Source organism: Halomonas sp. KG2, from assembly GCA_030440445.1.
Taxonomy (GTDB): Bacteria; Pseudomonadota; Gammaproteobacteria; order Pseudomonadales; family Halomonadaceae; genus Vreelandella.
Genome location: CP098528.1, coordinates 2,986,248 through 3,043,418, shown reverse-complemented (window position 1 = coordinate 3,043,418; position 57,171 = coordinate 2,986,248). Strand labels below are relative to the sequence as shown.

General features: G+C 51.1%; 53 protein-coding genes, 3 tRNA genes and 1 pseudogene (1 of these 57 cut by a window edge). 45 read left to right on the top strand and 12 right to left on the bottom strand.

The window, feature by feature from the left end; all coding sequences use genetic code 11:
* Window positions 1–402, bottom strand: partial view of a lipocalin family protein gene (locus tag NDQ72_14185; protein WKD30409.1) — the 5' portion only. 114 nt of this gene lie to the left of the window's left edge; the window shows 402 of its 516 coding nt (coding positions 1–402); it begins with the start codon at window positions 400–402; its stop codon lies beyond the left edge, outside the window.
* A gap of 225 nt (window positions 403–627) precedes the next feature.
* Between NDQ72_14185 and NDQ72_14180 the strand changes: the two genes are divergently transcribed.
* Complete coding sequence (locus NDQ72_14180) at window positions 628–1,056, top strand: secondary thiamine-phosphate synthase enzyme YjbQ (GenBank protein WKD27195.1); 429 nt, start codon at window positions 628–630, stop codon at window positions 1,054–1,056.
* Window positions 1,057–1,107: 51 nt separating this feature from the next.
* Window positions 1,108–3,345 carry a glycosyltransferase gene (locus tag NDQ72_14175; GenBank protein ID WKD27194.1) on the top strand — a complete coding sequence of 746 codons (2,238 nt, stop codon included), beginning with the start codon at window positions 1,108–1,110 and terminating at the stop codon, window positions 3,343–3,345.
* Between the two features lie 8 nt (window positions 3,346–3,353).
* Here the strand turns inward: NDQ72_14175 and NDQ72_14170 are convergent, their stop codons facing one another.
* Window positions 3,354–4,049 carry a TVP38/TMEM64 family protein gene (locus NDQ72_14170; protein WKD27193.1) on the bottom strand — a complete coding sequence of 232 codons (696 nt, stop codon included), beginning with the start codon at window positions 4,047–4,049 and terminating at the stop codon, window positions 3,354–3,356.
* A gap of 209 nt (window positions 4,050–4,258) precedes the next feature.
* On the opposite strand from NDQ72_14170, the gene NDQ72_14165 reads away from it, so the two are divergent.
* The 3 genes from NDQ72_14165 to NDQ72_14155 all read left to right on the top strand — a co-directional run bounded on the left by NDQ72_14165 (window position 4,259) and on the right by NDQ72_14155 (window position 6,824).
* Window positions 4,259–5,710, top strand: a complete 1,452-nt coding sequence (locus tag NDQ72_14165; protein ID WKD27192.1) for a sodium:alanine symporter family protein — start codon at window positions 4,259–4,261, stop codon at window positions 5,708–5,710.
* Between the two features lie 181 nt (window positions 5,711–5,891).
* The gene (locus NDQ72_14160) at window positions 5,892–6,497 is read left to right on the top strand and encodes an NAD(P)H-dependent oxidoreductase (protein WKD27191.1); all 606 of its coding nucleotides are present in this window, start codon (window positions 5,892–5,894) and stop codon (window positions 6,495–6,497) included.
* Window positions 6,498–6,524: 27 nt separating this feature from the next.
* Window positions 6,525–6,824, top strand: coding sequence for an MGMT family protein (locus tag NDQ72_14155; GenBank protein ID WKD27190.1), 300 nt, complete (start codon window positions 6,525–6,527; stop codon window positions 6,822–6,824).
* A 219-nt stretch (window positions 6,825–7,043) separates the two neighbouring features.
* Here NDQ72_14155 and NDQ72_14150 read toward each other — a convergent pair whose 3' ends face one another.
* Complete coding sequence (locus tag NDQ72_14150; protein ID WKD27189.1) at window positions 7,044–8,612, bottom strand: bifunctional GNAT family N-acetyltransferase/carbon-nitrogen hydrolase family protein; 1,569 nt, start codon at window positions 8,610–8,612, stop codon at window positions 7,044–7,046.
* 42 nt (window positions 8,613–8,654) lie between these two features.
* Window positions 8,655–9,572, bottom strand: coding sequence for a DMT family transporter (locus NDQ72_14145; GenBank protein WKD27188.1), 918 nt, complete (start codon window positions 9,570–9,572; stop codon window positions 8,655–8,657).
* Window positions 9,573–9,764: 192 nt separating this feature from the next.
* Between NDQ72_14145 and NDQ72_14140 the strand changes: the two genes are divergently transcribed.
* The 5 genes from NDQ72_14140 (at window position 9,765) to NDQ72_14120 (ending at window position 18,075) form a co-directional block, all read left to right on the top strand.
* Entirely contained in the window at window positions 9,765–11,786 is a 2,022-nt protein-coding gene (locus NDQ72_14140; protein ID WKD27187.1) for an NADPH-dependent 2,4-dienoyl-CoA reductase, read from the top strand.
* Between the two features lie 151 nt (window positions 11,787–11,937).
* Window positions 11,938–12,981 carry a low specificity L-threonine aldolase gene (locus NDQ72_14135; protein ID WKD27186.1) on the top strand — a complete coding sequence of 348 codons (1,044 nt, stop codon included), beginning with the start codon at window positions 11,938–11,940 and terminating at the stop codon, window positions 12,979–12,981.
* 279 nt (window positions 12,982–13,260) lie between these two features.
* Window positions 13,261–15,183, top strand: a complete 1,923-nt coding sequence (locus NDQ72_14130; protein WKD27185.1) for a PrkA family serine protein kinase — start codon at window positions 13,261–13,263, stop codon at window positions 15,181–15,183.
* A gap of 19 nt (window positions 15,184–15,202) precedes the next feature.
* Entirely contained in the window at window positions 15,203–16,492 is a 1,290-nt protein-coding gene (locus NDQ72_14125; protein ID WKD27184.1) for a YeaH/YhbH family protein, read from the top strand.
* Window positions 16,493–16,512: 20 nt separating this feature from the next.
* Complete coding sequence (locus tag NDQ72_14120) at window positions 16,513–18,075, top strand: SpoVR family protein (GenBank protein ID WKD27183.1); 1,563 nt, start codon at window positions 16,513–16,515, stop codon at window positions 18,073–18,075.
* A 79-nt stretch (window positions 18,076–18,154) separates the two neighbouring features.
* On the opposite strand, the gene NDQ72_14115 is transcribed toward NDQ72_14120, so the two are convergent.
* Complete coding sequence (locus NDQ72_14115) at window positions 18,155–18,469, bottom strand: high-potential iron-sulfur protein (protein WKD27182.1); 315 nt, start codon at window positions 18,467–18,469, stop codon at window positions 18,155–18,157.
* Between the two features lie 258 nt (window positions 18,470–18,727).
* Between NDQ72_14115 and NDQ72_14110 the strand changes: the two genes are divergently transcribed.
* The gene (locus NDQ72_14110) at window positions 18,728–19,003 is read left to right on the top strand and encodes an Lrp/AsnC ligand binding domain-containing protein (protein ID WKD27181.1); all 276 of its coding nucleotides are present in this window, start codon (window positions 18,728–18,730) and stop codon (window positions 19,001–19,003) included.
* Between the two features lie 61 nt (window positions 19,004–19,064).
* Window positions 19,065–19,928 (top strand): DNA/RNA non-specific endonuclease, encoded by an 864-nt coding sequence (locus NDQ72_14105; protein ID WKD27180.1) that lies wholly within the window; start codon window positions 19,065–19,067, stop codon window positions 19,926–19,928.
* A gap of 224 nt (window positions 19,929–20,152) precedes the next feature.
* Here the strand turns inward: NDQ72_14105 and NDQ72_14100 are convergent.
* From NDQ72_14100 to NDQ72_14090, 3 genes are all read right to left on the bottom strand, one after another.
* Window positions 20,153–20,239 (bottom strand) — tRNA-Leu (locus tag NDQ72_14100).
* A gap of 43 nt (window positions 20,240–20,282) precedes the next feature.
* Window positions 20,283–20,369, bottom strand: a tRNA-Leu gene (locus NDQ72_14095).
* A gap of 104 nt (window positions 20,370–20,473) precedes the next feature.
* Window positions 20,474–20,560, bottom strand: a tRNA-Leu gene (locus tag NDQ72_14090).
* Window positions 20,561–20,806: 246 nt separating this feature from the next.
* On the opposite strand from NDQ72_14090, the gene rnr reads away from it, so the two are divergent.
* The 9 genes from rnr to NDQ72_14045 all read left to right on the top strand — a co-directional run bounded on the left by rnr (window position 20,807) and on the right by NDQ72_14045 (window position 28,603).
* Complete coding sequence (gene rnr / locus NDQ72_14085; protein ID WKD27179.1) at window positions 20,807–23,212, top strand: ribonuclease R; 2,406 nt, start codon at window positions 20,807–20,809, stop codon at window positions 23,210–23,212.
* Between the two features lie 2 nt (window positions 23,213–23,214).
* Window positions 23,215–24,009: a 23S rRNA (guanosine(2251)-2'-O)-methyltransferase RlmB gene (gene rlmB, locus NDQ72_14080; GenBank protein ID WKD27178.1), complete on the top strand. Its 795-nt coding sequence runs from the start codon at window positions 23,215–23,217 to the stop codon at window positions 24,007–24,009.
* Between the two features lie 212 nt (window positions 24,010–24,221).
* Window positions 24,222–24,605 (top strand): 30S ribosomal protein S6, encoded by a 384-nt coding sequence (gene rpsF, locus NDQ72_14075; protein ID WKD27177.1) that lies wholly within the window; start codon window positions 24,222–24,224, stop codon window positions 24,603–24,605.
* Between the two features lie 33 nt (window positions 24,606–24,638).
* On the top strand, window positions 24,639–24,866 hold the full coding sequence (gene rpsR / locus NDQ72_14070; GenBank protein ID WKD27176.1) for a 30S ribosomal protein S18: 228 nt from the start codon (window positions 24,639–24,641) through the stop codon (window positions 24,864–24,866).
* Window positions 24,867–24,878: 12 nt separating this feature from the next.
* The gene (locus tag NDQ72_14065) at window positions 24,879–25,730 is read left to right on the top strand and encodes a hypothetical protein (protein WKD30408.1); all 852 of its coding nucleotides are present in this window, start codon (window positions 24,879–24,881) and stop codon (window positions 25,728–25,730) included.
* 15 nt (window positions 25,731–25,745) lie between these two features.
* Window positions 25,746–26,192 carry a 50S ribosomal protein L9 gene (rplI, locus tag NDQ72_14060; protein ID WKD27175.1) on the top strand — a complete coding sequence of 149 codons (447 nt, stop codon included), beginning with the start codon at window positions 25,746–25,748 and terminating at the stop codon, window positions 26,190–26,192.
* A gap of 219 nt (window positions 26,193–26,411) precedes the next feature.
* A complete protein-coding gene (gene dnaB, locus NDQ72_14055; protein WKD27174.1) occupies window positions 26,412–27,800 on the top strand; it encodes a replicative DNA helicase in 1,389 nt (462 codons plus the stop codon).
* Between the two features lie 66 nt (window positions 27,801–27,866).
* On the top strand, window positions 27,867–28,160 hold the full coding sequence (locus NDQ72_14050) for a hypothetical protein (protein ID WKD27173.1): 294 nt from the start codon (window positions 27,867–27,869) through the stop codon (window positions 28,158–28,160).
* Between the two features lie 140 nt (window positions 28,161–28,300).
* On the top strand, window positions 28,301–28,603 hold the full coding sequence (locus tag NDQ72_14045; GenBank protein ID WKD27172.1) for a DUF6482 family protein: 303 nt from the start codon (window positions 28,301–28,303) through the stop codon (window positions 28,601–28,603).
* A gap of 32 nt (window positions 28,604–28,635) precedes the next feature.
* On the opposite strand, the gene NDQ72_14040 is transcribed toward NDQ72_14045, so the two are convergent.
* Both NDQ72_14040 and NDQ72_14035 read right to left on the bottom strand, forming a co-directional pair.
* A complete protein-coding gene (locus tag NDQ72_14040) occupies window positions 28,636–29,034 on the bottom strand; it encodes a DUF393 domain-containing protein (GenBank protein WKD27171.1) in 399 nt (132 codons plus the stop codon).
* The gene (locus NDQ72_14035) at window positions 29,031–30,611 is read right to left on the bottom strand and encodes a cryptochrome/photolyase family protein (GenBank protein ID WKD27170.1); all 1,581 of its coding nucleotides are present in this window, start codon (window positions 30,609–30,611) and stop codon (window positions 29,031–29,033) included. The genes NDQ72_14040 and NDQ72_14035 overlap by 4 nt, the downstream gene beginning before the upstream one ends.
* Before the next feature lie 112 nt (window positions 30,612–30,723).
* Here NDQ72_14035 and hemH point away from each other — a divergent pair, with 112 nt between their 5' ends.
* The 12 genes and pseudogenes from hemH (at window position 30,724) to NDQ72_13975 (ending at window position 41,733) form a co-directional block, all read left to right on the top strand.
* Entirely contained in the window at window positions 30,724–31,806 is a 1,083-nt protein-coding gene (gene hemH, locus NDQ72_14030) for a ferrochelatase (GenBank protein ID WKD27169.1), read from the top strand.
* Between the two features lie 192 nt (window positions 31,807–31,998).
* On the top strand, window positions 31,999–34,347 hold the full coding sequence (locus NDQ72_14025) for a putative monovalent cation/H+ antiporter subunit A (protein ID WKD27168.1): 2,349 nt from the start codon (window positions 31,999–32,001) through the stop codon (window positions 34,345–34,347).
* Window positions 34,340–34,771 (top strand): Na+/H+ antiporter subunit B, encoded by a 432-nt coding sequence (locus NDQ72_14020; GenBank protein WKD27167.1) that lies wholly within the window; start codon window positions 34,340–34,342, stop codon window positions 34,769–34,771. Before NDQ72_14025 ends, NDQ72_14020 begins: the two co-directional genes overlap by 8 nt.
* Window positions 34,772–34,789: 18 nt before the next feature.
* On the top strand, window positions 34,790–35,137 hold the full coding sequence (locus NDQ72_14015; GenBank protein ID WKD27166.1) for a Na+/H+ antiporter subunit C: 348 nt from the start codon (window positions 34,790–34,792) through the stop codon (window positions 35,135–35,137).
* Window positions 35,134–36,735, top strand: coding sequence for a Na+/H+ antiporter subunit D (locus tag NDQ72_14010; protein WKD27165.1), 1,602 nt, complete (start codon window positions 35,134–35,136; stop codon window positions 36,733–36,735). The genes NDQ72_14015 and NDQ72_14010 overlap by 4 nt, the downstream gene beginning before the upstream one ends.
* Complete coding sequence (locus NDQ72_14005; protein WKD27164.1) at window positions 36,732–37,205, top strand: Na+/H+ antiporter subunit E; 474 nt, start codon at window positions 36,732–36,734, stop codon at window positions 37,203–37,205. Before NDQ72_14010 ends, NDQ72_14005 begins: the two co-directional genes overlap by 4 nt.
* On the top strand, window positions 37,205–37,474 hold the full coding sequence (locus tag NDQ72_14000) for a cation:proton antiporter (protein ID WKD27163.1): 270 nt from the start codon (window positions 37,205–37,207) through the stop codon (window positions 37,472–37,474). Before NDQ72_14005 ends, NDQ72_14000 begins: the two co-directional genes overlap by 1 nt.
* Window positions 37,467–37,871: a monovalent cation/H(+) antiporter subunit G gene (mnhG, locus tag NDQ72_13995; GenBank protein ID WKD27162.1), complete on the top strand. Its 405-nt coding sequence runs from the start codon at window positions 37,467–37,469 to the stop codon at window positions 37,869–37,871. The genes NDQ72_14000 and mnhG overlap by 8 nt, the downstream gene beginning before the upstream one ends.
* 268 nt (window positions 37,872–38,139) lie before the next feature.
* Window positions 38,140–38,316, top strand: coding sequence for a DUF2256 domain-containing protein (locus NDQ72_13990; protein WKD27161.1), 177 nt, complete (start codon window positions 38,140–38,142; stop codon window positions 38,314–38,316).
* Window positions 38,300–39,720, top strand: a pseudogene (locus NDQ72_13985) (DASH family cryptochrome). Before NDQ72_13990 ends, NDQ72_13985 begins: the two are co-directional and overlap by 17 nt.
* Before the next feature lie 125 nt (window positions 39,721–39,845).
* Window positions 39,846–41,102, top strand: coding sequence for a lytic murein transglycosylase (locus tag NDQ72_13980; protein ID WKD27160.1), 1,257 nt, complete (start codon window positions 39,846–39,848; stop codon window positions 41,100–41,102).
* Between the two features lie 76 nt (window positions 41,103–41,178).
* Complete coding sequence (locus NDQ72_13975) at window positions 41,179–41,733, top strand: ATP-dependent zinc protease (protein ID WKD27159.1); 555 nt, start codon at window positions 41,179–41,181, stop codon at window positions 41,731–41,733.
* 56 nt (window positions 41,734–41,789) lie between these two features.
* Here NDQ72_13975 and NDQ72_13970 read toward each other — a convergent pair whose 3' ends face one another.
* Window positions 41,790–42,500 (bottom strand): 16S rRNA (uracil(1498)-N(3))-methyltransferase, encoded by a 711-nt coding sequence (locus NDQ72_13970; protein WKD27158.1) that lies wholly within the window; start codon window positions 42,498–42,500, stop codon window positions 41,790–41,792.
* 134 nt (window positions 42,501–42,634) lie between these two features.
* On the opposite strand from NDQ72_13970, the gene phaR reads away from it, so the two are divergent.
* The 5 genes from phaR to NDQ72_13945 all read left to right on the top strand — a co-directional run bounded on the left by phaR (window position 42,635) and on the right by NDQ72_13945 (window position 46,246).
* Entirely contained in the window at window positions 42,635–43,099 is a 465-nt protein-coding gene (gene phaR / locus NDQ72_13965) for a polyhydroxyalkanoate synthesis repressor PhaR (protein ID WKD27157.1), read from the top strand.
* Between the two features lie 96 nt (window positions 43,100–43,195).
* Window positions 43,196–44,482, top strand: a complete 1,287-nt coding sequence (gene purD / locus NDQ72_13960; protein ID WKD30407.1) for a phosphoribosylamine--glycine ligase — start codon at window positions 43,196–43,198, stop codon at window positions 44,480–44,482.
* 52 nt (window positions 44,483–44,534) lie between these two features.
* Window positions 44,535–44,978 carry a thioesterase family protein gene (locus NDQ72_13955; protein ID WKD27156.1) on the top strand — a complete coding sequence of 148 codons (444 nt, stop codon included), beginning with the start codon at window positions 44,535–44,537 and terminating at the stop codon, window positions 44,976–44,978.
* Window positions 44,978–45,850, top strand: a complete 873-nt coding sequence (locus tag NDQ72_13950; GenBank protein WKD27155.1) for a phosphoribulokinase — start codon at window positions 44,978–44,980, stop codon at window positions 45,848–45,850. The genes NDQ72_13955 and NDQ72_13950 overlap by 1 nt, the downstream gene beginning before the upstream one ends.
* A 54-nt stretch (window positions 45,851–45,904) precedes the next feature.
* Window positions 45,905–46,246 carry a histidine triad nucleotide-binding protein gene (locus NDQ72_13945; protein ID WKD27154.1) on the top strand — a complete coding sequence of 114 codons (342 nt, stop codon included), beginning with the start codon at window positions 45,905–45,907 and terminating at the stop codon, window positions 46,244–46,246.
* A gap of 102 nt (window positions 46,247–46,348) precedes the next feature.
* Here NDQ72_13945 and ettA read toward each other — a convergent pair whose 3' ends face one another.
* Complete coding sequence (ettA, locus tag NDQ72_13940; GenBank protein ID WKD27153.1) at window positions 46,349–48,037, bottom strand: energy-dependent translational throttle protein EttA; 1,689 nt, start codon at window positions 48,035–48,037, stop codon at window positions 46,349–46,351.
* Between the two features lie 147 nt (window positions 48,038–48,184).
* On the opposite strand from ettA, the gene NDQ72_13935 reads away from it, so the two are divergent.
* The 7 genes from NDQ72_13935 to NDQ72_13905 all read left to right on the top strand — a co-directional run bounded on the left by NDQ72_13935 (window position 48,185) and on the right by NDQ72_13905 (window position 57,053).
* Window positions 48,185–49,459, top strand: a complete 1,275-nt coding sequence (locus NDQ72_13935; protein ID WKD27152.1) for a site-specific integrase — start codon at window positions 48,185–48,187, stop codon at window positions 49,457–49,459.
* The gene (locus tag NDQ72_13930) at window positions 49,456–51,045 is read left to right on the top strand and encodes a site-specific integrase (GenBank protein WKD27151.1); all 1,590 of its coding nucleotides are present in this window, start codon (window positions 49,456–49,458) and stop codon (window positions 51,043–51,045) included. The genes NDQ72_13935 and NDQ72_13930 overlap by 4 nt, the downstream gene beginning before the upstream one ends.
* Entirely contained in the window at window positions 51,042–53,243 is a 2,202-nt protein-coding gene (locus NDQ72_13925; GenBank protein ID WKD27150.1) for a hypothetical protein, read from the top strand. The genes NDQ72_13930 and NDQ72_13925 overlap by 4 nt, the downstream gene beginning before the upstream one ends.
* Before the next feature lie 2 nt (window positions 53,244–53,245).
* Complete coding sequence (locus NDQ72_13920) at window positions 53,246–53,644, top strand: hypothetical protein (protein WKD27149.1); 399 nt, start codon at window positions 53,246–53,248, stop codon at window positions 53,642–53,644.
* A 144-nt stretch (window positions 53,645–53,788) separates the two neighbouring features.
* Complete coding sequence (locus NDQ72_13915; protein WKD27148.1) at window positions 53,789–54,370, top strand: recombinase family protein; 582 nt, start codon at window positions 53,789–53,791, stop codon at window positions 54,368–54,370.
* Window positions 54,370–54,846: a VPA1267 family protein gene (locus NDQ72_13910; GenBank protein ID WKD27147.1), complete on the top strand. Its 477-nt coding sequence runs from the start codon at window positions 54,370–54,372 to the stop codon at window positions 54,844–54,846. Before NDQ72_13915 ends, NDQ72_13910 begins: the two co-directional genes overlap by 1 nt.
* Window positions 54,834–57,053, top strand: coding sequence for an ATP-dependent RecD-like DNA helicase (locus NDQ72_13905; protein WKD27146.1), 2,220 nt, complete (start codon window positions 54,834–54,836; stop codon window positions 57,051–57,053). Before NDQ72_13910 ends, NDQ72_13905 begins: the two co-directional genes overlap by 13 nt.
* Window positions 57,054–57,171 lie beyond the last annotated feature (118 nt).

Sequence of the window (57,171 nt, the reverse complement as noted above, 5' to 3'; positions counted from 1 at the left end):
CGTACGCGAGAGAATCCATAGGTAATCGCGGTTGGGGCCTGATACCAGCGCCCACTGATAGTCTTCATCCAGTTCTAAAACGTTATAGCCGCCATAAAAAGGGCCAAAGAAGCTGACTTTTAACCGCCCGATGTTTTCTTCGTCAATAAAGTAGGCGCGGCCTTCAGCTTCATTCCATTCTTGCTCTGTGAGATTGTAGCCTCGGTTGATAACGCGCACGCCGCCATCGTCACGTAGGCTGTAGCTAGCCGTTACGCAGTCTAAGTCTCGTTCAAAGGAGTGATCCAGGCGGGCGATTTCATACCACTGACCTAAATAGCGGTTAAGTTCAAAGCCTGTGACAGGCTCGGTGCCGTCAGGAATGCCGGTGCAGCCAGTTAATACAAGGCTACTGAAGGCCATAAGCCCAGCAATTTTCCCCACTTTCTTCTTTGGTGTTTGGGCGGAAATGAGCATTACACGCTCCTAATGACTGCATGGTATATAAGTGTTAAATCTATCAGTATGGCGAAATAAGCGCTATTAACGGTTTCTTTTGGAGGTGCTATTGCCGGAAGGAAGTGAAAATAGGCTATGGTATTTCTGTACCGAGTAAGCCCTTACAATAGCTACAACAAAGGAGTGTTTATGTGGCATCAACAAGAGATTCACTTACCCGAAATGCCTAGGGGCTTTCATCTAATTACGGATGAGATCGCCAGGGCACTGCCGTGCTTGGCCGAGTGCAGTCAAGGGCTACTGCACCTGCAGTTAATGCATACCTCTGCCTCACTTACGCTAAATGAAAACTCCGATCCTGATGTCCGTCACGACCTGGATGCCTTTATCCGCCGCTTAGTACCTGAAGGACTAAGCTATTTTCGCCACACTCTTGAAGGCCCCGACGATATGCCTGCTCATGTCGCCTCTAGCTTACTGGGTACTCAGCTGACGCTAGCCATACGTGATGGCCGCTTGGCGCTGGGCACCTGGCAGGGATTGTGGTTAGGTGAGCATCGAGAGCAAGGAGGTTCGCGCCGTTTGTTGGCAACGATAAACGGTCGTGAAGCGAATTGAACATCCGATCTCTTTCTTTTCTAACGTCTTCTATTCAATAAGCGCCTCTACATGCTTCGACGCTCTTTTCGCCTGACTCGTCAGCGCTGGCTGAGACTTCTGTTTGTGCTCAACCTCGCGCTGGTGGCGGGGCTGGTTATTCACCAAATATGGCTCTATGTGGCTGAGCCTAAATTTGAGGCATTGCACACTAGAGAAGTAGCGGATATCCGTGAGCAACTCGCTGGACGAAACACCTACCGTTTTGCGGTGGTAGGTAATATCAATAATTCAGTGAATGTGTTTCAGGATGAAATTATTCCCAGGCTGAACCAAAGCGATATTGATTTTATGGTGTCAGCGGGGAACGCAGTGAGTGGGGGGCAGCAGGAGAGTTACAAGGCGATTTACCAAAGCTTAGAGCAGTTAAACGTGCCGTATGTGCTGACTTACGGTGACCATGAAAGCAATGATTTTGGCAGTTATCTTTTCTATGAATACTTTGGCCCGCATTTTTATTCCTTTGTTGCGGGTAACAGCCATTTCATCTTTTTGGATGGCACGGGTAAGTCGTCTACCTCATGGCAGCTAGATTGGTTAGAGCGCGAGCTGGCTGCCTCGGAAGCGCAGCATCGGTTTTTGTTCATTGGCTTGCCACTGCATAACGTGATTAGCGATGCGCCCTTATTTGAAGCCGATAATTACCTCAATGATCCACGGTTGAGTGAAGGTATTATGCGCCTGTCGGAGCAGTATGCGGTGGACAGCGTGTTTTCGGCAAACCTGTCGCTTTATTCACACCAAACGGTAAATGGGGTGGATTACGTCACCACGGGTGGTGCTGGCGGCATTTTGATGGATGCAAATGACAGGTTTCATCACTATGTAGTGGTCGAGGTAAATGGCGAAAATGTGACAATAACGCCCGTTCGGCTGAATGTGGATAGTCCAGGCTGGTGGCGTATGCTAAGCAGCGTTGCCTCAACGGTTTATGCGTTTTTTTACGTCAGCTACCCTCGCTTCCTGCTCATTGTCGGAGTGTTGTCACTACTGGCGATGCGCTTGTACCGACTGATTTTTGAAGAGCGCCACTATTACCCAGATTTTGATATCGATCCAACACCGTATCTAGAGAAGCCCCTGCGGGTGGCGATGATATCGAATAACTACTTCCCGTTCGTATCCGGTGTGTCGGTTTCCGTGGAGCGACTTCGTCAAGGGCTTAGCGAGTTAAAACATCAGGTGCAGTTGTTGGTGCCCCGTTATCGGGAAGCGTGGCAAGACGATGATACGATCTTGCGTGTACCCACTGTGATGGCTTTTGGTGAAAAGCGTGAGTTCCGTTTGACCAATCCGTTTAGTGCACGTTTTCGCCGCTGCCTGCACCGCTTTAAACCAGATATTATCCATGTTCATCATCCTTTTTGGCTGGGGTCGATGGGGCTATGGATGGGGCGCCGGCTGCGTGTGCCGGTTGTCTATACCTATCACACGCGGTTAGAGCATTACGCACACTTTGTGCCGCTTCCTGGGGCTCTGTTTCGTAATTTGATTTCCCATTCGTTGATCAAACACTTCTCTAACCGTTGCCAAGGCGTCATCGTGCCCACCTACTCGGCAGAAGAGTATCTGCGCATGATTGGGGTGAAAACACCGACGCTGATACAGCCTACGGGCATTGATGCGGCGCGATTCGCCGACACAGATCGTGATGCGTTGGAAGAGCTGCGCCATCAGCTTTCCATCGACCCAGCCGATACGGTGTTGGTGAGTGTCTCGAGAATTAGCCAAGAAAAAAATATTGGTTTTATGCTGGAGGCATTGGCGGAGTTGAAAAGCCAGGGGAGCCAGTCGTTGCGCTTGTTGTTAATTGGTGATGGCCCAGATCGACAAACCATTCAGCAGCATATAGAAGCGTTGGCGTTGCAGGAGCAAGTGACCTTGGTGGGCGCTGTGCCGCCGGAGGATATGGCACGCTATTACCACTTAGGTGACATCTTTGTGTTTGCATCTACTTCTGAAACTCAAGGCATGGTGATTTTAGAAGCCATGGCCGCAGGCTTGCCAGTTGTTGCGGTACGCTCTAGTGGTATTGATGACGTAGTGCGTGATGGCTTTAATGGCTATAAAACGCCGCAAAATCGGCAAAAGTGGGGTCAGCGGGTGATGGCGTTAGCCGAGGATAACGCGTTGCGGGTTACCCTGGGCAAGCAGGCAAAAATATTTGCTAACGACTATGATATCGCTAAGTTTGCAGGGGCGGTCGCGCATTTCTATGCCGAAGTACTGGCCAAGTATTACGCGAAATAGCCCACACTTTAGGCTGTGTCGTTGTTGTTTTTGCTAGACCGAGAGGTCGCTACTCGCTTTAGCAACCATAGCAGCCCCACGCCAGCGCCAAGGCCTATTACCGCCCACGCTAATTCTTGATGAGACGCCGCGGTGAATAGTGCGCCCAATTGGCTTCCTAGCAGTATTACTGCCGCGAGCCCAGGCACAATTCCCAAGGTCGAACCGATCATGTAGTCGCGAAAATTAAGATGAAACGCGCCGGCCAGCATATTGGTGAGCGTGAAAGGGGCCAAGGGCAACAGATTGATCACCGTCATGGTGCGAATGCCGCGCCTGGATAAGTAGCCGGAAAGCCCACGCAAATGGCGTCCGCCATAGCGCATTAGTGCATCGCGCCCCATCCAATGGCCTACCCAGTAAGACGCTACCGAAGAACTAAGCGTACCCAGCGTGGCATAAGCCAGTCCCCAAAGCGGTCCAAACAGTAGGCCGGTCAATACGACTAGCAGGCTTAATGGAAACATGATCAGTAGCGAGCCGGTATAAACGGCTATCACGGCGACAAACATCCAGGGAGCTTGCTTCCATTGACTGATGGTGGACGCTAACTCGGTCAGGTGGGTTTCGGTGAGTAAGCCTTGCTGCTGAAGCCAGCGCCACATGATACCCAGCATTACTACTACAACGACTAGCCCAATGCCTTTTAGTAACGTGCGTGACATCTGTTTCCTCGTCGCTGGTACTAAAAAGCGACAGCATACGTTAGAGGCGTAACAGGATGAAATCATATTCGGCGTTTAAGCGCGGCTAATGAGACCAATTTAGTTAGTGGTAATGGCTGTCTGATAGGAATTTTTCCATTTTTCTTGCCATTTTGGTGCAGCCGTGAAGAATGAGGCGCCTCCACTGTTATACAAAAGGCGCGTTATATATGGATTTTACTCTTCCTCCTCTGTTGACGGCGATGGTTGATCGCGGCAACGGACTGCTATGGGGCAGTGTGCTGATCTACCTGCTGATCGGTGCTGGCCTCTACTTCACTATCATGACCCGCGGTATCCAAGTACGTTATTTCGGGCACATGTTCAAACTGCTGCGCAGTTCACGTCAATCTAACGGCGGTATCTCTTCTTTTCAGGCACTTTCCACCAGTCTGGCGGCACGGGTAGGTACCGGTAACCTAGCTGGTGTGGCGGTAGCGATTTATTTTGGTGGTCCCGGCGCGATCTTTTGGATGTGGATGACCGCCATGGTGGGTATGGCGACCAGTTTTGTGGAGTCCACTCTAGCCCAGGCCTATAAAGTTGATCACGGTGATAACACCTTCCGTGGTGGCCCGGCTCGCTATATTGAACGTGGCCTGGGGCTTCGCTGGCTGGCAGTGCTGTTTTCAATCTGCTTGATCATCGCGTTCGGGTTGGCGTTTAACAGCGTACAGGCCAACTCCATCGCCCAGGCCATGGAACAGGCATTTGCCATTCCCACCTGGGCCATGGGGTTAGTTCTGATGGCGGTGGTTGCGCCCATTATATTTGGCGGCCTGAAGTCGATTGCTAAAGTAGCTGAGTTAGTGGTGCCGCTGATGGCACTGTTGTATTTGCTGCTGGCTCTCACGGTGGTGGCGCTCAATATCAGCGATTTGCCCGCTGCCTTTATGACCATTATTAAAAGTGCGTTTGGTTTAGAGCAAGCGGCTGGTGGCGCAATGGGGTATGCCATTTCTCAAGCCATTATGAACGGTATTCAGCGTGGTCTGTTTTCTAACGAGGCGGGTATGGGGTCGGCGCCCAATGCTGCCGCGACCGCCAGCACTCGGCCAGACCATCCCGCTGCACAGGGCTTTATTCAAATGCTGGGCGTGTTCTTAGACACCTTGGTCATTTGTACTGCCACTGCGGCCATCATCATTATGGCTGGGCCCGAACTGCTGGCTGGCGAAGAAAACAACGGCATTCAGCTTACCCAAATAGCGCTCTCTAGCCATGTGGGTGATTGGGGCGGTATGTTTATTGCCGTGGCGATCTTGCTGTTTGCATTCACCTCGGTGATCGCTAACTACTCATACGGTGAATCTAATATTGAGTACTTGGCAGGCCGTCGCGCGCCTATTGCGGTGCTGATTTATCGCTTGGCGGTACTCGGCATGGTGATGATAGGCTCGGTTGCGAGCTTAGGTGCTATCTGGAATTTTGCCGATCTTTCCATGGGTATGATGGCAGTGATTAACTTAGTGGCTATTTTGCTGCTGTCGCCGATTGCCTTCGCACTGTTCCGTGATTACGACGCTCAGTTGAAAGCAGGTCAAGAGCCTGTGTTTGATCCCAGTAAATTCCCTAAATTGGTAAATAAAGTAGATCCTAGCGCGTGGCCAAAGCGGAAATAAACGCTATTTGTTGACGCGATAGACGAAAGCCCCGTTACTGCGAGCACAGCAGGGCGGGGCTTTTTGTTGTTTATAAATTCGATTTTTTCGAATGAGATAGGGGAAACGTTGCGCTTTTTTTAATCGAAAAGCGCCGTAAAATAGTAACCAGAGTTCCCACTAATACGTTAGGAAATTATCCATGTCCACACGTGCACTGCTTGTAACTTCTTCTATTTTAGGCGAAAACGGCCAGTCCAATGCGTTGGCCAACCATTTTGAAACCAAAACGGAAGCCCACGATGTAGTGGTTACTCATCGCGATGTAGTGGCTAACGCGTTACCGCACCTTGCGATCGAAGAGCTCGGTGCATGGCAGACGCCAGCAAACGAGCGCAACGCCGATCAGCAGGCACTAGCAGCTCACTCTGACGAATTGTTGGCAGAGCTACGGGCGAGTGATGTCCTGGTACTGGCGGTTCCGCTGTATAATTTAGGTATCCCGTCCCAGCTGAAAGCGTGGTTTGACCGCGTACTGCGCGCTGGTGAAACCTTCCGCTACACTGAAAATGGCCCGCAGGGTTTGCTTGAAGGTAAGCGTGCGATTATTTTAGCTGCTCGCGGTGGCCAGTACGCAGGGACTGAATTAGACAGCCAAACGCCACATCTTAAAGCCATGCTCGGTTTAATGGGCATTAGCGATGTGGATGTTGTCTTTGCGGAAGGCTTGAATATGGGTGACGCTAAGCGTGATGCTGCGCTAAAAGAAGCGTTTCAAGCGATCGATCAATTGGTCGAAACACTCTAGTAACACGTTGATTTACAAGAGGTGGTAATGCCACGCCCTGAACTGCTCGAACAGATTTATACCATTGTTGATCAGATTCCTGCTGGGCGGGTAACCACCTACGGGCGTATCGCGGCGATGACGGAAGGCGCCACGCCGCGCATGGTTGGCTCGGCGATGCGCCACTTACCAGAAGGGCATCAGCTACCCTGGCATCGCGTCATTGCTGCGTCGCTAACGCTAGCCGACCACGGCGGTGCTGACCGCCAGCATCAGAAACTGCGCGATGAAGGCGTTATGTTTGATAGCAAAGGGCGTGTGCCTGCCCATCTTGTCTGGCCTGATTGAGCCAACGCTGTAAGAGAGAGTTTCAGTTTGCGATGATTCAGGCTTTGCTGCTTATGTTTGCCAAGGGCGGCTACGCCGCCATCGCCGAGATGTCGGACCACCGATAAATCGGCCTCCTACAATAGGTATCTGCCCAGAGGTCGAACCACCGATAAATAGGCCTCCCACAATAATATTGTGGGAGGCCGTGCACTTGGCTATTTTATTATCTCACACCTCTTACTCTTCCAGATTAGCCCCAGACTTCCAGGACCAGTCGCGCCAGCGCAGGTCAAATAGATCTTTGCGGCGGTCTTTCAAGTTGGTTACTGAGCCTTCGGCACGCACAACAGTAAGGCGAGTCAGGTCTAGGTCCGAGAAGAAGATCATTTCGGTGTTAGGCGTGGTTTCCGCTAGCACTGCATCGTGTGGGAAAGCGAAGTCAGACGGTGAAAACACGGCTGATTGGGCATACTGGATATCCAGGTTTTCAATCGAAGGTAGGTTGCCGACGCTGCCACACAGTACTACGTAGCACTCATTTTCAATGGCTCTTGCTTGGGCGCAGTGGCGTACCCGCAGATAGCCGTTTTTGGTATCTGTCCAGAACGGTACAAACAGTATATCCATATCCTGATCGGCTAGCAGACGGCCAAGCTCCGGGAACTCAACGTCGTAGCAAATCAAAATGCCCACGCGACCTGCGTCGGTGTCAAAGACCTGCAGGTTATCACCCCCTTCGATCACCCAGTCGCGGCGTTCTTGGGGGGTGATATGCAGCTTCGACTGCTTTTCGATTTCGCCATCCCGGTGGAACAAATAGGCAATATTGTATAGTCGGTCATCGTCACCGACTTCAATCATCGAGCCACCAACGATGTTGATGTTATACGACACCGCCATCCGCGAAAGCTCGCTTTTAAAACGCTCAGTGAAGCCTGCTAAAAAACGAATCGCGCCCATTTGATCCTGCTGGGCCGAGCGGTCTTGTAGGCCCATCAGTGGCGCATTGAACAACTCCGGAAATACCGCAAAGTCACTTTGATAATCTGATAATGCGTCAACAAAGTATTCAATTTGTTGAAGGGCTGCTTCCACTGAAGCGAATTCACGCATTTGCCACTGCACTGCTCCCACTCGTACCTGAGTCGGGCGGGTATCTAGCACGCTCTCAGCAGGCTCGAACAGGATGTTGTTCCACTCCAACAGAGTGGCATAGCCGCGAGACTGCTCATCTTCTGGCAGGTACTTACGTAGTAAGCGTTTTACTTGGAAGTCGTTAGCCAATTGGAACGACAAAATCGGATCGTAAATCTCTTTACGAGAGACTTTTTCGATGTACTCTGCTGGGGTGAGTTCTTGGGCGTGCTGGTGGTACTCGGGAATGCGTCCACCTGCCAGAATGGCACGCAGGTTATGCGAGCGGCACAACTCTTTGCGGGCTTCATATAAACGCCGACCCAGGCGGTAGCCACGGTAGTCGGGGTGGATCAACACATCCAGCCCGTACATGGCATCGCCATCTTGGTCGTTAAGGATGGTTTCACGATGGCCGATCAGGTCGTCATATTTATGCGGGTTAGAAAACTCGTCGTAATCGACCTGTACCGTTAGCGCAACGCCCACCAGCGTACCATCGTCCTCAATGGCAATTTGGCCATCAGGAAATTCCTGAATGAGCTTGTCAATAGTGTGCTTTGGCCACGCACCGCCGATGTCGTGATATACCGCATCCATCAGCGTTTTGAGCTGGTCGTAGTCATCGCTGGTGAGGTTGCGAAGATTAAGGTGCAGTTCTTCTAGGGACATATTCAGGGGTTCCCAGCCGTCGAATGAAGTTAGCCTATTGTATCATTGCTGAGCGCTGCTCGTTTTATCCGTCGCGGGAGTGCGCACCAGGGGGCGTGTCAGCGTTTGCGCCATGATGACCCCCGCAAGGATGAGTAGCCCACCCATAAAGTGGAACCCTGCGATCTGCTCGCCTAAAAACGCCATGGCAATCAGGGCACTAAATAGCGGCATCAAATTGATAAATATACTCGACTGGTTCGCGCCGATTTGGCGCACCGCGCGCATCCATAAAAAAGTGGTAATGATGGATGCGGGAATGCCTGCGTAAAGGATCAGCCATATATTGTGGCTATCTACCGGTGTCATCGGGCCCATTAAATAGGGCGGCAATAGGAATAAAACCGCAAAGCAGACCTGGGCATAGAGCATTACCCAAGGAGGTAAGTTCATCGCCCAGCGCTTCAGCATTACACCGTATAGGGCGTAGCAGGTGGCAGCAATCACCATCAATGCGTCGCCGGCGGCTACCTGCAGTTGCAGCAGAGACAAAGGGTTGCCTCGCCCAAGCAGTACCGTGACGCCAATGAATGCCAGAACGCCCCCGGCAATACCGCCTAACGTAGGCGGCTCGCGCAAAATAAGAGCGCTTAATAGTACGGTGAGAAGCGGCACCATAGCAGCCAAAATGCCCATATTAGTAGCAGTCGTTGTTTCCGCCGCCATATACGCCAACCCTTGCCACAGCCCCATGCCAAGTAGCCCCAGCAACGCCAGTTTCGGCCAGTGGCGGCGTATTTCATCGCGATGACGTAATGCCGCAGGAAGCACAAACGGTGTCATTACCGCCAGTGCCAGCAACCAACGTAGAAAAGCGATACTGCTGGGCGCAATGGCACCCACTGTTAATTGGTTAATTGTCATATTCCCTGACCAAATCAACACAGTGGCCAGTGGCGGTAAAAAGTAAATCAATGGCATAGCGCGTTCCCTTATCGTTAGCCTGGTAATGTGACGTGCTTTCGCAAGAGGAGCAAGTGCTTTGCCACAAAGGTTGATGGTTTCGCAAGGCGGCTAAAGGGTGACAGATTAAGGGGTGTAAAGGACTGTACGTGAGGCGGTGTATGTCATACGCTTGTTTGAATGTGCTTAATAATATAAAGGAGTACCGTGATGAACCATACGCCCGCATACCCGCATCTGTTTCGACCACTGACCGTTGGCCATTTAACGCTGCCTAATCGTGTGTTGATGGGGTCAATGCACACCAATTTAGAAGAAGCTCCCAACGGCTTTGAGCGTCTAGCAGCCTTCTATGCTGAACGCGCTCGTGCGGGTGTCAGCCTGATTGTGACGGGCGGTATTGCTCCGAATGCTGAAGGCGCTGTGTTCCAAGGGGCTAATGCCCTTACCGACGAGTCTCAGCTAGCTGAGCATAAGTGCGTGGTTGACGCTGTGCACGACGCGGGCGGGCATTTGTGTATGCAGATTCTCCATGCCGGGCGCTATGCCTATTCACCTGAACTGGTAGCTCCCTCTGCGCTGCAGGCGCCGATCAACCCGTTTATGCCTCGGGAACTTTCAAGTGACGAGGTTGAGCAGCAGATAGACGACTATGTGCGCTGTGCGCAGCTTGCCCAGCAGGCGGGCTATGACGGTATTGAGGTAATGGGCTCTGAAGGTTACTTGATCAACCAGTTTATTTGTCGTCGCACCAATCAGCGTGATGATGCGTGGGGCGGTGATTTTGAGCGACGTATTCGCTTCCCGATCGAAATTGTGAAACGCATTCGCGCGGCAGTGGGCGAGCGTTTTTTGATGATCTTTCGCCTATCGATGATTGATCTGGTGGAAGAAGGCAGCACGTGGGAAGAAGTGGTGCAACTTGGCCAAGCCATTGAAGCTGCGGGCGCGAATGTGATCAACACTGGTATTGGCTGGCACGAAGCTCGGGTGCCAACCATTGTAACCAGCGTGCCTCGTGCAGCGTTTACCGAAGTTACTAAACGCATTAGATCGGCACTATCCATCCCGCTGATTACCACCAACCGTATCAATATGCCCGAGGTGGCGGAGCGTGTGTTGGCTGATGGGCATGCGGATATGGTGTCGATGGCACGCCCGTTTTTGGCTGACCCTGAATGGGTGCGTAAAGCCGAGGCGGGCCTTTCAGACGAAATTAATACCTGTATTGCCTGTAACCAAGCCTGCCTAGACCACACCTTTATGGGCAAGCTCACATCATGCTTGGTCAATCCAAGGGCGTGCCATGAAACCGAGCTAACCCTCGAACCCACGCAAACACCCAAGCGGGTAGCGGTTGTCGGCGGCGGTCCCGCGGGGCTCGCCACCGCCGTGGCCGCTGCTAGTCGAGGGCATCACGTAGTGCTGTTTGAGCGACGTAGCGAGTTGGGTGGGCAGTTTAATTACGCCCGTAAAATTCCCGGTAAAGAGGAGTTCAACGAAACGTTGCGCTACTTCCGGGTGATGTTAGAAAAACACGCGGTAGATGTTCGTCTAAATACGGCGGCTACCCTCGATACACTGGCTGAATTTGACGAGGTGGTCATTGCCACCGGCGTTACCCCTCGTGAACTTGCGCTACTGGGGGCCGACCATGCCAGTGTGCTTAGCTATGCTGAAGCGATTGAGCATCCTGAACGTGTGGGCCAACGCGTAGCCGTGATTGGCGCTGGTGGTATTGGCTTTGATGTATCAGAGCTGCTCGCTGACCAGGGGCATCCTGAAATGGATGTAGCAGCCTGGTGTGATGAGTGGGGCGTTGATCTTGCCGTGGGCGATCGTGGCGGTCTAAAGCCGCCAATGCCGCCAGCGTCTCCCCGTGACATTATTATGCTTCAGCGTAAAAGCTCTAAGCCAGGTAAGAACCTGGGCAAAACCTCGGGCTGGGTACATCGTGCATCACTAAAACAGCGGGGAGTTAAAACCCTGACTGGCTGCGAGTATTTGAAAATCGATGATGCCGGTCTTCACATTCGCCGCGATGGCGAGGAGCAGGTGCTGGCGGTGGACACTGTCGTGGTATGTGCTGGGCAGGAGTCGGTTCGCGAGCTTATCGCGCCCTTAAGCCAGGCGGGAACATGCTTTCATGTGATTGGCGGTGCCGATGAAGCTGCGGAGCTAGACGCTAAACGAGCCATCGATCAAGGCACGCGTCTTGCCGCTTCCCTGTAGCGATAGGGCCAAGCGAGTCAGGCGGGTGACGTAAGCGCTGCAATGGCGATAGACTGGTCGATCAAGGTGGCTGTTAACCACAGTTAACAAATTAAGGCGCGAGTGGCACCCAGCTCGCGCCGTAAGATCGTCAGATAAAAGGACTATCGTCATGACCTCGGAGTGTACCCCACGATTTTTAGCCAGTGACAACACCTCAGGTATCTGCCCAGAGGCTATGGAATACCTGCTTGAAGCCAATCAAGCTGATGATTTGGCCTACGGCAATGACCGTTGGACTGCCCGTGCCGCAGATCGTTTTCGTGAAATGTTTGACTACGATTGCGATGTTTTTTTTGTGTTTAACGGTACTGCAGCAAACTCACTGGCACTTTCTGCAATGGGGCGCAGCTACCACAGCGTTATTTGTCATGAATTGGCTCATATTGAAACCGATGAGTGTGGTGGCCCTGAGTTCTTTTCTAACGGCGCGAAGCTGCTGACCTCGCCAGGGGCTAACGGTAAGCTAACGCCACAGGGCATTGAAGCGCTGGTCACTAAGCGTAGTGATATTCACTATCCCAAGCCTAAAGTAGTGTCGCTTACCCAAGCGACAGAAGTTGGCACGGTCTACTCTCGGGAAGAGTTACTGGCAATACGTGCCATGGCAGACAAGCACGATTTACGCTTACATATGGACGGCGCGCGGTTCGCCAATGCCTGCGCTGGTCTTAATGCAAGCCCCGCTGAGCTAACGTGGCAGGTAGGCGTCGATGCGTTGTGCTTTTCAGGAACCAAGAACGGGCTAGCGTTTGGTGAGGCGATTCTTTTTTTCAACCGTGATTTGGCTGAGGACTTTTCCTACCGTTGCAAACAGGCAGGTCAACTGGCTTCGAAAATGCGCTACGTTTCTGCCCCATGGCTAGGGTTGTTGGAAAGCGGCGCGTGGTTAACCAACGCTGAGCATGCCAATGCCATGGCACGGTATTTATCCGAAGGGCTGCAAGCACTCCCTGGCGTTTCACTGATGTTTCCGACTCAGGCGAATAGTGTTTTCGTTGAGTTTCCTCCTCATGCTATCGAGGCGTTGAAAGCCAAAGGCTGGACCTTCTATACCTTTATTGGAGCGGGTGGTGCGCGTTTTGTTTGCGCTTGGAACACTACCGTTGAATTGCTGGATCAACTGTTGGCAGATGTAAAAGAAGTGCTGGGATAATACTGCCTAAACGGTGCCTTCTCGACGCGTTGTTACCCGCCATAGCGCCGCCTTTCAGGCGGCGCTATGCGTTCTGAACACTGTTTTTAGGGCCATCGCACATTCAACGCAACTTAATCTCTCCTACCGTGCTCAAATTATTAAACATTGTGCGTTGAAGGTTTAGTCATCACTTTTTGCTAATGCTGACTACGCTGATAGAGCAACACCTCGTATTGCGCACCGCTTGATGTTTGGGCTTGGCGGTAGCTGCTGGGGGATGGGCCACAGGAGAGTTCCATGAGCATCTTTGATCACGTTCAAGACCGATTTGCCCGCGTTCAGCAAGAAGACATGAGCCTAGAGGAGTATTTGGCGCTTTGTCGCCGTGATCCAAAGGTTTATGCCAGCGCCTCGGAGCGTATGCTGGAAGCCATTGGCGAGCCTGAAGTGATCGACACGGCGAAAGACCCGCGTCTATCACGCATTTTCTCGAACAAGGTGATTCGCCGCTATCCTGCTTTTGCTGAATTCCATGGCATGGAAGAAGCTATCGAGCAAATTGTGTCGTACTTCCGTCATGCCGCGCAGGGATTAGAGGAGCGTAAGCAAATCCTCTATTTACTAGGGCCAGTAGGTGGTGGTAAATCGTCGCTGGCTGAACGCTTGAAGCTGTTGATGGAACGTATCCCGTTCTATGCCATTAAAGATTCACCCGTGTATGAGTCACCGCTAGGGCTTTTTTCGCCGGAAGAAGATGGTGAGCTTCTGGAGCAAGAGTACGGCATTCCCCAGCGCTATCTGCGCAGTGTTATGTCGCCATGGGCGGCGAAGCGCTTAAAAGAAGCGGGCGGCGATATTTCTCAGTTCCGGGTGGTGCGTCTTTATCCCTCGCGGTTAAATCAAATTGCCATCTCCAAAACTGAGCCTGGCGATGAAAATAACCAGGATATCTCGTCGTTAGTGGGTAAAGTCGATATTCGTCAGTTGGAGCTTTACTCGCAAGATGACCCCGATGCCTATAGCTTCTCTGGTGGGCTCTGCCGCGCTAACCAAGGGTTGATGGAGTTCGTTGAGATGTTTAAAGCGCCGATTAAGGTGCTGCATCCATTACTTACCGCCACCCAAGAAGGTAACTACAACCCTACCGAAGGCATGGGGGCAATTCCCTTTGACGGTGTGATTTTAGCCCACTCAAACGAATCGGAATGGCAGGCGTTTCGCAATAACCGCAACAACGAGGCATTTTTGGATCGTGTCTATATCGTCAAAGTGCCTTACTGTCTGCGGGTCTCCGAAGAGATCAAGATTTACCAAAAGCTGCTCGAAGACTCCTCGCTTAACGCAGCCCCTTGCGCCCCTGATACGCTGCGTATGTTGGCGCAGTTTTCAGTGCTTTCGCGGCTAAAAGTGCCAGAAAACTCCAGCATCTACTCCAAGATGCGCGTTTATGACGGCGAAAACCTGAAAGACACCGATCCTCGAGCAAAGTCGATCCAGGAGTATCGTGATGCGGCGGGGGTGGATGAGGGCATGCAGGGGTTGTCTACCCGTTTCGCCTTCAAGATACTTTCTAAAGTGTTTAACTTCGATGGCACTGAAGTCGCCGCGAACCCTGTGCATTTGCTGTATGTGCTAGAGCAAGCATTAGAGCGCGAGCAACTGCCTTCAGAAGTATTTGAGCGCTATATCGGCTTTATCAAAGAGTTTCTGGCACCGCGCTATGTCGATTTCATTGGTAAGGAAATCCAAACAGCGTACCTGGAGTCTTACAGCGAGTATGGGCAGAACATCTTTGATCGCTACGTAACCTACGCGGATTTTTGGATTCAAGATCAGGAGTATCGCGACCCCGAAACGGGCGAATTGTTGAACCGTCAGTCACTGAATGACGAGCTCGAAAAAATTGAGAAACCAGCAGGCATCTCTAACCCGAAAGACTTCCGTCACGAAGTGGTTAATTTCGTATTGCGGGCGCGTGCACAAAACAATGGCATGAACCCCAGCTGGCAGTCTTATGAAAAGCTCAAAGGCGTTATCGAGCATAAGATGTTTGCGAATACTGAAGAGCTATTACCGGTTATTTCGTTTAATGCGAAGGCGTCGAAGTCGGATCAGAAGAAGCACGAGGACTTTGTGGCGCGCATGGTGGATCGTGGCTATACCGAGAAACAGGTTCGGTTGCTTTCCGAGTGGTACCTACGCGTGCGCAAGTCCCAGTAGCGGATAATCGGGAGGTCGTATGACCTACTTTATTGATCGAAGGCCTAACGCTAAGCATAAAAGCGCGGTCAATCGGCAGCGCTTTTTGGAACGTTATCGCAAACATATCAAGCGTTCGGTGGAGGAGGCGGTTAACCGCCGCTCCATTACCGATATGGAGCGAGGGGAAAAGGTATCCATTCCTACCAAGGATATCTCTGAACCGGTGTTTCAACATGGCCCGGGTGGTGCGCGCAATATCGTATCACCCGGCAACAAGGAGTTTTTAGAAGGCGATAAAATTCGCCGCCCTGGTGGCCAGGGCGGCGGAGATGGCGCGGGCGAAGGTGGTGCTTCCAATCAAGGCGAGGGTGACGACGAGTTTGCTTTTACCCTGAGCCGCGAGGAGTTTTTGGAGTTTGTATTTGATGGTCTTGAGTTGCCTAATTTGCAGCGCAAGCCATTGAAGTCACTCGAAGAGATAAAAATGGTGCGTGCGGGGCTCGCGCGTGACGGGGTGCCGTCGCGAATTAGCATCACCCGATCAATGCGGGAAGCTTACGCACGTCGCATTGCCATGCGTGCCCCCATTAAGCGAGCGTTGAAAGAGGCTCAAGAGGCGCTCGCCGCAGAAGAACGCAAGGATCCGGTGCTGCGCAATCCGGCGAGAATAGTTGAGCTAAAGGCAGAAATAGACCGCTTGGAAAAGCGCATTGAGGCGGTGCCATTTATTGACACCTATGATCTGCGTTACCACCAGTTGGCAGCGCAGCCTCAGCCTTCCAGTCAGGCGGTGATGTTCTGTGTCATGGACGTTTCTGGTTCCATGACCCAAAATCATAAGGACATTGCTAAGCGGTTTTTCCTATTACTTTATCTATTTTTGGAAAAGCATTACGAGAAAGTAGAGCTGGTATTTGTGCGCCACCACACGGCTGCGCGGGAGGTAAACGAGGAGGAGTTTTTCTATTCCCGTGAAACTGGTGGCACCATCGTTTCCAGCGCGCTCACCCTGGTAAATAAAATCATCGAAAAACGCTATCCCGCTGGGCAGTGGAATCTGTATATCGCTCAGGCATCGGACGGCGATAACTGGGATGATGATTCGAATATTTGCCGGGACTTACTGGTTAAACAGCTCATGCCGCAGTTGCAGTACTACGCTTATGTGGAAATTACTCCCCATGAGCATCAGTCGCTATGGCATGAATACGAAACGGTCGCCGCGCAATTTCCCGAACGGTTTGCGATGCGCCAAATTGTCGATGCTGGGGATATCTACCCGGTCTTCCGTGAGCTGTTTAAACGTCGGTTGAGTCAAGAGCAGTAACGCGAACCGAGGAGTACGCCATGAGTGTAGCCTGTAAGCCAATAGCGACTGGTTCCGACTGGAATTTTAGTGTGTTGGAGCGCTTCGACGAGGAGCTCGCTAGGCTCGCCGATGAGTACCGCCTAGATACTTATCCCAATCAGATAGAAGTGATTACCACTGAACAGATGATGGATGCCTACGCGAGCGTGGGGATGCCGGTAGGTTATCACCACTGGTCGTTTGGTAAGCAGTTTCTTGCCGTTGAACAAGCCTACAAGCGCGGCCAGATGGGGCTTGCCTATGAATTGGTGATTAACTCCAACCCATGTATTGCCTATCTAATGGAAGAGAACACGTTAATGATGCAGGTATTGGTCATTGCGCATGCCTGCTATGGGCATAACTCTTTCTTTAAAGGCAATTACTTGTTCCGCGCCTGGACCGATGCCGATTCCATCGTTGATTACCTAGTATTTGCTCGTAAGTATATTGCGCAGTGCGAAGAGCGCCACGGTGTCCATGCTGTGGAGCAATTGTTAGATGCCTGTCACGCTCTCCAAAACTACGGTGTAGACCGTTATAAGCGACCCTCGCCCATTTCTGCTGAAGAAGAGGTAAGGCGTCAAGAAGAGCGCGAAGCCTACCTGCAAACCCAGGTCAATATGTTGTGGCGCACGATCCCTGATGCGCCCGATGGCGTTTCTCCACTGCCGGGTAGCCTTCACAGCGAGGCAGATCCACTTGGCCTGCACAGTGGTGGTATTTATCCCTCAGAACCACAGGAAAACTTGCTCTACTTTATTGAGAAAAATGCGCCACTTCTAGCTCCTTGGCAGCGCGAAATTGTGCGTATCGTACGTAAACTGGCGCAGTACTTTTACCCCCAGAGACAAACCCAGGTGATGAACGAAGGATGGGCTTGTTTCTGGCACTATACGCTGATGAATCGTTTATACGATGAAGGGAAAGTTGATGAAGGCTTGATGCTGGAGTTTTTGCAGTCCCATGCCGCGGTTATCAATCAGCCAGGCTTTGATAGCCCACACTACAGCGGCCTTAATCCCTACGCGTTAGGGTTTGCGATCTTTATGGACATTAAGCGGATTTGTGATGCGCCAACGGATGAAGACAGGGAGTGGTTTCCCGATATTGCGGGTAGCCCGTGGCGCGATACCGTTGAGTTTGCAATGCGGAACTTCAAGGATGAGTCGTTTATACAGCAGTTTTTATCCCCCAAGGTAATACGCGATCTCAAGCTGTTCTTAATTGTTGATGATGATCAGATGGAAACGCTGGAAGTCGCAGCAATTCATAATGAGCGAGGCTATCGGCGAGTGCGTGAGGCGCTGTCAACTCAATATGCGTTATCGGTGCGTGAGCCCAATATTCAAGTTGTCGAAGCGGCTATACGCGGAGATCGTTCGTTGACGCTACACCATGTACAAGATAGCCGTCGGCCCCTTGGTCGCAGCGTATATCCGGTGATTCGCCATTTGCAGCAGCTATGGGGATTTCCGGTGCATTTGGTCTCAATGGAAGAGGGGCGTGTGACGCGCCGTTACCAGTGGCCGATTGAGGAGGAAAACAAAGAGGTGAGTTAAGGTTAAATAACTACCCCGCGGCAAGCGCGGGGTAGTGGTCAAGCTTGGTTGTTTCACCAAGATCAGTTGGCTACTAACATTAGCCTTTGGCAGTCCAGGACTGGCACCAGCCGCCTGCTTCAACGCTATTTTGCGGGAACAGCTGGCAACCTTCAGTTTCTGCATTAAAGAACATGCAGTTTGAGCACAGCTCTCCTTCCTCGTAGGCCGGGTGGTCGCTTGCGTCACTGGCTACTTCAACGTAATTAAGTGCCTTGGCAGTAGCATCAGACGGGTCAAGGCGAGGCAGTTCCTGGGCAAAAGCAGTCTTTGACAGGATGCCAGCACCAAATGGCAGGGCGGCTAGACCCATTACGCTATTACGCATGAACTTACGACGGCTCTGATTAGCCATGGTGTCTCCTTAGCGTCACGGTTTGACGTTTTTTTGCTTATGTTATTGGGTGGTGAACCACCTCTAATACTCCGACAAAGCTAATAAGCCGGAGTTCTCTAAGCCATGCTAGCGCATGCTCAAAATTAGTGCGAATAACCTTATGAAAAGCGCGACAATTAACCACGTCACTGAGCGGTGCTTGGTCTTAGCAAGCAGCCTGTTATACTCGCCTCTGGTTGCTGATTAGATTGTTGTTAACGCTATTTTGGGGGTGCTATGCAAAACGCTGTGATTTTAATCAATACTGAGAAAGGCCAGGTAAAGGCAGTCGCCGAGCGCCTTGCTGATGTAGACGGTATTAGTGAAGTCTATTCGACGTGTGGTCGCTATGATTTGGTCGCTATTGCCCGGACCCCTGATTTTGAAAGCCTTGCTGAACTGGTCACGGAGCGTCTAAATGCTGTCGAGGGCATTAGCGATACCGAAACGCTGAACGCGATGCAGGTGCACTCCCGTCACGACCTAGAAACGATGTTTTCCCTGGGCTGGTAATCAATAAACTACCTGACATAAAAAGCAGGATGCAGAATCATTATTGTAGGGAGTAAGTCTGTTGGGGAAATCGCTTTCGCGCTGGCGTCGTCAGGGAAAACGCCTGGGTATCGCTGTGCTTTTTGTCATAGTAGGAACGGGGCTTTGGGAGTTTCAGGAGCGTCAGCATCAGGATGATTATACCTGGATGGGTGTGCCTACCTGGGATGAGTTTCAGCTAACAACGTTTCACCGTGTGCTGAGAAACGATGGCTTCTTAGCGGGATGGTCTGATGTGCGGGTAAACCCACTTTGGGTCAGTTATCAAGTCGAAGCGGTGTCCGATGATACTCGTATTGGCCCACGGCCTAATTTTAAGGCTGACTGGCGCACGTTATGGCCAATAGGTACGGATAGCTATTCCGGCAGTGGTTATGATCGCGGACACTTAGCACCTAACTATGCCATTGCAGCGGTGCATGGTCGTAACGCTCAGGTCGATACCTTCTTGATGAGTAACATGACGCCTCAGCGACCTAATCTGAATCGCCAGCTTTGGCAGCGCCTTGAAGAGTCGGTGATGGATCATTTTGCACCCCGCTTTGATCGCTTGCAGGTGATTACGGGGCCTATTTTTCCTGAGCGCTACATGGACAATGTGTTTAATCGCGTTGGTTTTGTGGAAGTGCCAGAAGCGTTCTATAAGATCATTGTTGTGCCGAATGAAGAGGCACAGCTGGCGCTTGCCTTTATTATGCCGCAAGACGTTCGTGGTAATGAGTCGTTAGCCGATTATCTGGTAACTATCGATGAGATCGAGTCGCGCACAGGGCTGAATTTTTTCCCTGATTTAGCGGCAGAGCGTGAAGCTGTATTGGAAGGGCAATTGCGTACTCAAGGCTGGGCACTAGAAGAAGTAGCGCGTCGTCCTGGACGTTTCCAATAATGCAAAAATACCGCGATGGCGAAGGCAGTCGCTTGAGCGGTGTTTTTTTGAGCGGAGCTTTCTAGCTAGGCAGAATTTTCTGAATAGGATTTTCTGAATAGGGAGAGGCTAAATAAACAGTCTAGATAAATAGTGGGAGTATCAAGCCAGAAGCATTGAGGTGAATTGCTGAAAGGCGAGTGGTGAAATGTTTATCAGCGCTGATGTGAACTGAATCTATGAAATGGTGCCCAGGAGAGGACTTGAACCTCCACGACCATACGGTCACTAGCACCTGAAGCTAGCGCGTCTACCAATTCCGCCACCTGGGCATATCATATTTCGCTACTGATCTTACTTCTGTTTGTATTCGCATGGTGCCCAGGAGAGGACTTGAACCTCCACGTCCATACGGACACTAGCACCTGAAGCTAGCGCGTCTACCAATTCCGCCACCTGGGCGAATACAAACGTTTTGCTAACACTTTATCAATACTATTTTTAACATAGTATTGCTTGCCGCTACACCATTTTACATCATGAAAAGGGGATGACATGATATAAAATGGTGCCCAGAAGAGGACTTGAACCTCCACGTCCATACGGACACTAGCACCTGAAGCTAGCGCGTCTACCAATTCCGCCATCTGGGCAAGTGGCGCGTATGATACCGAGGCCACGCTTAAATGCAAGACCCGGTAACTGTTTTTTATCATTAAAATCGTACAATTGCCGTGCTAGGTGGTTGGGTGATTGAGCGGGCAGCGCTATAATGCAGTTATGACCAAACCAAACATGATGTTTTTCAGTCGATCAATGACTGAGTCCTCCCGCCCGCAGCGCACTGCGCCTGCGCAAACTGTCTGCCTCCCGCAAACGCAATCAAGGATGTTGATCGCATGAAGTACTGGACGTTGAGTGATGATCCGCACGCCGAGCGCGAGGCGCAAAAGTATGATAATCCTGCGCCCAGCCGCGAATATTTATTAGCTGCCCTGGAAACGTACGGCAAGCCAATAACCCACGAAAATATGAGCCGCATGCTCGGCATTGAAGATGAAGATCATCTTGAAGCTATTCGCCGTCGTATGGCTGCCATGGAACGTGATGGTCAGGTGCTGCGCGATCGCCGCGGCGCTTATGCACTAATTGATAAACTTGACCTTATTAAAGGGAAGGTGCTGGGCCACCGAGATGGCTTTGGCTTCCTGCTGCGTGATGATGGTAAAAAGCCAGACTTAGTATTGCCCCCACGTCAGATGCGCCGTGTTTTCCATGGCGATTATGTGCTGGCACGTGTTAGTGGCCGCGACCGCCGCGGTCGTGATGAGGCGACTATTGCCGATGTGATTGCGCGAAACACCCAAACGATTGTGGGTGTATACCGTAGTAACTCGCCTGAGTTTGGTGTGCTGATTCCTGAAAATCCACGTATTACTCAGGAAGTTATCATTCCTCATACGGCAAGTGCTGGCGCGAAAGACGGGCAGGTGATATCTGCAAAAATCGTTCAGCAGCCAGCCACGCGTGTTCAGCCGGTCGGCGAGGTTATCGAAGTGCTGGGCGAGCGGATGGATCCAGGCATGGAAATAGATATCGCGATTCGTAGCTACGATATTCCCGCTGAGTTTCCGCCAGAAGTGCTTGATCAAACCAGCGGTATTTCAGCAGAAGTGTTAGAGCAAGATAAGCAACACCGCGTCGATTTGCGTGAGATTCCGTTGGTCACCATTGACGATGAGTCCGCCAAAGACTTTGATGATGCGGTGTGTGCCTGGAAAACCAAGTCGGGCAGTTGGAAGCTGTTGGTCGCTATTGCCGATGTGTCGCATTACGTGCGTCCGGGTACTGCGCTTGATGATGAGGCGCGTACGCGGGGTAACTCGGTGTACTTCCCAGGCCAGGTTGTGCCGATGCTGCCTGAGCTGCTCTCAAATGGCTTGTGTTCTTTAAATCCCCATGTTGATCGTCTTGTGATGGTCTGTGAGATGAATATCTCCAAGACGGGTGCTATTAGCCGCTACGCGTTCTACGAAGCGGTAATGAACTCCCACGCTCGCCTGACCTACAATAAAGTGGCGGCCATCCTCGATAACGAGAGTGATGAAGGGGAAGCGCTGCGCAATGAGCACAAGGCGTTAGTGAAGCCGTTGCAAAATCTGCATGAGCTTTATGGCCTGCTGCGTAGTGCCCGAGAAGAGCGTGGTGCGATTGATTTTGATACCACCGAAACGGCGATTATCTTTAATGATGAGCGCAAGATTGAAAAAATTGTCCCGCGCACCCGCAACGATGCTCATAAGCTAATTGAGGAGTGTATGCTGGCGGCCAACGTGGCTACCGCGCGCTTCCTGGATAAGCATGACTTGCCCGCTCTTTACCGTATTCACGAGCGCCCGACACCGGAACGCCTTGATAAGCTGCGTCTGTTCTTGAGCGAGCTGGGGCTTTCCGTTGGTGGTGGCGATATGCCGACGCCTCAGGACTATCAAGCGTTACGTGAGGCGATTATTGATCGCCCAGATGCTGACATCATCCAAACTGTCATGCTGCGCTCAATGAATCAGGCGGTTTATTCGCCCCAGAATGAGGGCCATTTTGGCTTGGCTTACCAGGCCTATGCGCACTTCACCTCACCGATTCGTCGTTACCCTGACCTATTGGTGCATCGCGCCATTCGCTCGGTTATTCGTGGGCCACGACAAACCAATACGGTTGTTCGGGTAGAAGGCGCACCGGTTGATCCGCCAAGCAAGTGGTGTCCTTATACCTTCGAGCAAATGCTTGAGTTGGGTGAGCACTGCTCAATGACCGAGCGGCGTGCTGATGAAGCAACCCGTGATGTTGAGAGCTGGCTCAAGTGTGAGTTTATGTCCGACAAGCTGGGCGAAACGTTCGAAGGTACTATCGCCTCAGTGACTCAGTTTGGCTTGTTTGTGCGACTGGATGACTTCTATGTCGAAGGGTTGGTGCATGTCACCTCGCTGCCCTCTGACTACTACCACTATGAGGCAGAGAAGCATCGCCTCAAAGGTGAGCGCACAGGCACGACCTACCGCTTGGGTGACGGGCTTACGGTTCAGGTTGCGCGGGTAGATATGGATGATCGTAAGATCGACTTTGGTTTAGCTGACGAGAAACCCCGACCACGCCGCCAGCCGCGTAAGCGTCGCGGTGGAGAAGGTGGTGCTGGAGTAGAAGGGGGGGCTAACAAAGCAGCAGCATCAGCTGATAAGCAGCCGACGCGCCGTGGGCCAAGACGCACGCGTAATGGCCCGCGTAAACCATCACCGAATAAGGGTTGAGCATGAAATCGTCGTCTCGGCGTAGCTCGCGTCCGGCTGTTCGTACTCCGGATGGGCTAGATCAAGTGTATGGCGTTCACGCCCTGGAAAGTCTGCTGGAACGGGGCGAAACGCCCCTTGAATTGTGGGTGCAGCAAGGAGCGGGTAACCGCTTGAAGGAAGTGGTTGCGAGCGCTCAGGCTCGTGGTGCGCGGATTAAAGAGCAGTCTCGAGACTTGCTGGATCAGCTTACTCAGGGTGCAGCCCATCAAGGGGTTGTGGCATTTTGCCCGCCGCTGGTTCCCGAAGGGGAAGAGTCGTTGTGGTTGAAGCTACGCGCGTGGCAAGCGTCTGCGCCGCCGTTATTGTTAGTGCTGGATGGCGTTACCGATGTTCATAACTTTGGTGCGTGCCTGCGCAGCGCGGATGCTGCCGGTGCCCACGGTGTGATTGTGGCTAAGGATAAAGCCGCGCCGTTGAACGCGACGGTGCGGAAAGTAGCTTGCGGCGCAGCCGAGGTGGTGCCTGTTTATCAGGTTACTAACCTATCGCGTACATTGGCTAAGCTAAAAGATGCCGGTGTGTGGATTACCGGTACTGCTGGTGAAGCTGAGGCTAGCCTGTTTGAGATTGATATGACTGGCCCGACTGCATTAGTGATGGGCGCTGAAGGGAAGGGCATGCGCCGGTTAACCAGGGAAGCCTGCGATAATCTGGCAAAGCTGCCTATGGCCGGACAGGTGTCCAGCCTAAACGTATCGGTCGCGACAGGCATTTGTTTGTTTGAAGCTGTTCGGCAGAGGCTGCTTGCAAGTTAAGCATTAGCCCACTAGAATGCTTGCGCCCGTTTAACTTTAAGCGGGCGCTCGTATTGGTTAACAGTTAATACGAAAAACAGTTCTGCTTGATGCCCCAAATGACATCGTTCGCGGTGAACAACGGGCATTTCAGTTAACTCCTTGCTTCCCTGTCGTCATTGATACAGCTGTGTCAATACACACCGGAAGCTGTCAAACCGCAAGGAGATTCCATGCGTCATTATGAAATCGTGTTTATGGTCCACCCGGATCAGAGCGAGCAAGTGCCGGCTATGGTCGAGCGCTACACCAGCATTGTTACCGAAAACGGTGGCACTGTGCATCGCTTGGAAGATTGGGGCCGCCGTCACCTGGCTTACCCGATCAACAAGATCCACAAAGCCCACTACGTGCTGATGAACGTTGAGTGCACCGGCGAGACTCTCGAAGAAATCGAGAACATCTTCCGTTTCAACGACGCCATCATCCGCAGCTTGGTTGTTCGCTGCAAAGAAGCGATCACCGAAGCTTCTCCGATGATGAAGCCGGCAGAAGAAAAGCGTCCGCGTCGCGAAGATAAACCGCGCGCAGAAGAAGCTGAAGAAGAAACTGCCTAATTTCATCCACCGCACGTTTTAAGGAGCTAGTCCATGGCACGTTTTTTCCGTCGCCGTAAGTTTTGCCGCTTCACTGCTGAAGGCGTCAAGCAGATCGACTACAAAGATCTCGACACGCTGAAGGCTTACATCACCGAAACCGGCAAGATCGTTCCGAGCCGTATCACCGGCACCAAAGCACGCTATCAGCGTCAGTTGGCGACTGCTATCAAGCGTTCGCGTTACCTGGCACTGCTGCCCTACTCCGATAGCCATCAGTAAGCGTTTAACGTGATGCTGGCACTGGCGAGATGGCTCATGCGGAGCACGCCCTATGCCATTGGCGGGGCGGCGTTAGCGACGCTAGTGCCTTGGCTGTTCTGGTTAGGGGCAGCCATCGCCGCGCTAGTTACCTTGCGCAAAGGTTTTGCACCTGCGCTTCCGGTAATTATCGCTGCTGCACTACCTGCGGGTTTCTGGTGGTCTCAAGGTGACGTCATTCCACTTGCTAGCGTACTGCTAGTAACGCTGATGGCAGTCATTCTGCGTGAGAGGATGCGTTGGAGTGAAGCGTTAATCGTTGGCGCATTGGCGGCAGCGGTTATGGTTCAACTCGGCATCTTTATACCGCCAGGTGGAACAGAGTTGATGCTGGAGCAACTGCGAGCAAGCTCTACCGAGATTGATCGCATGCTGACAGAGTTTGCTAACCAAGGTATTGATGCACCCACGCTCGCCGCTATGGTGATCGGTGGTGTAACAGGCTTGGTGGTATTGTTGGCCGCTATTGCGTGTTTGGCTTTGGCGCGAAGCTGGCAAGCTGGGCTTTATAACCCAGGCGGCTTCCGCGAAGAGTTTCACGCACTGCGCCTATCGCCCAAAGAGCTGGCTGTTTTAGTCGTGCTTGGTGTGGGGGGGATGGTGTTGGGAGCGCACGCTCTGGCAATGCTTGGTTGGATTCCACTGCTGGTAGCTGGCATTGCGCTAGTGCATGGGTTTATTGGAATAAAGGGGATGAACGGGCTGTGGCTGGTGGCATTTTATGTGCTGCTGATCACGACCTGGCCCACGATTCTCATTGTGCTGCTGTTGGGGCTGATTGATACATTCGCGAACGTTCGCGCACGCCTTGCCCGCAGCAACTGACAAGAGGTTTACGAGATGGAAGTCATTCTGCTCGACAACATTGGTAAGCTGGGCGGCCTGGGTGACAAAGTCACTGTAAAGCCCGGTTATGGTCGTAACTATTTGGTTCCTTACGGCCTAGCCGTGCCGGCAACCAAAGATAACGTTGAAGCATTCAAAGCCCAGCGTGCTGAGCTTGAAGCCCAAGCCGCTGAGCGTAAAGCAGAAGCTGAAGCGCGTGCTGAGCAGCTTAACGACATCGAATTGTCGTTGGTTTCTAAAGCAGGCGATGAAGGCAAGCTGTTCGGTTCTATCGGTCCTCGTGACTTGGCCGACGCTATTTCCTCTGCTGGCATCGAAGTTGCCAAGAGCGAAGTACGTATGCCGCAAGGTCCGATTCGCCAAACTGGCGAATACGACATCGCTCTACACCTGCATGCAGAAGTAGATGCTGTTGTTCGCGTGGTTGTTGTCGCAGAGTAAACGCTCTCGCCAACGCTGACGCCTCAAAGGGCGCGGGTCTTCCCGCGCCCTTTGTCTTTTTAATCTAAACCGTCCTAAGCGCGGTCAAAAACGTTTGAGGTGTGGGTCGAATTTTTTTGAACGTCGCTTGGCGTAGATCGGTCGCTTATGGTGGGTTTGAGATTGTCCCGCTAAGATAGTCATCGTTATTGGCTACGCTTTATGATTAAGGAGCTCACTATGCAGGACCAGCCTTCTGCTGATCAGGAAACGGCAGCGATAAAGCTGCCGCCGCACTCTCTTGAGGCGGAGCAGTCGGTGCTAGGTGGGCTAATGTTGGATAACCAAGCCTGGGACAATGTCTCGGAACGGTTGGTGGCGGATGATTTTTACCGCTATGAGCATCGCTTGGTATTCAATGTGATGATTCATTTGGCCGAATCCGGGCAGCCGCTGGACGTTATAACGCTGTCAGAGGCATTAGAAGCGCGTGATCAGTTGGATACGGTGGGTGGTTTGGCATTCTTAGCTGAGCTGGCCCGCAATACGCCTTCTGCCAGTAATATTCGTGCTTATGCCGATATCGTTCGCGAGCGGGCAACGCTGCGTAAATTAATCCGAGCGGCCAATCAAATTGCTGACGGGGCGTTTTCCCCGCAGGGCCGGCCTGCTGATGAGCTGCTTAACGAAGCTGAGCGATTAGTCTTTCAGATTGCCGAAGAGCGGCCGAAAACGGGCGGTCCTATCGGCATGAGTGAACTGCTAACCAAAGCCGTTGATCGCATTGATGAGCTGTTCAATCTAAAGGGTGAAATGACAGGGCTCTCCTCGGGGTTTCGTGACCTCGATGAAATGACCTCAGGCTTACAGCCCTCAGATTTGGTGATTATCGCGGGCCGCCCGTCAATGGGTAAAACCACTTTTGCCATGAACCTGGTGGAACACGCGGTTATTGCTAGCGATAAGCCGGTGATGGTGTTCTCCATGGAGATGCCTGCAGAATCTCTGATGCTGCGTATGCTCTCTTCGTTGGGTCGGATTGATCAAACCCGTGTGCGTTCGGGGCAGTTGGAAGATGAAGATTGGCCGCGGCTGACATCAGCGGTCAACCTGCTCAAAGACAAGCAGCTATTTATCGATGATACTGCGGCGCTTTCGCCTAATGAAATGCGCTCACGCCTGCGCAGAGTGGTGCGGGAGCACGGCAATATGGCGCTGATCATGATTGACTATCTGCAGTTAATGCAGATTCCTGGGTTTTCTGAAAACCGTACCGGTGAGATATCGGAGATTTCCCGCTCGCTGAAAGGGTTGGCAAAAGAGTTTCAATGCCCTGTTGTAGCACTTTCACAGCTTAACCGTTCGTTGGAGCAGCGCCCCAATAAGCGTCCTGTCATGTCGGATCTGCGGGAATCGGGAGCGATTGAGCAGGATGCTGACGTGATTGCGTTTGTTTACCGAGATGAGGTGTATAACCCTGACAATCCTGACAACCAAGGGATTGCCGAGCTGATTATTGGTAAACAGCGTAACGGGCCTATCGGTACGGTACATATGGCCTTTATTGGTAAATACACACGCTTCGAAGACCTTGCGCCCGATAGCTATGGCGAAGCGTTCGGTGATTAACTTGAGCGTTAGGGGGGAGAACGTATAATGCTCCTCCCCGACCAAGCAGATAGACAGGAGTAGCAAATGGCAGGTGGTTTTAGACGTGGTAACCGTAAGCGTCTTCCTAAGCTGGAAGGCCGTGGGGAACTGCAGTCACTAGAGCGAGAAGGGCCATTTAAAGAGTGGTTGGGAATGCCTGACCTCTACCGTTACTTCCTGGTAGTTGAAGGGGAAAAATATAGCTACCAAACTGAAGATTCAGAACTGCCGGTAACGGTAGGCGATAAAGTGGTTTTCCGTTACAAGGAAACTAAAGGCGGTAACTGGATAGATCGCAACTCGTTAGGTAAAGCAATCGACCCTTCTGAGTATCAATAATTCGACGAATAAGTTGACGTTTTGGTCAGGAACTCTTTTGTGATGTTGCCGTCATAGGCAGTTAGTGCCAAGGTAATAAAATTGTCATGGGGTATCGTCATGCTGTGCCCCATGATGATGAACAATCACAGGAGGGAACCATGGAACTTAAAGAACTGAAGCAATTTGTTGCGGGTCACGATAATTTTGAAATACGCGTTATCACGCATTCGGGCAGTCGCTTTTATCAACTAGAGCTTGAAGATGTAGAGGGCGAGCGGCATATGTTGACCCAGCGCGGTAAGCCAATGCTGTTTCGCTCGCTAGATGATGTTTATCTTGAGCTAAAGCGTGCAGGGATTCACCGTGCTTACTTAGTGCAGCATGTACCCCAGGATGAAGTGATTGGACGCGATGCTCATTACAGTTCGCCGTTAACGTCACGTATGCCGCTAGTGTTTTAACACTACAAACATTTCAACATCCTATGGCGTCCTCACTTGTTTGCGTGACGCTTATCCCACCATCGCCCTAGCCGCACACGGCGACGGGCAAAAAAACGATAGCCTGCATCCATTACTCCTTGCAGGCCTGGTAAGCAAGAAAGCCATACTAGCCACCGGTAGCCCAGTACCGCATAGAGGGCCCGGCTGGCATCCATCCCGATATACCAATTTCCTTGGCTATCTTTGACATGCAGTAGCCCCATCATGTCGTCAAACCTGCGCCCTATATCGGCTGCATTAAAATCACGACTCTGAATGTCCACGAGTGAGACACGTTCTTGATGGCGATGCTTTGCAAGCCACGCGACTTCCACGCGGCAAAAAGGGCAGTGGCCATCGTGATATAGCGTGACAGGTGACGTTGCGTGAAGCGTAGAGAAGCGGCTCATTGAGCACCCTTTGATAGATAGCCTTGTGTGTGGCAGGTCTGGCCGTAGCCTGGACTGGTGGGTAGTGAGGCAAGAAACTGTTCAGCCTGCTGACGCATCGCGTCACGCTTTTCGTCTTTCATGCGAGAGAGTGAGCCATAGATCAGCTTCATACGCGGATTGCAGTTCAGCTGTTCAGCGTTGGTTTCCAGAAAGTGCCAGTAAAGGCTGTTAAACGGACACGCCTTTGGACCTGTTACCTGTTTTGGAGAGTAGCGGCAGTGCTGGCAGTGGTCAGACATTTTGTCGATATATTTGCCTGAAGCGCAGTAAGGTTTGGAGCCCATTAAGCCGCCGTCAGCGTGCAGTACCATGCCTAAGGTGTTGGGCAGCTCTACCCATTCGCAGGCATCGGCATACACCGCTAGATACCAGTCACAAAGCGCTTCAGGCTTAACACCACACAGCAGGGCAAAGTTGCCGGTTACCATCAAGCGCTGAATATGATGAGCGTAGCTGTTGTCGATAGTCATTTGGATAGCGCGCTGTAAGCAGCGCATATCGGTATTGCCATCCCAGTAAAATGCCGGTAATTCACGCTTAAAGCCAAGCTGGTTATCACGCTTATAAGCTGGCATTTGTGTCCAGTAAAGCCCCCGAACATACTCTCGCCAACCCAGTATTTGACGAATGAACCCTTCGACTGCATTGATAGGCGCATGACCTGTTAGGTAGCGCTGTTCAGCGGCGTCACAGATTTCGTGAGGTGTTAGTAGGCCGATATTGAGTGCCGCCGATAATCTGGAGTGAAAAAGGAACGGTTCTTTATCGCTAATCGCATCTTGGTAGCGCCCAAAGTCGGCCAACCCATGGTCAAGGAAGTGGTTTAAATCCACCAGCGCCTGTCGGCGGGTGACGGGGAGGTTGAAGTTATCCAGGGACCCCATGTGTTCGCTAAAATGCTGCTTGGCATCATTGAGCGCTTCCTGGGTCAGCGCATCTTGGCGATGGGTGGGAAGCGATGGAAAACTGAGCGTTGCTTGAATCGGCTCACGGTTATCGTGATCAAAGTTCCATTTTCCTCCTGCAGGTGTATCGCCCTCCATCAGTAGCCCAGTTCGTTTGCGCTGCTCCCGATAGAAATACTCCAGACGAAGCTGTTTACGTCCTTTGGCCCAGTTGGCAAAGTCATCAGGCGAGCTGAAAAAGCGATCATCTTCGATCACTTTCCAGGGTAGGGCGGCTGCTTGGCGTTGCTGCATGGCATCCCAAAGTCGCCATTCACCAGGCCTTGCTACACGCACTTCATGGCAACCGTACTGAGTGGCAATACGTTCAGCTTCCGTGATGAGTGACTGGGTATTGTCAGCATCATCAATGCGGCTGTAGTGAACGTTGTAGCCTTTATCGCGCAGCGCCTGAGCAAAGTGTCGCATGGCGGCCATGAATAAGCCGACTTTATGTATATGGTGAGGCACATAGCGCGCTTCTTCGGCGACCTCGCAAAGAGCGACGACTGCGTCAGTTGGCGCATTGCGCAGGGTTGCCAATGAAAGCGAAAGCTGATCACCAAGGACTAATAGTAAAGGCTTCGACATGAGTTGGCCTACAGTTATACAAATGATGTTGATAGTATAACTTTATGCCGCAGCTTTGCCGAAAAGTGTTAAGATTTTGCCAACTGTTTAAAGCATCTGAGGAGTTAGCGACATGGTCGATAGCGTTGTAAAAGATCAGCCGGGCGAAGGGCGCTTGGTCCATGCGCCAAGTGATCATCCTGCCGTTCCCCCTGCGAAAGTCGGCGTGGTGTTGGCTAACTTGGGCACCCCGGACGCAACCGACTATTGGTCTATGCGGCGCTACCTTAGCGAGTTTTTGTCTGATAAGCGTGTTGTTGATTACGCCAGTTGGAAGTGGCAACCGCTTTTACAACTGATTATTTTGACCAAGCGTCCATTTTCTTCTGGTCACGCTTATAAAAGTATTTGGAACAACGAGAAAAACGAGAGCCCGTTGTTGACGACGACGCGTGCCCAAACTGAAAAAATGGCCGCACGTTTGAAGGCGCTATATGGCGATAGCGTCGAAGTTGATTTCTGTATGCGCTATGGCAACCCGTCGACGGAAAGTGTCCTCAACCGTATGAAAGAGAAGGGCTGTGAGCGGATTGTTTTCTTCCCGCTTTACCCTCAGTACGGCTCGCCTACGACCGCAACGGCAAATGATCAGGCATTTCGTACGTTGATGAAAATGAAATGGCAGCCCTATATTCGTACGGTGCCGGCTTATTTTGAGCATCCCGCCTATATTCAGGCGCTGGCGAATTCAGTTCAGGAAGCTTATGACGGCTTTGAAACGCGTCCGACGAAACTGGTAGCAAGCTACCACGGTGTCCCCGAACGTTACCTATTAGAAGGTGACCCTTACCATTGTCAGTGCCAGAAAACGACGCGCTTGATGCGTGAAAAACTAGGGCTGAGCAAAGAGGAGGTAGACACCGCCTTTCAGTCTCAGTTTGGCCCAGAAAAGTGGGTTGGCCCGCAAACTGTCGATCATGTGGCTGAACTTGCCAAGCAAGGACACAAGCATATTGCGATTATGTCGCCTGCCTTCTCTTCTGATTGTGTTGAAACGCTGGAAGAGATTAAAGAAGAGATTCACGATAGCTTTATGGAAGCAGGAGGGGAGACGTTTAGTTATATTCCCTGCTTGAATGATCGGGACGATCACATTGATGCCTTGCTAGCGGTTGTTAACAACGAGTTGGCCGGTTGGCTTCCTGCTTCTAAATAATGCGTTTTGTTACAAGCCGCCAAGGTGCTTAACTAAGGCGGCTTTTTTATGGGACCTAGATTTCTAGAAATTTGATCAACCTTGGTATAAGGTCTGTGCATTAAAAATCACATTTATTCAACGCTTAGGGCCGTTCGGTCTTGCTGCTGCCTTAGGGTTAACTGAAACGTTCTTACAGGGAGAAACCACCGGATGCAATTCGCCGTGTTAATGGGCTTTGTGCTGGCAGCGTCGTCGCCTTTGCTCAACCGCTGGTTTGGAGAACGAACAAGCCTAGTGCTGGCACTGTTTCCTGCCTTGATGGCCGCTTGGCTGTTAAGTCAGGTGCCCGCCGTTATAAGTGAAGGGCCACTGCTGTTGGAGTGGTCTTGGGTGCCATCATTAGGTATCAGTTTGAGCTTTCTGCTTGATGGGCTGTCACTGCTATTCGGGCTGCTGATTACTGTCATCGGTACTTTCGTGTTGATTTATGCTGGTGGGTACTTAAAAGGCCATGTCGATATCGCGCGCTTTCATATAGCGCTTGTTGCGTTTATGGCCTCTATGTTGGGGCTGGTGCTTGCCGATGGATTGCTTACGCTTTTCGTATTCTGGGAATTAACCAGCATCACCTCTTATTTGCTGATCGGTTTTAACCATACCGATATGGAAGCAAGAAAATCCGCACGCCAGGGGCTGTTTGTAACGGTTGCCGGTGGTTTGGCGCTGATGGCAGGCCTGGTGCTGTTAGGGGTAGCAAGCGGAAGTTGGTCGTTTTATGAGATTGGCCAAATGGAAAGCGCTCTGCGTGAACATTCGCTTTATACCCCTATGCTTATTTGCTTGCTGCTGGGGGCATTCACAAAATCAGCCCAGTTTCCTTTTCATTTTTGGTTACCCAACGCCATGGCGGCGCCGACGCCGGTGTCGGCATACTTGCACTCGGCCACTATGGTGAAAGCGGGTATTTATTTATTGGCGCGCTTACAACCTGAATTGGGTGGCACAGCGTTATGGGTCGGAATACTGTCGGTCGTCGGTGCGATTACCATGCTGACAGGTGCCTTCTTAGCGATTCATCACACTAATATTAAAAAGCTATTGGCTTATTCCACCATTATGGCACTTGGCACGTTAACCATGCTTTTAGGCATTGGTTCTGAGTATGCCATGACGGCATTTGTTACTTTCTTGCTTGCCCACTCGATGTACAAAGGGGCGCTGTTTATGGTTGCTGGTATTTTGGACCATGAAACTGGCACCAAAGACGTCACCGCAATGGGCGGGTTGAAATCTGCCATGCCAATCACTGCGGTGATTGCCTGTGTTGCGACACTGTCACTGGCGGGCGTGCCACCGCTATTTGGCTTCATTGGTAAAGAGTTGATGCTAGAGGCGGCGCTTGGGGCCGAGCGTTTCAAGATATTGTTAGTCCTGTTTGCTTTTCTGGCCGCTATTTTGACGATTGCAGTGGCTGCCATTATCGCCTTCCGCCCCTTCTATGGACGGCAACTTGAAACGCCAAAAATACCCCATGAAGCGCCTTTTAGTATGCTAATTGGGCCGGCTGTACTAGCGCTTGGTTCGCTTGTGTTAGGGCTGGCGCCAGCTATGTTGGGGGCTGATGCGCTGCTTACGTCGGCCGCGACGGCGGTGGCAGGTGAGCCGCTGCCAGTTTCATTATCGCTTTGGTATGGCATCAACATGGCGCTCATCATGTCGATTGTTAGTCTTGGACTAGGCTTTTTACTGTTTAAGCGCTGGGATGGTGTGCGTAGCAAGCTAGCAATGCTGGCACCAGTGATGCGGCATGGCCCCGAAGCGGGTTACGAAGGTTTAATGAACGGTATTGTGCGCTTTTCTGAATGGCAAACACGCCTGCTGCAAAACGGTTATATGCGTAACTATATTCTCGTCATGCTGGTGGTGCTGATCGTTTTGATTGGTAACTCAATACTTGTGCGCCATGCACCTCAGTTGGCACTAACGCTGGACGTGCGCTTCCACGAGGTAATTGTTGTTGGCACTATGGTGATGGGGGCTCTGTTTGCCACCATTTCTCGCTCACGACTTGGAGCCGTCGTGTCGGTCGGCATTATGGGATTCTCTATTGCGCTTATTTTTATTCTTTTCAGTGCTCCCGACCTAGGCATTACCCAACTACTGGTTGAGACGCTCACCGTTATCTTGTTGGTTTTGGTGCTCTTTCGTTTGCCGCGTTTTTCAAACCTTTCCACAAATTTGGAACGTATTCGAGATGGTGCTGTGGCGGCAACAATGGGAATTCTGATTTTCCTACTGATTATGACTGCTTGGAGTATCGATCAGTTTGAGCCGATTTCAGCTTATATGATCGAAAATAGCGCTCCTCTTGCCTATGGTCGCAACATCGTGAATGTCATTTTGGTGGACTATCGTGCCCTCGACACGCTAGGTGAAATGTTTGTGCTTGCGCTCGCTGCTATTGGGGTTATCGCCATGCTTAAACTGCGCCACGACACAGATGAAAGCAAAGCGGCAGGTGGCGAAAAAGCCAGTGCTAAGGAGCCCTACGATGGTTAAATCCGGCACTATTATTCTCAACACTGCGGCGCGGTTTTTGATGCCGCTACAGCTGATGTTTTCAGTTTTTCTATTGCTGCGTGGACATGATGAGCCAGGAGGTGGATTTATTGCTGGGCTAGTAGCAGCAGGGGCCTTCACGCTTTACCTGTTTGCCTTTGGGGTCAGCGCCACCAAAGAGGTGCTGCGTATGGTCGATCCACGCGACTTGATTGGTGTTGGGCTGCTGCTAGGGATGATTTCGGTGGTGCCAGCATGGTTTATGGATCAACCGTTTTTAACTGCTCAGTGGTGGACTATCCCCGTGATCGATTTTAAAGCGTCTACACCGCTTATTTTCGATGTAGGAGTGTACTTTGCCGTTCTTGGTTCGGTGATGGGCATGGTGATGGCGCTGATGGAGGTGGATAAGGATGAACCTTAGTGACTTAGGAGGCCCCGTATGGAACCGCTAATGGCACTAGCGATAGGGCTACTCTACGCCGCCGCTATTTTTATGATGTTACGTCGCTCTATTGTGAAGTTGGTGATTGGCTTGTTGCTGCTTTCGAATGCCGCCAATTTGCTGATTTTTACCACGGCAGGTATGACGCGCGGAGCACCACCGTTAATACCGGAAGGAATGTTACAGCCATTAGGCGAGGTAGCAGACCCATTACCCCAAGCCGTTGTGCTAACAGCGATTGTCATTGCATTTGGGGTGCTGGCATTTGCTGTTGTGTTAATTCGCCGTGCCTACGAAATTGTTAAGGCAGATGATTTGGACAAAATGAAGGATACCGATACGTGAGGCCTGAAGTCGCACTGCCCGTCCTGTTGCCACTGCTTTCTGGCGCTCTTTCATTGCTTTTTTGGCGTTCTCGCCCTGTCCAGCGTTTTATTGCGGTAGCGGGTAATGTTGCGCTGTTGCTAGTTAGTATATGGCTGTTTGTTGCTGTGTTAGCTGATGGTTACATCACCATGCAAATGGGCAGCTGGCCAGCGCCGTTTGGTATTACGCTAATTGCCGATATGTTAAGTGCTGTCATGATTTTAATGACGGGCATCATTGGTTTGGCAATGGGGATTTATTCGCTGGCCACCACAGGGCGGGGGCATGAAAAGTTTGGTTATTACCCGCTGATGCATTTGCTGTTAGCAGGGGTGGCAGGAGCCTTTTTAACCGGCGATATTTTCAACCTGTATGTTTGGTTCGAAGTAATGCTGGTGGCATCTTTTGCGCTGCTAATTCTAGGTGGTGAACGAGCGCAGATGGAAGGTGCAATTAAATACGTCACGTTGAACCTGTTGGCTTCGGTGATTTTTTTAACAGCTGTGGGGCTACTGTATGGCACGGTAGGCACCCTAAACATGGCTGACATTGCGCTGCGTATGGATGAGGCAGAGCATAGCGGGATGGTCGAAGTGCTTGCCGTTATGTTTATGGTGGCTTTTGGTATTAAAGCCGCCGCCTTTCCGCTCTTTTTCTGGCTGCCTGCTTCCTATCACACGCCGCCAGTAGCCGTATCGGCGCTGTTTGCTGGTTTGCTGACAAAAGTAGGGGTGTATTCGTTATTCCGTGTGTTCACCCTTATCTTTGATCAAACAATGGGCTATTTGCAGGACATAATGCTATGGGGGGCTGTGCTGACCATGGTCACTGGCGTGCTTGGTGCCGCCGCTCAGTATGAATTCCGCCGCATTCTCTCATTCCATATCGTCAGCCAGATTGGTTACATGATTCTGGGCTTGGCGCTGTATACACCGCTGGCGATTGCGGGTGGTGTCTTCGCCATCGTGCATAACATTGTTGTTAAAACGAACCTGTTCCTGATCAGCGGTATTACTCACCGTCTGCAAGGTACTTATCAGCTTAAAAAAATGGGTGGCCTTTATCGGGAGCGTCCTTGGTTAGCCGTGGCATTCTTTATCTCGGCGTTTTCGCTGGCAGGTATTCCTCCACTATCAGGTTTCTTTGCCAAGTTTGTGCTAGTTCGCGCTGGCCTAGAGGCAGAGGCATATGTAGCGACAGGGTTTGCACTGGCAGTCGGGCTGATGACGCTCTATTCCATGGTGAAAATTTGGAACGACGTGTTTTGGAAAGCCTTACCAGAAGAAAACAATGTACCCGCCTCCCAAACCTCCGTTGGTGATGATGGTCGATTACTAAAGCCAAACCTGTGGATGATGTATACGCCGGTCGTTGTGTTGGCCATGATGTCGTTATTAATAGGTGTTTTTGCTGAGCCAATGATGCAGGTGATGAGCCTGATTGGTGATCAGTTAATGTCTCCATCCGGCTACATTGAGGCTGTAATGGGCGTCTCTGCAAGCGCTGAAGCTGCATTGCTTGACCCGATTGAGTTGCAGGCGGAGCCAATAGGTGACCGTGAGGAGGACTCCCCATGACTGGTGCGATTTGGAACCTTCTGCTTGGGTTAGCTTGGGTACTACTAAGTGGCGATTTTACCGGGCTTAATCTTCTGGTGGGGATGATTTTTGGCTATATAGCGTTGCTGTTAATCGAGCCTCAAGTCGATGCACTGAAAGGCTATCCGGCTCGTGTGCCGAGGATTATTGGATTTGTTGGCTTTTTTATTAAGGAGTTAGTGCAGGCTAACCTGCGCGTCGCCTTCGATATATTGACACCGCCCTGGCATATGAAACCCGGTGTTATTGCTTTTCCCCTTTCTGCGCATACCGAGATGGAAATTACTATGGTGGCTAATTTGATCTCACTAACACCGGGCACGTTGAGTCTTGATGTCTCTGACGATCGAAAGGTGCTCTATATCCACGCCATGTTTTTGGATGACGAAGAAGAGCTTAGAAATAACTTAAAAGAGATGGAGCACCGTGCACTGGAGCTATTTCGTTAATGGATACTGTTATTCTGATAAGCCAGATAATTATGGGGCTGGCACTTATACTGACCTTCGTACGTGTCGTGCGTGGCCCCAGCTTACCCGACCGCGTCGTTGCACTTGAGCTGTTTTCCACTACCGTGGTGGGCTTAGTTGGTGTGTATGCTATTCAATCGGGTGTGGCAAGTTTTCTGGATGCGGCAATCGTAATTGCCCTGATGGGCTTTTTGGCAGCGATTGGGTTTGCACGCTTTCTGGAACGTGGGGGGCCACGAGATGATTGAATTTATCAAAGGCACGCTGTTGATAACGGGATCAAGCTTTATGTTGCTGGCGGCCATCGGTTTGTTACGGCTGCCGGATCTACTCACCCGCATGCACGCGACCACTAAGGCTGCGGCGCTTGGTGTTATTTTAATAATGCTTGCTTCGGCCATGCATTTTGCTGAAGTTGGGGTGGTTGCGCGCTCGTTCGCGATTATTGTGTTTATTTTAATAACGGCACCGATTGCTGCCCATGTGATTGGTAGGGCGGGCTACTTTGTTGGTTCGCGCCTCTGGAGCGGCACCGTTAAGGATGAGCTGAGACCCAATTATGATCCGCTTACTCATGAGCTTAAAAGCGGACTGGAAACCCATGAAAATGCCAAACGGCACCCTCGCGCCACAGACCCTGATTGACGGCCATGTTCTAACTTCCCACCTCTGCTGACGTGTCTCATCGAAAAGCCATCCAACTCGGATGGCTTTTTTGTTTGCAGTGCTTTGGGGAAAAGCTATCGAGATAAGCGTGAAAAAAATCGGGTAAACAGTAGGGAAAGAGGCTCAGGGGAAAGCATGACGTTGAAAACACGCGTGCCTATTTGTGTACAATAGTTATACTATGAGTGATTATGTGTCTATGTTTTTGACGCGTGGCGTGTAAATGTTGGGTAGCGAGATGGAGTCTATGCAACGTAAGCAGGATTTACCGCAAAAAGACTGTGTTCAATGCCAGCGTCCTTTTACTTGGCGGAAAAAGTGGGCGCGCTGCTGGGGTGAAGTGCGCTATTGCAGTGAACGCTGCCGTCGCGAAGCCAAACAGTCCAACGCACCAAGGAGGCAAATGCATGAGCAGTACGACTGATATTGTATGGCTTCAGGATAATTTGCGGATAGCTGATAATCCCTTGTTGCATTTTGATTCCCCTCCTGAACAGTTGCTTTGTCTCTATGTGCTAGACCAGCGATGGTTCGAGAGCTCGATTACGGGTGATGCTTCTCCTAGGCTGGGGCCCGCTCGGCTACGCTTTTTATGGCAAAGTTTGATGGAGCTACGAGGCGAACTGCTGCAGCGTGGCAGTGATTTGCTAGTTCGCATCGGCGACCCCGCCAGTATCGTGCTAGACACTGCTGCCATGCTCGGTGCAAGAGAAGTACGTGTGGCAGCGCATTCTGGGTATGAAGAGTCACAGCATATTGCGCGGGTCGCTGACCAGCTCCCATCGGCCTGTCAGTTATGTTGTGCTGATAGCGGTTATTTAATTGCCGAAGACGAGCTTCCCTTTTCATTGAATGAGTTGCCGCCCAGCTTTTCGGCATTTCGGCGACGTGTTGAAAAGCATTGTACGTTTTTAGCGCCCCTGCCAGCGCCAGTGACACTGCCACCCTGGCCAGAATCTGCTCCCCGAGGGTTTCCCCCCTTAAAGTAGTATGCAAAGAGAGTGCCGGCTGGCAGCCCGATAAGCGACAGGGCTTTGTGTTTGTTGGAGGGGAGGCGGCGGCTGGTGATCGTTTTCAGCAGTATCTCTGGCGGCAAAACGGCGCGGAATCTTATAAGACAACCCGTAATGGTTTGCTGGGCGCCAATTTTTCCACACGTTTTTCTCCTTGGCTGGCGCGTGGCTGCTTATCTGCACGCCAAGTGTGTCAAGAAGTAAAAGCTTGGGAGGCCATTCACGGGAGCTGCGAATCCAGTTATTGGATTATTTTCGAATTAATGTGGCGAGATTACTTCCATCGAGCGGCTCTGTTGGAAGGCGCGGCATTATTTGGTCATGAAGAGTTACCGCCCGCTAACAGTGCATTTGATGCGTGGCGCAATGCGACAACCGGCGTGCCGTTTATAGACGCTGCCATGCTAGAGCTGAAGGTTACCGGGTGGATATCTAACCGAGCGCGCCAAAATGTCGCCAGTTTCCTAGTGAAAGATCTCAACGTCGATTGGCGCCTGGGTGCATCGTGGTTTGAGCACTGTCTGATTGATTACGATGTGGCGAGCAACTGGGGCAACTGGCGTTACATTGCCGGTGTTGGTCATGATCCCCGTCAAGACCGTTACTTTAATGTGCTGAAGCAAGCAGGACATTATGATCCAAACGGGCTTTACGTTACCTATTGGCTGCCTGAGCTGGCGTCGCTGCCGTTAGGGATGGAGCGACACCAACCCTGGCGGGTAGCGCCTGCTAAGTTTGATGCACCTTGCGTAGAGCCAGCCGGCTGGCAGCGTTGGGTAGTGGCTACAACGGAACTTCAAGAAACGGATGAGTAATGTTTCTCCTAAAAATAGACGATGGTGCCCGAAAGATAGGTTATGCAATGTGGCTAGGGCTAGTATCTATGCTATTTCTGAGCCATTATCGGAAGCACGCCAAGGATTGCCAAGAGATTAATGCTATGTCTTTGAAAGTTAAAGCTCCACTGAGTCTTCGCCCCGCGTTGTATTTATCATTTGCACTAGCAGCATGCAGTGGGGCATTAAGTACTAATGCAGTCGCTAATCAGCAATTGATGAGCGAAGTGGATGCACAAGCGGCAGAACAAGTTAGCTATGCCAACTTTAACCAGTGGTTGGCTGATTTTCGCCGCTATGCTGCTCAGCAGGGCATCAGTGAGTCTACCCTTGTCTCCGCTTTTGATGGGCTTCGCTATCGTGAACGAGTCATTGAGCTTGATCGGTATCAGCCAGAGTTTGTTCGTCCCATTTGGCAATACCTAGATACTGCGGTTTCCAGCACACGGATTAATAACGGTTTAGAGAAGCTTGCGGCTCACCGCGACACCGCGCAACAAATGCAGCAACGTTATGGGGTTCCCGCGGAAATCATCGTCGCCATTTGGGGTATAGAAAGTAACTACGGTAGCAATTTTGGTGACTTCTCGACACTTGAGTCACTGGCAACACTTGCCTACGACGGCCGTCGGCGTGATTTCGCACGAGGCGAACTGTTAGCTGCGTTACGTATTATCGACCAAGGCGATATTGCCGCCGAGCAAATGAAAGGCTCCTGGGCCGGTGCCATGGGACATACGCAGTTTATACCCAGCAGTTTTGAAGCATACGCAGTGGATGGCGACAATGACGGCCGTCGAGACATTTGGGGCAGTATTCCTGATGTTATGGCTTCTACGGCTAACTATCTAGCGAGGGCAGGTTGGCAGGCCGGCCAACCTTGGGGAGTTGAAGTAAGCTTGCCTGACTCCTTCGATTACTCACAAACGCAACGTCGCAGCAGTGCTGAGTGGGCGGCACAAGGCGTTCGCTCATTGAGTGGTGAGCTGCCCTCGTTCGATAGCGCTGCGGTCATTGTGCCAGCAGGAGCAAACGGCCCAGCATTTTTAGTAGGGCCTAATTTTCGGGCAATTTTGCGCTATAACAATGCAACTAGTTATGCGTTAGCCGTGTCTACCTTGGCGGATGCTATTGCTGGACGTGACGGCATTGCCCAGTCTTGGCCCAGAGATCAGGCACCACTGACACGTGATGATGTGCGTACCCTACAGCAACGCCTAAATAGTGCTGGATATTCGGTGGGTACTGCGGACGGCATCATGGGGCCTAATACGCGTGAGGGCCTACGTGCTTTCCAGCGTGATCAAGGGCTGACGCCCGATGGTTTTGCCACTCAGGCGCTGTTAGAACGGCTGCGTTAATGTTTCGTTTCGATGAGTCTCTTTAGCGAGTCAAATGTCTCACGCTAGGCAAATTTCTCACCAAGGACGAAATGTAATGGGAAAAACTCTTTTAGGCGTGCTGGCTGTCAGCGCAATGGTCAGTACATTGTCAATGAGCACAGCCATCCAGGCAGATGATAAGGTGTTTGGTTGGGTTGAAAATGCATCAATTGAGCCGTGGGGTATCGCTGTAAAAGCTAAGCTAGACAGCGGAGCGCTGACCTCCTCATTAGATGCTCGTGACATTGAGGTGTTCGAGAAAGACGGCGAAGAGTGGGTTCGCTTCCGCCTGAAGCTCGAAGATCAGGCAAACGGTGAAACGTTTAGCGATCAAATTGAGCGCCCCCTCTACAGAGAGCTAGCGGTTCGTGGCGCAGGTGGTCGTGATGAACGTCCAGTGGTGCTAATGGATGTTTGCATGGGCAACACGGTGTATGAAGAGCAGTTTGGTCTGCGAGATCGTGAAGAGATGATTTACCCGCTGCTCTTGGGGCGTCGCACAATTAGCCACTTAGGATTATTAGATGTGCGCAATACCTTTCTTCAAGACCCTGAATGTGGGGAGAATGCGGCCTATGTTCCCCACGATCCAACAGATGAACAGTCCTAATTACGCCGTTCTAAGCATAAAGCCCGTGTCACCAAGCTTGCTGGCGTAATCGGTGATTAAAAAAGTCGCGATAATAGTGCGGTGACGGCAGTTTCTACCCGTAAGATGCGAGGGCCTAGGTGCATGCCCTCGCAGCCTGCCTCAAGTAGTTTTTCAACTTCCCAAGGTATAAAACCGCCTTCCGGTCCAACGAGAAGCAGTACTTTTCCGTCAATATTCCGTGGACAGGCATTCGGCATGCCTGGGTGTGCCACCAGCCCGCGTCGTTCTTTTAGCAGCTCCGGCAGTTGTTCTTCTAAAAAAGGGCGAAAGCCTTTGCACAGCGTCACATTAGGCAATTGTGTGTCTCGCGCTTGTTCCAGGCCTAGCACTAAGTGATGATGAATTTTTTCTGCACGGAGTTCTGGGGACTGCCAGTAGCTTTTTTCCACCCGCTTGGTGTGAAGCAGTGTAATATTTTTTACACCAAGAGCCGTGACATGCTCTAAGGTACGTGCCAGCATTCTGGGGCGAGGAAGCGCCAATATTAAGTGTACTGGCAAGGGCGGAGGGGGGGGCTCATTGAGATTTTCCAGTGTGAAGGTTGCCTGGGTCTCGTGTAGTTCAGTTAGCTGCGCTTTCCCCATCTTGCCGCCCTGTAGACCGACTGTGTAGTAGTCTCCTACACAAGCGCGGTGGACCTCGCGTAAATGGGTGATACGTCGTGTGTCAGTAAGGTAAGCATAAGCTCCCTTTACTTCGCTCGGATCAAGCAGAATAAGATTCATGATTGTCGTCTATTGGTCATAAGGAAGACACGCCTACCGGTACTAATCCGTTAAGCTGACTTGCATAGGCGCATGTTGCAGGCACAATAGCAGCAACGGCGACAAAGCCTCTACCGCGTTTAAGGAGATGCGCTGTGCGCGTAATTCGCAAATATGCCAACCGTAGGTTGTACGATACTCAACAAAGTCGTTACGTGACGCTTGAGGATCTGCGGCGTTTGATTATTGAAGAAGAACCCTTCCGCGTCGAGGATGCAAAAAGTGGTGAAGACCTGACGCGGACCATTTTGCTGTCGATCATTATCGAGCAAGAGCAGGCTGATAGTGAAGCCGAAGTTTTCTCAAATGACCTGCTGGCTCAGTTGATCCGTGTGTACGATATGTCATCGCCTTTACCGCTAGCACGTTATTTAGAGCAGGGCACCCAGCTCATGCTGGAACAGCAAAAGCGCATGCAAAGCCAGTGGCAACAAGCGATACGCCACTCTCCTATGGAGTTCATGCGTGAGTTGGCCGAAGAAAATATGCGTTTTTGGCAAAAAACGCTTAATCAGCCTAATCAAACAGACGATGACGATACGCCGGATAAAAGCTCCTGACGCCGCTGGTTGAGTCGTTGTGGCATAATATGCCGATTAACTTAGTTACGCTTTCAGCTAATCTCAGCTAGGCACTCCCGTTTGAGAAGGATGATGATGAACGTTTTAATGATAGGTGGCGGTGGTCGCGAGCATGCATTGGCGTGGAAACTAGCGCAGTCTAGTGACGTCGAGCAGGTGTTTGTAGCGCCAGGTAATGCAGGTACTGCCACTGAGCCTAAATTGACCAACGTAGCTATTGAAGCAACAGATTTAGACGCGTTGGTGGCGTTTGCCCAGCGCGAGCAGGTAGCGCTAACAGTGGTAGGGCCAGAAGCGCCGTTAGTTGAAGGGGTGGTTGATCGTTTTCAGGCGGCTGGCCTGACAATTTTTGGGCCTTCACAACGCGCCGCACAGTTGGAAGGCTCTAAGTCGTTTACCAAAGACTTTCTGGCACGCCACCAGATTCCTTCTGCCGCGTATCAAACCTTCACAGCGGTAGAGCCAGCCTTGGCTTACTTAGCTGAGATGGGCGCGCCTATTGTCATCAAAGCTGACGGCTTGGCGGCGGGTAAGGGTGTCATTGTAGCGATGAGTGAAGCCGAAGCTGAAGCGGCTATTCGCGATATGTTAGAGGCGAATGCATTTGGCGATGCGGGTGCGCGCGTTGTTATCGAAGAATTTCTGGAAGGCGAAGAAGCTAGCTTTATCGTCATGGTTGATGGTGAGAATGTGGTGCCGATGGCCACTAGCCAAGACCATAAGCGTGCCTATGACGGTGATACCGGCCCCAATACAGGCGGCATGGGAGCTTACTCTCCGGCGCCGGTGGTAACCCCAGAGATCGACGAGCGCATCATGGAGCAGGTTATACTTCCCACCGTGCGGGGCATGGCGGAAGAGGGGAATGCATATACCGGCTTCTTATATGCGGGCCTAATGATTGATGCTGAAGGCAACCCAAAAGTAATCGAATATAACTGCCGTTTTGGTGACCCCGAAACTCAGCCAATCATGATGCGGTTAACGTCAGATTTAGCCGCGCTTTGCTTGGCTGGCGCTAAGGGTGAGCTTGCCGATAAGCAGTGTGAGTGGGACTCCCGCGCAGCCGTGGGTGTTGTGATAGCGGCAGGTGGCTATCCCGGCAGTTACCGCAAAGGCGATGTCATTCATGGCTTGGAGCAGGCAGGCCAGGCGCAGTGCAAAGTATTCCATGCAGGCACTACTCAGGCTGCTGACGGCAGTATCGTAACCGCAGGCGGGCGAGTGCTATGCGTAACCGCATTAGGCAACACGGTATCTGCTGCTCAACAGCAAGCATACCAGGGGGTTAAAGCGATTCACTGGGAGGGTGCTGAATTCCGCCGTGATATCGCATTCCGTGCTATCGCCCGAGAAAAATAGCGATCAGCGATGATCTCGCCGGAGCTAAACCACCACCGACAAGGAGCTAAGCATGGAGCGTGTCACGCTAGATTTCCCCACGGCAGCGATTATTCATCGGCATCCTTTAACGGTGCGCGTAACGGATATGAACTACGGTCGCCACCTGGGGCATGACGCTTTAGTATCGCTGCTACATGAAGCTCGCGTGCATGCGTTCGCTGCGCTAGGTTTGCCTGAGTGGGATATGAAAGGCATTGTTGCTGACCTAGCGGTTCAGTACCAGAGCGAGGCGCGCTGGCCAGATGCTTTGGTCATTGAAACCGCTGTCCCTGAACCACAAGGCAAAGCGTTGACGGTTTATCAGCGCATTTGTCATGCAGAAACCGATAAGGTGGTGGCAACTGCTCGGGTTAACCAGCTTCTTTTAGACCTTTCTTCTGGGCGGCCTGTCAAAGTGCCTGATGACGTTGCGCAGGCGATTGCTCGCGCGACTGCTCAGGAGAGAGGTGCTTAATGTCGCGGGAATATCCAATTATTGCCATCACGGGCTCTTCAGGCGCGGGTACTACCACGGTGCGTCGCAGCTTTGAGCGCATGTTCCTGCGTGAAGATGTGCACGCTGCCATGGTGGACGGCGATGCCTTTCACCGCTACACCCGCGATGATCTCCAGCGGATTTTTCGTGACGAGCCCGAACGCAAAGATGAGCTTTCTCACTTTGCAGTAGAAGCTAATCTGCTTGATCGGCTTGAAGGGCTTTTTGTTGAGTACGGTGAGCATGGAGCGGGTACGTTCCGTCACTACATTCATGCAGAAGATAAGCAAAAAATTGAGGCAGGTTATCGGGTAGGGACGTTCACTGAGTGGCAGTCACTGCCTTGTGGTACTGATCTGCTCTTTTACGAAGGACTGCATGGCGGCTTGGTGACGCAAGAGTATGATATTGCTCGCCACGTAGATTTGTTAGTTGGTGTTGCGCCGACCATGAATCTTGAATGGATTCAAAAAATTGATCGTGATACCAAGCTGCGCGGTTATTCCCAGGAAGCGGTCATCGATACCATATTAGGGCGCATGGATGATTACGTGCGCTACATTCAGCCACAATTCTCGCGTACCCATATTAATTTCCAACGTGTGCCCACTGTCGATACGTCGAACCCCTTTGAGGTTCAGGATATTCCGACCGATGCAGAATCGTTTGTGGTGATTCGCTTTAGAGATCCCTCAACGGTGGATTTTCCTTGGCTATTGGCGATGATCAAAGATTCATTTATGACACGTCCGCACACGTTAGTGGTGCCTGGGGCGCGAATGTCATTAGCGATGGAGCTGATTTTAGCGCCGCTAGTCCGTCATTTGCTTTCTCAGCGCCGTTTTCGTTAGACCGTTTTTGCTAGTTAGTACGTTTTCGCCACTTACAAATATGAAGGAGGCTGTATGGATTGCCTGTTTTGCAAAATAATAAACCGCGAAATTCCCGCAGATATTGTGTTTGAAGACGAGCATGTATTAGCGTTTAACGACATTAATCCTCAAGCGCCAACGCATCAGTTGATCATTCCTAAAAAGCATATTGCTACGCTTAACGATATTGATCCTGAAGACTTAGCCCTGGTTGGGCGTTTGCAGCACACTGCTGCACAGCTGGCCAAGCAGCAAGGCTTCGCGGAAGATGGTTATCGTGTGGTGATGAATTGTAATGAACTGGGTGGTCAGACGGTTTATCACATTCATATGCATTTATTGGGAGGTCGGCAGTTTACTTGGCCGGCTGGCTGATAGTGGGGTTGTTTATTTTATAGCCCAACAAAAGTAAAAAGCCCCTGTGCGTTTTTAACGTACAAGGGGCTTTTTACGTATCAGCGGTATGGCAGCAAATCGTTAGGCGTCGATGCGCTTATACTTCATTCGCTTCGGTGTGTCGTTACCCACGCGCTTCTTGTGGTCTTCTTCATATTCGGTGTAGTTACCATCGAAGAAGACGACTTCTGAATCGCCTTCAAAGGCGAGAATGTGCGTGGCGATACGGTCTAGGAACCAGCGATCGTGAGAGATCACCATCGCGCAGCCTGGGAATGCCAGCAGCGCTTCTTCCAGGGCGCGCAGAGTCTCGATGTCTAGATCGTTTGAAGGTTCGTCTAACAGTAGTACGTTTGCGCCTTGTTTCAGCGTTTGGGCAAGCTGAAGACGACCGCGCTCACCGCCAGAAAGCTCATCTAGACGCTTCTGCTGATCGTTGCCCTTAAAGTTAAAGCGGCCAACGTAGGCGCGTGAAGAAACTTCGTAGCCGTTAATGTTTAGAATATCTTGCCCATCAGAGACGGCTTCCCAAACCGTTTGCTTGTCGTCTAGCGCGTCGCGCAACTGCTCTACGTAGGCAATATCGACAGTCTCACCAATCACTACTTCGCCAGCGTCTGGCTGTTCTTGGCCGGTAACTAGCTTGAACAGTGTCGATTTACCGGCACCGTTACCACCTACAATCCCGACAATCGCCCCTTGTGGGATGGTAAAGGAGAGGTCTTGGTAGAGCAGTTTGTCATCAAACCGCTTGGTCACGTTATGAAACTCGATGACCTTATCACCCAGGCGCGGGCCAGGCGGAATATAAATCTCATTTGTTTCATTACGCTTTTGGAAGTCGCCAGACTGCATCTCTTCAAAGCGATTAAGGCGCGCTTTGCTCTTCGCTTGGCGTCCTTTTGTGTTGCTGCGAACCCACTCAAGCTCTTGCTTGATAGCTTTCTGGCGAGATACTTCCTGTTTGGCTTCCTGGTTTAGGCGCTGCTCTTTCTGCTCCAGCCACTGGGAGTAGTTGCCTTCAAAAGGAATGCCCTGGCCGCGGTCAAGTTCTAAAATCCATCCGGCAACGTTGTCCAGGAAGTAACGGTCGTGAGTAATGGCCACGACAGTGCCGTTATAGTCGTGCAAGAAGCGCTCTAGCCAGGCCACGGATTCAGCGTCTAAGTGGTTGGTAGGCTCGTCGAGCAAGAGCATATCAGGACTTGAAAGCAGCAAGCGGCACAGCGCTACGCGGCGACGCTCGCCCCCAGAAAGGTTGCCCACTTTGGCATCCCAAGGCGGCAGGCGCAGCGCTTCAGCAGCAACTTCCAGCTTACGCTCAAGGTTATGTGCGTCGGCAGCTTCAATAATATTTTCAAGGCGTGCCTGTTCGCTTGCTAGGGCATCAAAATCCGCATCAGGTTCGGCATAGGCGGCATACACCGCATCCAGTTTTTCCTGAGCTTCTTTAATGGCGCCTAACGCCTCTTCTACCGTTTCGCGAACATTCTTTTCGTCATCAAGCTGTGGCTCCTGAGGCAGGTAGCCCACATTAATACCAGGCATCGGACGAGCTTCACCTTCAAACTCTTTATCGACACCGGCCATAATGCGTAGCAGTGTGGATTTACCGGAACCGTTTAAACCGAGCACGCCAATTTTGGCGCCAGGGAAGAACGATAGCGAAATATCCTTGAGAATTTGCTTTTTGGGTGGCACAACTTTGCCAACCCGGTTCATGGTGAATACGTAAGAACCTGTTTGACCTTTTTTGTCACCTTTTGACATAGCCTAGCTTTCCTCTAAATCAGTTTTCATGGGGCTTTGAGAGGAATGATGAGCGCTCAAAGCAGAGAAATAAAAAGTTAAGTTTTTCTTTCCTGTATTCCTGTTCTTTACTATACTTAAAAAAGTCGCGTTTAAGAAGGAAGCAATATGGGTTATCAAGTCATCGAGCAGGTGGTGAATGCTGCGCGAAGAAAGTTGCTTGTGCAAGACCATATCCCCGTCTATTACCCAAACCTGTACGTCACTTTCGAGCTTTCAGGCAAGGCTTTGGATACCAGCAAAAAGTACCTAGAGCACCTGGCCGTACTTGAAGACTTCCTCGCTTTCTCATCCATCGATCTCATTTCCCGCCTGGAGCAGCGTCCCAAGTCGCAGTATCTGACGGACAGCGAAATCTCCCGGTTTGTGTCAGACGCGGGGTTCAACAAAGTAACCTTGGCCAAAAAGTATGCGGGCACGCGCTTACACCCAACTGCATACGAATCGGTTGGCAAGGTTCATGCGAAACAGCGTATTGAAGCAGTACGCGATTACCTAGCTTTTCTGTACGATAAGCTTGGTGATCAGTCGACGCGAGATGCAGCGGTTGACGATGTTAAACGACGCTTAAATCGCAAAATTAAAGCGGCGAGCCCAGGGTGGAAAAAGACGCGCATTGACAATATGAAAGGGCTGACATCCTCGGAACGGAGTCGATTGCTGGAAGTCATGCACCCGGAGAGTGCTGAGAATCCATTCGCAGATGAAGCAATTAAGCTGCGGAACTATATCATTTTACTGTTAGGTCTCGATATGGGACTGCGCCGCTCTGAAATGCTTCTGATCAAGTTCGAAGAGGACATTGACCTGGATACTGGCCTGCTTTCGGTAGTCAATCTTAGAGATGAAAGTATAGATCCGCGCACGATAGCTCCGCAATTCAAAACACATGAGCGAGAGCTGTATATGGGCGACGATCTTCGTGAGGCGATTAGTCAGTATGAGTCGAAATATCGCTACAGAAAAACTGATAAAGGCTCATCGCAGGCGAGAAAGCACCCGTTTTTGCTCGTATCTCATAGACGAAATGAGGGTCAACCTATGAGCATTAAAGCGCTGGATGGCGTTTTCCCCCGAGTCGGCAAAGTAGCGCCTGAGCTAGCTCACATCCATCCCCATATTCTGAGGCATGACGCGGTCTATACGATGCTCGGAAGCATGAGCGAAGAGCTTGAGAAGCTAACGCCAGAAGACCGCACAACTCTAGTTCAAAAGACCCTAACTTTTATGTTTGGGTGGAGTCCTGAATCGAACATGCCGGGTCTCTACGGGGCGAAGTTTTGGAAGGAAGAAGCAGATAAGGCTATGACAAAACGCTCGGATAAATTCAAGGCAATCAGAAAGGGTGTCGAGACTGAAATTCGCAAGGGACGCAAAGAATGAATATCGCAGTTTCAGCACTTGCAGCACCGACGCAGGACTCTCTTGATGCGTGGCTGAATACACCTCGACTCGCCAAATGCGGCGAGTTTTTCACTCCCTCTGAACCGATGTGGTGGCCTGATAGATCAACTCGCAGAGCGATCAATTGGCAAGCCGCAATCGCTTGCGTTCCGGCCGACTGGCAACGCTGGTTACACGCCGCCTTGGCCTACCGGACGGCCGAGTCTGCACAGAATACTATTGGAGGAACTTCTACAATACTTTCGCGCGCGGCGCAGGTAGGGCTCAATCCCCTCAATGAGTATCACCTGATCGATTTGCGCGAGCGTTTTAGTATGAGCGAATTTTCCGCGCTGGCCAGTTTCATGAAATTTTGGCAAAAGTGTGAATCGCTTGAGCAGCGACCATCGCAAGTCCTGATTGATGCTTATGGCACGCTACCTCGAAAGAAGCGGCCCCGAAACGATGTCGTCTTGCGCTTAGATCCTGAACAGGGGCCGTTCACGCAGGTGGAGCAAGACGACCTGTTCAAGTGGGCGCATGAGCAGTTCTGTCACGGCAATTTAGATACTGAGCGCTACCTCTATTTGCGTTTGTTGATGATCTACGGACAGCGTGGCACACAACTGCGCATGATGGTTTTTAACGACTTTATCAAAACCGAGCGGGGCTACCAGGTTCGAATTTTCTGGGCGAAGCAGAAAGGCGATGATGCTGGGTGGCGAGAAAAGTCCGAGACCTTCAACTTAGATGAGGATCTTTACAATGTCGTGCAGGCCTATCGGTCGATTGTCCTCACTCGACTTGAGCAGGAATATCCTGGTCGAGCCGATTGGGGTAAAGCGATTGAGCATGTGCCACTCTTTCGTCGCAAGCTGGTTCAGAAAGGAGGTGATACCAAGCTGGTCCCCGTAATAGTTGACCTGCCTGATCAAAATGTGTTGGAGCAGAAACCACAGGCGAAGTTTCATATTACCTGTGGAACTACAAGTTTATGGCTGTTTCAAATGGAGAGTATGCCGGACTTTCCCATTTCTTCGCGTACACATAAGTCTCTGAAAATTAGTAAGGGCCATCGCTTCAGGCACACGCTCGGTACCGATCTTTCGAATGCAGGGCTGGATGAGTGGTCAATCGCTAGCGCATTTATGCATTCTAATACACGCACCGTCCGTAAATACCGAGCGGTATCGGCAGAGTTGATGAAGCTGATTGACGAGAAAATGAGTGATCATCTCGCGCTGGTCGTGAGAGCTTTTACGGGCACTATCGTGACAGATCGTGCTTCAGCCAAAAATGGGGATCGTGTAGATCGCCAGATTGAAGATCTTGCCGTTTGCGGTGCGGATAAAACCTGCCATCTGGACGCCCCTTTTACTTGCTACGGATGCAGCAAATTTCAGCCGCTACTTGACGCGGATCACAGCGCTGCACTTGAGCGGCTGGAACGTCGCCGTGCGCAAACCATTGCCACGGATAAAACCACGGGTGTGCTCTGGGACCGTGCCATTCTCGCGTGTCGCAAGGTAATTCTTGATTGCATTGCGCTGCGTGAATCAGGCAAGGCAGGCGGAAGTGACGCATGAGTAGCATTATCGATTTTAAACCCCAGAGCCACTTTAAAGCCGCCGCGCAACTGGATGCTTTTATCGTGTGGGCGCAAGCTACTTTGCCCAAGGGCGTTGCTAATAAAGAGGTTCATGCGGGTATTCGGTGGAATATGGACTCGTGGCATAAGTCGGGAGTTACCAGTTGCGCCTTTACTGCGCATGAATCACCCAGATATGCGAAGGCGAAAGACAAAAAGTACATGCAGCCGCCGTTCATAGATTTCGCCAAGGCGCTAATTGTGTATTACAGAGTATTTCAAGGAAAGAAATCGGTTTGGAGCTGGCTCTCCGCTGCAAAGATTCTTGAGGTTGCGCTGGTCGAGTTGTCTGGAACAAGGGACGTGACCAGAATATCGGCGGCTATCTGCAACAGGGCCTGTGAGCACCTCAAAAACGTGTATCCTGACGGCAATACTGCATACTTTTATAGCAAGAGTCTTGGACAGATAGTCCAGTTGATGAGAAATAAAGGGCTACTAGCTACCCCTTTTCGATGGTCTTCGCCGTTGCGATTGAAGAACTTTGGTACGCTGAAGGAGCAGAAGAAAAATCGCGACAAAAAATTGCCGAGCCGTGAATCCATTCTAGCCTTGGGTGAATTGTTTAATAACGACTTGGCCAGTCCGCTCGATGTTATAACCACCTCAGCTTGTGTTCTCTTGCTCAGTCAGCCTAGTCGCATCGGAGAATTAGTCGATGTTGAGCTTGATTGCGTGCTGTTTAAGGAGGATGTTTATGGCGGTCAGCGCATGTTCCTGCGATGGTACGCTGAGAAGGGGTTTGGAGCGACGACTAAGCCCGTTGTGACAGGTATGGAGTCTTCAGTGGAGCGTGTCATTAAGCTGTTGGCACCTGTCACTGATGAGGCGCGCAAGTATGCAGCATGGCTCGAAGATCATCCTGATGAATTTCCGCCGCATGCGGGTGTACCCCTGAAAGACCCAGATGAACCGCTCTCGTATGATGAAGCCTGTGTAGCGCTAAAGATAAATGCAAATGTGCAATCACCGCGAGCAGCTTTTAAGGGTGGGTTTCTCGACTCCCTAGCAAAATATAAAGCATTAAGTCCTGAGGCACAGGTAGTACTCGATGAGATACGAGCAGGATGGGATAACAATGGAAAACGAGTTTATGTGAATGGAAAACTTGACCACCATGAGTTTAACGATAGAGCGGTCATTACGTTGCGTAAACTCAATATCCTTATGCGCGAAAAGTACCTGCCTAAAGACTTTCCGTACACCTCTCCTGCGGCATATGGCAAGAAGCGCGTGAAGTACCGTGATGCGTTGTTTACAGTGCGAACGGGTAGCCTGACTGAGAAGACAAATAACTCCCGCCACTCTAAGTATGATTTAGGCGTAGAGATCGCTGCCAACCTTAACCGAATGGCGACACAATTAGGAGGTGCTCCGCGCATGCAGAGTATTTTCGAGCGACACGGATATAAGGGCATTAAGGTGAACACACACGCCTTTCGTCACGAGCTGAATACTGAGATGCACCGAGCGGGCCTTTCGCAATTACTTATCGATGCGTTTTCTGGACGCACAACTATGGGCTCTGTCTACAACCATGAGACCGTCGAGGAGCGTACCCAAAGGGTTGCCCAATATCACCCAAAAACGAAACACAGCAACGCGGCTCAGCGGCTGGAAAAGGTCAAAACAAATCAACCTTTGAGACTCAGTGATGTTAGAGATCTGCATGAGAATGATCAGGATCTAGTCATCCATCAGACACACGTTGGGATCTGTGTACACAACTTTGCCTCCAATCCCTGTCCGAAAATGGGGGCCTGCTTGACCTGCGGGAAGCTCGGTTGTGTGAAGGGTGATGAAGTGAAGCTCGCAAACCTCAAAGAAGAACGCAAGGACCTTAAACGCCGCTACGACAAAGCGCTTGATGCGCAGACTCGCGATATTTTTGGGGCCTCAGAGTGGGCCAAAAAAGTGGGTATGGATCTCTATAAGTGTGACGCGCTGATCCGAACCCTAGAGAACCCTGAACTCGAAAACGGCGACATCGTGTGGAACGTCGATAATGGTTGGACGCTGACAAGCAATGCCGCCGCAATGGCAGGGCTGACCGATGCCAAAGACATCGAAGCGAAAAATGAGCAGCTGCTGTCATTAGATGACTTGTCAGCAATGCTAGACGAGATTGAGGTATAGCAATGGGGCATTTAACGAAGAAAGATGAAGCGCGCATCATCAAGCTGATTGAAGAGTGGTCAGAGCCAAAGCTGACCTGGCCTCTACTCGTTGAAGCGTGCAAAGAAAAACTGGGTATCAGTCGTGCTCGCCAGTCTCTGATGAAGCTACCCGCCGTTGATATGGCGATGAAGAATCGCAAGGCCGCATTGAAGGCTCCGAAGGAGGCACCAGTATGGATTGGCGACATTCGCCAAGCGAACGAGCGCATTGAAGAACTGACTGAGAAGAACCAAAAGCTTATGTACGCTCTTCGTGAGATGCATGCGCGATTCTTAATATGGCAGGCAAACGCTGATATGCGTGGGGTAACGCAATCGATGCTTGAGCAGCCAGTGCTTCAGCTCCAGAAGAAATCCTAATTGAGTGTTCATAAAGCTATACTTTGTGGACACCATGGCCAAGCTCCTCAATGCCAGCCTTTTTTGTGTCCAAAAACCTTGATTGTGAATTTCTTGACATGATGTATAGAAACCTTATCCTGTTTATGAACAGTATGAGGTTGGATGGAATTTATGTCGGGAAAGCATGTTGGATACATTCGCGTCTCAACGGTCGGTCAGAATAGTGACCGCCAGCTTGATGGCATTCAGCTAGACAAGGTTTTCGAAGAGAAAGTGTCTGGCAGAAATGCTGGTTCACGCGACGTCCTCAATCTCTGCCTCGATTATCTCCGCGAGCACGACACACTTCATGTTCACAGCATTGACCGGCTCGCTCGCAACATGTCTGACCTGCTCTCGATTGTTGATGACCTGGTAAAACGTGATGTTACCGTCAAGTTTCATTCCGAGGGGTTAACGTTCGCCCCGCAGACAGATGATCCCATGGCTTCGTTGATGCTGCACATGCTTGGCGCATTTGCCGAATTTGAACGGTCGCTTATCGGCCAGCGGCGGAAAGAAGGGCTAGAAGCTGCCAGGAAACGCGGAAAGCAAATTGGTCGGCGGAAATCGTTATCTGATGAGGATCTTTCAGAAATTGCTCAGAAGCTCTCCAAGGGGGATTCTAAGAGCGATTTGGCAAAAGAATATGGCGTTTCCCGCACAACGTTATATGCAGCTTTGAACAAGTTTCAGGAGGCGTAATGGCGAGCCCACAAGAGCAGGGCCAAATCTATCTTGAAAGATTTCGAGAATGGATTAAGTCCATGTCTGATGATGATTTTCGCCAGATCGTGTATTCCCCAAAGGGTATCCTGAATAGACAGCAAATCAAAAAGCTTGCAGGCCTGTCAGACCAGGCGATCAAAAAAAATGAAAATGTAAAAGCCGAACTGCAAAATCTGGAGAATAGGCTGCGTGAACGTAACGTGCTGCCACCACTATCTGAAGTGGGAAAAGAGTCTCTGTCAGCGCCAAAACTCTATGATGCTTCCTCCAAAAGAAACACTTTGGATCATAGTCGACTGGGGAAGCTTGAGGCCGAGAATCAGAACCTCAAAGTACAGCTCGAAAAATTACAGCGAGAAAATGTGCGACTGAAGGCGCAAATCGCATCGAGCCGAGAGACGGTTGACGCGGTAAACGATGGTTTGATGGTGTTTCTCAAATGTCCGAGCTGACACAAGCCTCTGAGCTTGTTCGCGTCACCCAGGTGCCTTTCCGGAACTCTAAAGCCACGGTTATCCGAGGTGTGCCTGTGCGTGAGGACCAGACTTTTGCGTCTGCAAATTATAATGTATCTATCGTAGCTAATTCTGAATATTTGCCTGTAGATCCGACCCCCGGGCAGATCTGGCGAGTCGCGGGTCACAAACGCACTTACGTGTATGACCACGGGAAAATTAAAGCGCAAGAGCATCAATACCGAGAGCCCGATACTCTGGAGTTTTATTTACCAGATACTGGTGAGACCTTTATCCAGTTTATCAGCGATGATAAAGCTTTTAAGGGGATAGGAAACCGCAAGGCACGCCAGCTTTGGGCTAGGTTCGGTGAGGACATTCACCGGATGCTGACTGCGGGCACCCGAAACGACTTTAACGCTCTCTCAGAACTGCTCTCCACGCAATCCATTCAGGCGTTGCATGCCGGTTATGAAAAATACGCGAACCTCAGGCACACCACTTGGATGTCGAAAGCCAGAATTCCCCACGCAGTCCAGAAGAGAATTCTCAAGTATCACGGCCTTGGAACTGTTGAGGCGATCAAGTCTGACCCATACAAGCTGCTTCACTTCGGGTTGAGTTTTAAAGACGTAGAAAGCATCCTGAATCACCGTTTTGGGCACGCCTGGCAGCAGAAAAGATACCCTAAAGAGCGTATTCAAGCTGGGATGATTCAGGCGCTTAATGATCGAATGCGTGATGGTAGTACGTGGGTCAAGGCCAGTCAGCTATTAACGCGAGCATCTGATTATCTTAAATCGTACCCTGATCGTGAGGAGGGAATTGAGTGGCTGAAAAGCGCAACAGATATTGCTCTTTACCATGAGGATGGACGCTTTCATGCCACTGGCATTGCTATACAGGAGCTAGCGGTAGCTAGGCGCATAAAGCATCTGATTGATCTTAGAAAGCCACTCACCGAGGGTGAGGAAGGTATTGTAAATGACGTCATTGGCGAGCTGCCCTATGAGCTGACCAGCCAGCAAGAGCTTGCTATTTATACGAGTCTAACCGAGGGGATTAGTGCGATCACTGGAGGTGCCGGAACTGGCAAGACCACAGTGCTTTCGACCTTCCTGAAAGCCGCTGACCGCCTAGGGTACAGCATTCACGCTATCGCTCTATCGGGTCGCGCTGCAATGCGTCTGCATGAGTCAGTCGGCTACCTAACGATGACCATCGCACGATTCCTGCGAGAAGATCCAGTGACAGATAACAAAGCTTTGCTGGTTATCGATGAAGCTTCTATGCTGGATCTGCCCACGATGTTTCGCATCATCAACCACATCAATCCCAGCTGTAAGTTGGTTTTGACCGGAGATCCCAGCCAGTTGCCACCCATAGGTATCGGAAAGATACTGCACGATGTTGTTCTCTCGACGCACGTAAAAAACACGACGTTGGACATTGTGAAACGCCAAAAGAGAACCACCGGGATACCTGAGTATTCGGCGACCATTAATGCCGGTGAGGTGCCTGAGTCACTCAGTGCAGGCAATATCTATTTTCATGAGGTTTTAGATCCCATTCTGGCCAAGCAGAAGGCTGTCGAACTCTATGCCCAGCAGCCTGGCAACTCTCGTGTAATTGCCGCAACGGTAACTCGCGTTGGGGAGATCAATGGTGAGATTCAGAAAAAGATAAACGGTGACTCTCCGCTGCTCAACTTCAATCTTAATGGAGAAGATTTTTATCTGCGGCTAAGGCTGAATGACCAGATTTTGTTTACTCAGAATCACGCCAGCGCTGGCGTGCAGAATGGATCTCTTGGCGAGCTAATCAGCATTGATCAAGTCGATAACGTGATTGGCTCTGTGAGGCTGGACACAGGCGAAACGGTCGATTTGCAAGGTAACTTGATTGATGCTTTGAGCCTGGGATATGCCATGACGCTTCATAAAGCTCAAGGGAGCCAGTTCGGGCGAGTTATTGTCCTTCTGCAAGACACTAGAGTAGTGGATCGCAGTTGGATCTATACAGCGATCACAAGGGCAATATCCGAGGTCCACATAGTTGGTGACCCCCGTGTGTTTGAGCGTTACGTGAAAGCCTCACCGAAGGCTTTTCGACGGAAGACCATGCTCACCAATCTCATTCACTACCTACACAGTGAGAAGGACTCAGGACACAGCCCAAAACTCGTCAAATATGAGCTTTTGTAACCGTTCGGATAACAAGCCTTGAACCAAACGATTTCTGGAAGAGTTTGTTTGACCAAATGTAAGCCTTACCTTAAAGCCTTCCTCGCTATGGAACTGCGAGATCAAGAAGGCCTTTGCT

Excerpts from the sequence above, each read along its gene's own strand:
- NDQ72_14180 (WKD27195.1), top strand. The coding sequence starts at position 628 with ATGTGGCATCAACAAGAGATTCACTTACCCGAAATGCCTAGGGGCTTT.
- NDQ72_14175 (WKD27194.1), top strand. The coding sequence starts at position 1,108 with ATGCTTCGACGCTCTTTTCGCCTGACTCGTCAGCGCTGGCTGAGACTT.
- NDQ72_14170 (WKD27193.1), bottom strand. The coding sequence starts at position 4,049 with ATGTCACGCACGTTACTAAAAGGCATTGGGCTAGTCGTTGTAGTAGTA.
- NDQ72_14165 (WKD27192.1), top strand. The coding sequence starts at position 4,259 with ATGGATTTTACTCTTCCTCCTCTGTTGACGGCGATGGTTGATCGCGGC.
- NDQ72_14160 (WKD27191.1), top strand. The coding sequence starts at position 5,892 with ATGTCCACACGTGCACTGCTTGTAACTTCTTCTATTTTAGGCGAAAAC.
- NDQ72_14155 (WKD27190.1), top strand. The coding sequence starts at position 6,525 with ATGCCACGCCCTGAACTGCTCGAACAGATTTATACCATTGTTGATCAG.
- NDQ72_14150 (WKD27189.1), bottom strand. The coding sequence starts at position 8,612 with ATGTCCCTAGAAGAACTGCACCTTAATCTTCGCAACCTCACCAGCGAT.
- NDQ72_14145 (WKD27188.1), bottom strand. The coding sequence starts at position 9,572 with ATGCCATTGATTTACTTTTTACCGCCACTGGCCACTGTGTTGATTTGG.
- NDQ72_14140 (WKD27187.1), top strand. The coding sequence starts at position 9,765 with ATGAACCATACGCCCGCATACCCGCATCTGTTTCGACCACTGACCGTT.
- NDQ72_14135 (WKD27186.1), top strand. The coding sequence starts at position 11,938 with ATGACCTCGGAGTGTACCCCACGATTTTTAGCCAGTGACAACACCTCA.
- NDQ72_14130 (WKD27185.1), top strand. The coding sequence starts at position 13,261 with ATGAGCATCTTTGATCACGTTCAAGACCGATTTGCCCGCGTTCAGCAA.
- NDQ72_14125 (WKD27184.1), top strand. The coding sequence starts at position 15,203 with ATGACCTACTTTATTGATCGAAGGCCTAACGCTAAGCATAAAAGCGCG.
- NDQ72_14120 (WKD27183.1), top strand. The coding sequence starts at position 16,513 with ATGAGTGTAGCCTGTAAGCCAATAGCGACTGGTTCCGACTGGAATTTT.
- NDQ72_14115 (WKD27182.1), bottom strand. The coding sequence starts at position 18,469 with ATGGCTAATCAGAGCCGTCGTAAGTTCATGCGTAATAGCGTAATGGGT.
- NDQ72_14110 (WKD27181.1), top strand. The coding sequence starts at position 18,728 with ATGCAAAACGCTGTGATTTTAATCAATACTGAGAAAGGCCAGGTAAAG.
- rnr (WKD27179.1), top strand. The coding sequence starts at position 20,807 with ATGAAGTACTGGACGTTGAGTGATGATCCGCACGCCGAGCGCGAGGCG.
- rlmB (WKD27178.1), top strand. The coding sequence starts at position 23,215 with ATGAAATCGTCGTCTCGGCGTAGCTCGCGTCCGGCTGTTCGTACTCCG.
- rpsF (WKD27177.1), top strand. The coding sequence starts at position 24,222 with ATGCGTCATTATGAAATCGTGTTTATGGTCCACCCGGATCAGAGCGAG.
- rpsR (WKD27176.1), top strand. The coding sequence starts at position 24,639 with ATGGCACGTTTTTTCCGTCGCCGTAAGTTTTGCCGCTTCACTGCTGAA.
- NDQ72_14065 (WKD30408.1), top strand. The coding sequence starts at position 24,879 with ATGCTGGCACTGGCGAGATGGCTCATGCGGAGCACGCCCTATGCCATT.
- rplI (WKD27175.1), top strand. The coding sequence starts at position 25,746 with ATGGAAGTCATTCTGCTCGACAACATTGGTAAGCTGGGCGGCCTGGGT.
- dnaB (WKD27174.1), top strand. The coding sequence starts at position 26,412 with ATGCAGGACCAGCCTTCTGCTGATCAGGAAACGGCAGCGATAAAGCTG.
- NDQ72_14050 (WKD27173.1), top strand. The coding sequence starts at position 27,867 with ATGGCAGGTGGTTTTAGACGTGGTAACCGTAAGCGTCTTCCTAAGCTG.
- NDQ72_14045 (WKD27172.1), top strand. The coding sequence starts at position 28,301 with ATGGAACTTAAAGAACTGAAGCAATTTGTTGCGGGTCACGATAATTTT.
- NDQ72_14040 (WKD27171.1), bottom strand. The coding sequence starts at position 29,034 with ATGAGCCGCTTCTCTACGCTTCACGCAACGTCACCTGTCACGCTATAT.
- NDQ72_14035 (WKD27170.1), bottom strand. The coding sequence starts at position 30,611 with ATGTCGAAGCCTTTACTATTAGTCCTTGGTGATCAGCTTTCGCTTTCA.
- hemH (WKD27169.1), top strand. The coding sequence starts at position 30,724 with ATGGTCGATAGCGTTGTAAAAGATCAGCCGGGCGAAGGGCGCTTGGTC.
- NDQ72_14025 (WKD27168.1), top strand. The coding sequence starts at position 31,999 with ATGCAATTCGCCGTGTTAATGGGCTTTGTGCTGGCAGCGTCGTCGCCT.
- NDQ72_14020 (WKD27167.1), top strand. The coding sequence starts at position 34,340 with ATGGTTAAATCCGGCACTATTATTCTCAACACTGCGGCGCGGTTTTTG.
- NDQ72_14015 (WKD27166.1), top strand. The coding sequence starts at position 34,790 with ATGGAACCGCTAATGGCACTAGCGATAGGGCTACTCTACGCCGCCGCT.
- NDQ72_14005 (WKD27164.1), top strand. The coding sequence starts at position 36,732 with ATGACTGGTGCGATTTGGAACCTTCTGCTTGGGTTAGCTTGGGTACTA.
- NDQ72_14000 (WKD27163.1), top strand. The coding sequence starts at position 37,205 with ATGGATACTGTTATTCTGATAAGCCAGATAATTATGGGGCTGGCACTT.
- mnhG (WKD27162.1), top strand. The coding sequence starts at position 37,467 with ATGATTGAATTTATCAAAGGCACGCTGTTGATAACGGGATCAAGCTTT.
- NDQ72_13990 (WKD27161.1), top strand. The coding sequence starts at position 38,140 with ATGCAACGTAAGCAGGATTTACCGCAAAAAGACTGTGTTCAATGCCAG.
- NDQ72_13980 (WKD27160.1), top strand. The coding sequence starts at position 39,846 with ATGTCTTTGAAAGTTAAAGCTCCACTGAGTCTTCGCCCCGCGTTGTAT.
- NDQ72_13975 (WKD27159.1), top strand. The coding sequence starts at position 41,179 with ATGGGAAAAACTCTTTTAGGCGTGCTGGCTGTCAGCGCAATGGTCAGT.
- NDQ72_13970 (WKD27158.1), bottom strand. The coding sequence starts at position 42,500 with ATGAATCTTATTCTGCTTGATCCGAGCGAAGTAAAGGGAGCTTATGCT.
- purD (WKD30407.1), top strand. The coding sequence starts at position 43,196 with ATGAACGTTTTAATGATAGGTGGCGGTGGTCGCGAGCATGCATTGGCG.
- NDQ72_13955 (WKD27156.1), top strand. The coding sequence starts at position 44,535 with ATGGAGCGTGTCACGCTAGATTTCCCCACGGCAGCGATTATTCATCGG.
- NDQ72_13950 (WKD27155.1), top strand. The coding sequence starts at position 44,978 with ATGTCGCGGGAATATCCAATTATTGCCATCACGGGCTCTTCAGGCGCG.
- NDQ72_13945 (WKD27154.1), top strand. The coding sequence starts at position 45,905 with ATGGATTGCCTGTTTTGCAAAATAATAAACCGCGAAATTCCCGCAGAT.
- ettA (WKD27153.1), bottom strand. The coding sequence starts at position 48,037 with ATGTCAAAAGGTGACAAAAAAGGTCAAACAGGTTCTTACGTATTCACC.
- NDQ72_13935 (WKD27152.1), top strand. The coding sequence starts at position 48,185 with ATGGGTTATCAAGTCATCGAGCAGGTGGTGAATGCTGCGCGAAGAAAG.
- NDQ72_13930 (WKD27151.1), top strand. The coding sequence starts at position 49,456 with ATGAATATCGCAGTTTCAGCACTTGCAGCACCGACGCAGGACTCTCTT.
- NDQ72_13925 (WKD27150.1), top strand. The coding sequence starts at position 51,042 with ATGAGTAGCATTATCGATTTTAAACCCCAGAGCCACTTTAAAGCCGCC.
- NDQ72_13920 (WKD27149.1), top strand. The coding sequence starts at position 53,246 with ATGGGGCATTTAACGAAGAAAGATGAAGCGCGCATCATCAAGCTGATT.
- NDQ72_13915 (WKD27148.1), top strand. The coding sequence starts at position 53,789 with ATGGAATTTATGTCGGGAAAGCATGTTGGATACATTCGCGTCTCAACG.
- NDQ72_13910 (WKD27147.1), top strand. The coding sequence starts at position 54,370 with ATGGCGAGCCCACAAGAGCAGGGCCAAATCTATCTTGAAAGATTTCGA.
- NDQ72_13905 (WKD27146.1), top strand. The coding sequence starts at position 54,834 with ATGTCCGAGCTGACACAAGCCTCTGAGCTTGTTCGCGTCACCCAGGTG.